This window comes from Pseudomonas sp. S3E12 (assembly GCF_001702295.1).
Lineage (GTDB): Bacteria > Pseudomonadota > Gammaproteobacteria > Pseudomonadales > Pseudomonadaceae > Aquipseudomonas > Aquipseudomonas marginalis.
In genome coordinates this window covers 401,049-457,884 of record NZ_MBDT01000022.1, presented here as the reverse complement: position 1 = coordinate 457,884, position 56,836 = coordinate 401,049, and the positions used below count along the sequence as shown (strand labels likewise).

Here is a 56,836-nt window from a genome sequence, read left to right as displayed (position 1 = left end):
GGTCGATGGCTTGCCAGGTCATGGCCTGGGCATAGCGCATGGATTCAATGCTGTAGGCGGCGCCCACGGCTTCTTTGGGTTGTGCGGACACCGGTCTCTCCTTGGGTGGCGTTATGCCATTTACTATATAGCGATGAGTGCAACGCGCCCAAGTAAAATTGCTAGATATGCAGCCAGGCCAGGCTACCTAGCACCACCGCCACACCCGCCGCCGTATAGGACATGCGCTTCAACCATTCCCTTCTCGTCAACAACGTAATCGCCGCCAGCGAAATCGCGATCTGAATCGCGGTCATCGCCTGGGCCCAGCGATGGTGCTGGTGCAGAGCCTGCTCGGATTTTTCATCCCATTCCTTTGAGGTCGCTTCCAGTTTTTCCGCTTGCTTGCGTACCTCTTCCTTCTGGCTTTTGTAGCGCTCGATCTCATCCTTGTAATGGGCGGCATCCACACCGGGAATATGGGTCGCGAGTTCCGCCAGGTTCTGTCGGCTGGACTTGGCCTGGTAGTAGTTCCATTGGTTGGCGGCGTCGGTCTTGATGATGGCTGCGTTGTTCTTGTCCATCGCCGCTTCGCTCTCGGTGGAGCCGGCCTGGTAGCTGAGCATGGCGCCGAGGGTGGCCATCAGCGCGGTCATGACGGCGATGCGGCTGGCGAAACTGTCCCCACGGCCGTGGGCGTGTTCGGTGGTGTGTTCAAGGTGTTTTTCGTGAGGGCTGGGGACTTCGAAGGCTTCGGACATGGTGGCGCCGGTGAAGGGACTGAGGGAGTCTGATTCTTCACCAGTGAAGCTGTCTCAAGCCTGTACGTAACGCCGGATCAAGCGCACATACACCGCAATATTGATCGCCAGCACCAACGCGCCCAGGCCCAGCTGGATCTGTGGCGTCAGTCCGGCCGGGTAGATCAGTGTGAGGATGTAATGCTCGATAAACCCACCGCCATAACCGTCCTGCCCGGCGAGGTGGCGGAACAGGTTTTCCCAGCGGGTCAGCGGGCAGGACAGGTGGAACACTTCGACCGCCACGCCCCACGCAGCGGCGGGCAGGTGCAGCCAGATAACCGGGTGCCATTTCAGGGCCAGCAGCCCACCAAACAGTACGAACAGGATGAAACACAGGTGGAACAGCACGAGGCTGTCTGCGGCTAGACGATAGAGCATTGGGTTTCGCTTTTAAGTGGCTGGAAGGCGCGGACTGTCCCGGTTGACCTTATAGCTCGAGCTGAGCGGCGTTAATGCCAAATGCCTTGGCAATCTTTTCCCGCGTCGTCCGGCGAGGTTTGTTCACCGCCTCTTGCTGGGCAAATGCGGATTGGGAAATGCCCAGGCGTTGGGCGACTTCTTCCTGGGTCAGGTTCAGATGTTCGCGCCAGGCTCGGATCGGAGTGGCTCCATCTACCAGGCGGCTGACGACCGCGTGGGGAATGAGGTTTGGATCGTTCTGCCGGGCCAGATAGTGTTCATAAGGGATCACCACGAACGCTGGCTTGCCCTCCGTATTGTGGATGATCTGTATGGCTGTAGGTTCGCTCGTCACGTTTCTTGACCTCTTGAATGCTAACTACCTGGATATTGCCGTCCCAGTCGAAAAGGACTCGGTAATGGCCCACCCTTAATCGGTAACCGTGGGGTGGTTGACCAAAGCCTTGACATTGACTGCCTCGGGCATGCGTTCAAGCGCGAAGACGGCATCGCGTACTTGTTGCTGATGATACGAATGCAATCGAAGCAATTGCTTGACGGCTTTTCGGGGCCAGTGGATTGAGTTCATCAGAGGCTAATAAGTCTTTTATAAGGTTTGCAAGGGGTATTTTTCAAAGACGAGCCTTCGGCCGAACGCTCTGTTCCTACAAAACCTAGACGGTCGCATGGCATGCGAGCGAGTAAAACTGTTGCGCGCTATGAATCACTGATCGCACACAGATTGCAGGCTTGTGCCGACTCAATACCTGGCCGCGAAGGTTGCTTGCAGGCAACCCAGGCCGTTATTGTGCTGAATCCATTTAGTCCTTCCTCCAGGGTTTGTAGTGATGAATGCACCGCGTACCGCAGTCGGTCCGATCAAGGCCGTGATTTTCGATATGGACGGGTTATTGCTGGATACGGAAGGCATCTACACCGAAGTCACGCAGATCATCGCTGAACGCTACGGCCGAACCTACGACTGGGGCATCAAGCAGCACATCATCGGGCGCGGCGCCCAGGATTTGGCCGACTATGTGGTCAAGGCGCTGGACCTGCCGATTACCCCGGCTGAATTCCTCGAGATTCGCGAGCCGTTGATGAGCGAGCGCTTTCCCAAGGCCTTGGGCATGCCTGGCGCGGAGGCGCTGGTGCGGCACTTGAAGGCGCACAACATACCGATTGCCGTGGGCACCAGTTCGTCGCGCAATTCGTTTGGCCACAAGACCACCCTGCACCGCGAGTGGTTTGGTTTGTTCGACACCATCGTCACCGCTGACGACCCGGAAGTCGGCGCCGCCAAGCCTGCGCCGGACATCTTCCTTACCGCCGCGCGCCGCCTGGGCGTTGCGCCCGAGGATTGCCTGGTGTTCGAAGACTCGCCGTTTGGTGTGACGGCGGCGAAGGCCGCCCATATGACTGCCATCGCCGTGCCCGATGAGGCCATGGCCGACAGCAAGTACCAGCATGCCGACCAGATCATCCGCAAGCTTGCGGATTTCGACCTGGCGGCCTATGGCCTGCCGCCCATCTCCTGAACCAACAAGGTCAACCTGTGGGAGGGGGCAAGCCGCTCCCACATTGCTTAAGCGCTGAAGCCACCATCGATAGTCAGGCTGGCACCGGTGATATACCCCGCTTCCGGCCCGGCCAGATACGCCACAAAACTGGCAATCTCTTCCACATGCCCGTAACGCCCCACCGCCATCAACCCGATCAGGCTCTCGGCGAAATCACTGTTTGCCGGGTTCATATCGGTGTCCACCGGCCCAGGCTGCACGTTATTGATCGTGATGCCACGCGGTCCAAGATCCCGCGCCAAACCCTTGGTCAAACCGACCAGCGCCGCCTTGCTCATTGCGTATGGGCCACCACCGCCAAACGGCATGCGTTCGGCATTGGTGCTGCCGATGTTGATCACCCGGCCACCTTCACCCATATGCCTGGCGGCTTCCTGGGTGGCGATAAACACGCTGCGTACGTTGATCGCCAGGGTCTGGTCGAAGTCTTCCAGCTTGAAGTCTTCCAGCGGTGCGATGGCCAGCACGCCGGCGTTATTCACCAGGATGTCCAGGCGGCCAAAGGCTTCCACGGTGGCGTTGACCGCGTTGCGGATCGCAGTGGCATCGGCGCTGTCGGCGTGAATCGCCAGGGCTTTGCCGCCTTCGCTGATCACGCTGTGCTGCAGGGCTTCAGCCTTGGCGGCCGAGCTGACGTAGGTAAAGGCAACGGCTGCACCCTGTGCGGCCAGGCGCTTGACGATGGCGGCGCCGATGCCGCGGGAACCGCCTTGGATCAAGGCGACTTTGCCGCTGAGGTTGTGTGTGGTCATGTCGATCTCCTGGTTATTCAAGGCGCAATGCCTTGTTGTTGGATCCGAGTATCGACCTCGCTCGCCGCTGCCGGTAGACCGTGATTGCTATAGTCTGTGTAAACCAAAAGTTTAGAGTGGGGCGACATGGAAAGCTTTGGCAGTATCGAATGCTTTGTGCGCAGCGCTGAAGGTGGCAGCTTTGCCGAGGCCGCCCGGCACCTGAGCCTGACCCCGGCGGCGGTCGGCAAAAGCGTCGCCAAGCTCGAAGCGCGCCTCGGCGTGCGGCTGTTCCAGCGCAGCACCCGGCGCCTGGCCCTGACCGAAGCCGGCAAGCTGTTCCTGGCCGAAGTCAGCGGCAGCCTCACCACCATCCAGAATGCCGTGGCTAACCTGGCCAGCGCCGAAGGGCGGCCGGTGGGCACGCTCAAGGTCAGCATGGGCACGGTGTTTGGCAATCGCTACGTGGTGCCGTTGCTGGGGGCGTTCATGGCGCGCTTTCCGGATATCAGCCCGGACTGGCATTTCGACAACCGCCAGGTGGACCTGATCGGCCAGGGCTTCGATGCCGCCATCGGTGGCGGTTTTGAGCTGCCTCAAGGGGTGGTGGCGCGCAAGCTGGCGCCGGCGCATCGGGTGTTGGTGGCCTCGCCGGATTACCTGGCGCAGCGCCCGCCGGTGCGCGAGCCCGAAGACTTGTCGCGCTGCAAGGGCATTCTGATCCGCTCGCCGCAAACCGGGCGTATCCGTTCCTGGCAGTTGACCAGTGTCGAACGTGAACACCGCCCGCTGGTGCTCAAGCCCGGCATGACCATGAGCGACTCCGAAGCCGCCTGCTGTGCCAGCGCCCAAGGCCTGGGGATTGCGCTGGTGAGCATGCCCATGGCCGTGCCGTTCCTCGACAGCGGCGAGGTGGTAAGGGTGTTGCCCGGCTGGTGTGTCGACGACGGCAATATTTCCATCTACTACGCCGAGCACAAACTGCTGCCCGGCAAGACCCGGGCGTTTGTGGATTTCATCATCGAGCAGTTTGCCGAGAGGAAGCTGGGCCAGAGGTTCAGCGCAATCTGAAAGCAGGTGCCGGTCAGTGGCCGAACCGAGTCGGCCAGCCAATCACCTGCTTCGGCCGTGGCGTCGCGTAAGTGCGGATCTTCGACGTCGACAACCCCAGCCGCACCAGGGATTCGGCAATGGTCACCGCCGCCGTCACCCCATCCACCACCGGCACCCCGGTGCGCTGGCGAATCTGCTCATCCAGCCCGGCCATGCCGCCGCAACCCAGGCAGATCACTTCGGCCTTGTCTTCGTGGATGGCCAGTTCCGCCTGGCGCACGATGGCTTCCATGGCGGCCAGCGGGTCTTCTTCCAGCTGCAGCACCGCCATGCCGCTGGCGCGCACTGAGGCGCAGCGCTGGTACAGGCCGGCGAGTTTCAGGCGGTCTTCGATCAGCGGCACGGTGCGGTCCAGGGTGGTCACCACTGAATAGGCATGGCCCAGGAACATTGCGGTGCTGGCCGCCGCTTCGGTGATGTCCACTACCGGCACATTCAATAGTTCCTGCAAACCTTCCCGGCCGTGCTCGCCGTAGCCGGCCTGGATCACCGCATCGAAGGGTTGGTCGTAGGCCATCACCCGGTCCATCACGGCGATGGCGGCCAGGTAGCTTTCAAAGTTGCCCTCCACCGATTCCGCGCCGAAGTAGGGCGTGAGCCCGACAATCTCGGTGCCCGGCGAGGCCACGGACCGCGCCTGTTGAGCGATGGTTTCAGTGATGGATTCGGTGGTGTTGACGTTGACCACGAGGATGCGCATGGAAGGTCCTTACTCAGTGACTGACGTTATCGACGGCAATGCTTTCGCCGCTGACATCGGCGTAGAACGGCTGGCGCTTGGCGATCAGCAGGTACAGCAACCCTGCAATACCGGCGCCAAACAACCAGGAAAACGGTGAGACGCTGGCAAAACCGGGCAACAGCGCCAGCAGGATGGCGATCACGGCTGCAGGAATAAACGCCGCCACGGCACGCATATTCACCCCGCGGCTGTAGTAATAAACGCCATTCGGGTTTTCGCTATACAGCTGCGGCACGTCCACCTGGCTTTTACGAATCAGCCAGTAATCGACCATGATCACCCCGTACAGCGGCCCCAGCAGCGCGCCCAGGCCGGAGAGGAAATACACGATCACCAAGGGGCTGTTGTAGAGGTTCCATGGCAGGATCAGTACGGCCACGGTGGCGCTGATCAAGCCGGCGCGGCGGAAGTTCAGGTATTTGGGGGCCAGGTTGCTCAGCACAAAGGCCGGCGCGACGAAGTTGGCCATGATGTTCACCGCCACGGTGACGATCAGGAACGCCAGGCAGCCCAGCACGAGAAAGAAGGTATTGGGGATGGCGGCGATGATTTCAGTCGGGCTTTCGATCACCCGGCCATTGAGTTGGAATTGACCGCCGCACAGCAGCACGGTGATGGCCGCGAACACCAGGATATTCACCGGCAGGCCCCAAAAGTTGCCGACGAGGATGGTCTTGCGGCACGGCGAAGAGCGCGCGAAGTCGCAGAAGTTGAGGATCAGCGTGCCATAGATCGCCAGCCACAACGCGCCACCGGCAAAGATATTGCGCCACATCTCGCCGCCGCTCAGCGGTTCACGGATCGACCAGGCAATGTTGCCGCCGGCCTGGAAGTACATCCAGCCGGCCAGCGCCGCCACCGTCAGCAGAATCACCGGTCCGGCGAAGCCTTCATAGCGGCGCACCATCTCCATGCCATAGGCCAGGATCACCAGTTGCACGAACCAGATCGCCACGAAACAGGCCCAACCCAGGGTCGATAATCCCAGGATCGAGTTGTGGTCATAGTCGGCAAAGCCCGGATGAATCGCCGTCAACAGTACGCGGAACACCACCGACGCCAGGTACGTCTGGATACCGAACCAGGCAATCGCGATTACGGCGCGGATCAACGCCGGGATCTGCGCGCCGTGAATGCCGAAGCTGATGCGGCTGATCACCGGAAACGGCACGCCGGTCTTCTGGCCCATATACCCCGACAGGTTCATGAAGAAGTACACCAGCGCCGCGCCGATGCCCAGGGACAACAGGATCTGCCAGCCGCCCAGGCCCAGCGCATAGAGGCCGATGGCGAACGAATAGTTGGCGATGTTGTGCACGTCATTGGTCCACAGCGCGAAGATGCTGTAGCGCCCCCAACGTCGGCCTTCGACCTTGGTGGGCGCCAGGTCCTTGTTGTGCAGGCGCGGGCTGAGCACCAGGGGGCCGGGGCTTGCGGCGTCCGGGTTCAGGGCGGAGGAGGGTAGATCCAGTGCGATGTTATTCGGGAGGCTTGTACGCATTCCGGCAGGCTCCAGCGCATCTGCTGAGGCGCTGCAGATGGCAAAGTGTATGTAGGTTTTGTATTTATTGTATACAAAGCGTATTTCACCTTAAGCCACATGCGTGCCAGCTTTGGATCTATGAAAGTCCTGGGTAATTTCGTTTTTATAGGTTGGTTGAATAACTGGCTGAATTTGAAGAAATATAAATTGACCGATTGAACAGCTATTTATTTTTGCGTTGTCAGCCTGTGATTCGCCAGGTCAATCGAGGGGAGGGGAGAGGTGTTACGTTATGGTGCGGCTGAAGAGAAATTGCACACATAAATGGCACCGATGGTTACATCTATGTGTACATCTCTAACACTCAACCCAAAACAAAATGAGGGAGGGGGCTTGCCCTAATGCCAGTCAGTTAAGCGTACATCGCCTCCTGTAGGAGCGTGCTCGCGAAAAACGTCAACGATAACGCGTGCTTCCTGAATGAACGCGGCGCCTGTGAGTTTTTCGCGAGCAAGCTCGCTCCTACAAAAAGCCTTAACTGACTGGCATCAGGGCAAGCCCCCTCCCGCATTTTTTACAGCATCAACTTCAAGCCTTGCTGATGATATTCCCGGCATGCAGCCCGCATTCCTTCTGCGTGGCTTCTTCCCACCACCAGCGCCCTTCGCGCTCGTGCTGGTTCGGCAGCACAGGCCGGGTGCACGGCTCACAGCCGATGCTGATAAAGCCGCGCTCATGCAGGCTGTTGTACGGCAGCTCCAGCATGCGGATGTAACCCCAGATCTCCTCGCTGGTCATCTGCGCCAGCGGGTTGAACTTGTACAGGGTACGTTCCGGGGTGGAGAAGGCCGTGTCGATTTCCAGCGCCGCCACCTGGCTGCGGGTGCCCGGGCTCTGGTCGCGGCGTTGGCCGGTGGCCCAGGCGCTGACGCCGGAAAGCTTGCGGCGCAGCGGTTCGATCTTGCGCACGCCGCAGCATTCGCCATGGCCGTCCTTGTAGAAGCTGAACAGGCCTTTTTCCTTGACGAAGGGTTCCAGCTTGCTCTGGTCCGGCGAGATCAGTTCGATATCGATCTTGTAGAACTCGCGCACCTGCTCGATAAACCGGTAGGTCTCCGGGTGCAGGCGGCCAGTGTCGAGGCTGAACACCTTGACGTTCTTGTTCAGCTTCCAGGCCATGTCCACCAGCACCACATCCTCGGCACCGCTGAAGGAAATCCACAGGTCATCACCGAACTGGCTGAACGCCAGCTTGAGAATGTCCTGGGCAGACTTGTTGGCATAAGTCGTGGCGAGTTCAACGACGTCGAAGGCTTGGTTCATCAGGACGGTTCCTACAGTTCAATGGCGCTGAGCGCTCTATAGGGGAGCGATGGTATCAAAATCCGCCCTGCGTTGCGGCGGCGGGCTTGAATCGCTAGAGTTCGGCAGTCCTTTTGCTCGCTCAACCAACAACATCTAATGGGAGTGTCTTGTGGAAATTGCCTGTCTCGACCTGGAAGGGGTGCTGGTGCCGGAAATCTGGATCGCCTTCGCCGAAAAAACCGGTATTGAATCCCTGCGGGCCACCACCCGGGACATTCCCGACTACGACGTGCTGATGAAGCAGCGTCTACGCATCCTCGACGAACACGGGCTCAAGCTCGCCGACATCCAGGAAGTGATCGCGACCCTCAAGCCGCTGGACGGCGCCATCGAGTTCGTCAACTGGCTGCGCGAGCGCTTCCAGGTGGTGATCCTGTCCGACACCTTCTACGAATTCTCCCAGCCGCTGATGCGCCAGCTGGGCTTCCCGACCTTGTTGTGCCACCGTCTCATCACCGACGAAAACGACCGCGTGGTCAGCTATCAACTGCGCCAGAAAGACCCCAAGCGCCAGTCGGTATTGGCGTTCAAGACCCTCTACTACCGCGTGATCGCCGCGGGCGACTCCTACAACGACACCACCATGTTGGGCGAGGCCGACCGTGGGATTCTGTTCCATGCGCCGGACAATGTGATTCGAGAGTTCCCGCAATTCCCGGCGGTGCATACGTTTGAGGATTTGAAGAAAGAGTTCATCAGGGCGTCGAATCGGCAGTTGAGCCTGTAATTTCTTTCGGTCCGGCTGAGGGCCCTATCGGGGGCTTGCTCCCGATGGGGAAGGTAGCGCCACTACCATGTTTCTGTCAGCTCCCTGCAAGCAACCGCTCATAAGGAATACTCAAGCCTTCATGCAGCCGCTTGATCATCGACAGGCTCAGCTTGCGCTTGTGGTTCAACACCTCTGACACCCGTCCGCTGGTGCCGATAAATGGCTCCAGGTCGCGGGCGGTCATGCCCAGTTGCTCCATGCGAAATTTAATGGCTTCCACCGGATCAGAAGGTGGCATTGGGTAATGTTCGGCTTCGTACTTCTCAATGAGTACTGCAAGAATTTCCAGCTCATCGCCTTCAGTCGAGCCGATGTCCGCTCCCCAGAGCTGCTGCACCCGCGCGAGTGCCGCAGTGAGGTCTTCCTGGGAGTATATGGGTTTGATGTTCATTACACGGTCTCCGCATTGATCTGGTCGTAGTGCCCATGAGTTCCTACGAACCATATGAACCCAAGCTGTCGCTGGTAATCGATCGCCATGATCACTCGATATTTGTTGCCGCCCACGTTGAATACAACCCCTGCCACCTTTGAGAATGCTCGCGGTCCTGAGCGCTGCCTTGAGTGCTTGTGGCGTAGGGTAAATGGCCTTTTCCATATGCCGATACAGTTCAATAAGCGGCGCTTTTGCATCGATATAGGCGGGTTGGCTTTCCCAGAATATTCGTAAGGTCGATAGGGCGATTATCCGCATCGCTGCAACCTCCCAATTTGGGAGATGATAGGCGCGGTTGAGAGAGGGCGCAATCTCGGAAATATTTCCTGACGGGTAGGCAGTCGCTTCATGTGATCCTTCACAGACGGCGGGTGGACGGTTGAAGCCGGACGCTATCTTCCGACGTTCAACTACGTCTACTGCGTTTCTGATTCAGGTTTTTTCTACTGCTCGGCGCTGCGTCTGAGAGCCAGGAAGGCACTGTGCGCTACAGGCTTTCCAGCGTTTGTAACAACACCCGCACCTTCGTCAGCGACTCCTGGTACTCCGCCTCCCACTGTGAATCCGCCACGATCCCACCGCCGCCCCAGCAGCACACCTGTCCCTCCTTGACCAGCAAACTGCGGATGGCGATGGAGCTGTCCATCTCACCGCGTACGTCCAGGTACACCAGCGAACCGCAGTACAGCCCACGGCGTGTGGGCTCCAGTTCGTCGATGATCTGCATCGCGCGGATCTTCGGCGCGCCGGTGATCGAGCCGCCGGGGAAGCTGCCGGCGATCAGGTCGAGGGCATCTTTGTCGTCGGCCAGCGTGCCGGTCACGCTGCTGACCAGGTGGTGCACATTGGGGTAGCTTTCCAGGCTGAACAATTCCGGCACATTGACCGAGCCGGTGCGGCAGGTGCGGCCGAGGTCGTTGCGCAGCAGGTCGACGATCATCAGGTTCTCGGCGCGGTCCTTGGGGCTGGCCAGCAGTTCGGCGGCATTCGCCGCGTCTTCTTCCGGCGTAAGGCCGCGGGGGCGGGTGCCTTTGATCGGGCGGGTCTCGACGTGGCGCTCGCTGATGCGCACGAAACGCTCCGGCGACAGGCTCAGCACCGCGCCGTCGTCGGGCAGGCGCTGGAACCCGGAAAACGGCGTCGGGCAGGCTTCGCGCAGGGCGCAATAGGCTGCCCAGGGATCACCGATGCATGGCGCGCGAAAACGCTGGGCGAAGTTGACCTGGTAGCAGTCGCCGGCCTGGATGTAATCCTGGATCCGCACGATGGCCAGGCGGTAGGCCTCGGCGCTGAGGTCGGGGGCCATCGGGCCCTGGAGTTTGAACGTCGCAGAGGTGTCGACCGCCCCATGGCTGAACAACGCGATCAGCCGTTGCCGTTCGCTGTCTGCCAGTGAGGGGTGAAACACCAGCTGGCTGCTCCGGGCCTGGTGGTCACTGATCAGCGCCCAGGCGTATAGCCCGAAGCGCGCGTCCGGCAGGTGCAGGTCATCCACCGCCAGGTGCGGCATGGGCTCCAGGTGCCGACCGAAGTCGTAGCTCAGGTAGCCGATCAAGCCACCGGCGAACGGCAACTGCAAACCGGCGGGGATTGCGGCTTCACCCAATCGCGTCAGGTTTTCTCGCAGGCGTTGCAGGAAAGCGGCGCCGCTTTCGTCAGGCGCTACCGTCAAGGTTGCGTCGGGCCAGGCGCTGAGCAGATCGTAACGCCCACGCTCGGCCGCCGGGCGGCCGCTGTCGAGCAGTACCGCGCCGGGAGCGTGGCGAATCGCCGCAAAATACTCGGCGGGGTTGGCCCGATAGGGCAATGGGTGTACGGAGCAGGTCGACATGCGGGGTTGGATCAGCCAATGGCGCGGGGGGAGAGGGATTGTAGTCCCCCGTAGGATTTGCTCCTAGGGGGGATGTCGGGGATAGACAGTTTGAAGACCGGATCAGCCTTCCACGGGGGGAATATGCCCGAACATCTCCTGCACGAATTTCACCCGCTCTTCCGAGGTTTCCGTCACGCCGGCGGCTTTCAGTTCTTCCAGTCGCGCCTCCACCGCATGGGTGCGCAAGGTCAGGCCGCAGTCGTTGGCGATCTGGATATTCAGCCCCGGCCGCGCATTCAGCTCCAGGATCAGCGGGCCCTTTTCCTGGTCGAGCACCATGTCCACGCCGATATACCCCAGCCCGCACAGCTCATAGCAGCCGGCCGCGAGCTTCATGAACCCGTCCCAGTTGGGCAGTTGCACACCATCCACCGCGTTGGTGGTGTCGGGGTGCTTGGTGATGATGTTGTTCAGCCAGGTACCGCGCAGGGTCAGGCCGGTGGCGAGGTCGACGCCCACGCCGATCGCGCCCTGGTGCAGGTTGGCCTTGCCGCCCGACTGGCGGGTCGGCAAGCGCAGCATCGCCATCACCGGGTAGCCCATCAGCACGATGATGCGGATATCCGGTACGCCTTCGTAGCTGATGCTCTTGAAGATCTGGTCAGGCACCACGCGGTACTCGATCAGCGCACGGTCGCGGTGGCCCCCCAGGGAGTACAGGCCGGTGAGGATGCTGGAAATCTGGTGCTCGATCTCTTCATGGCTGATGATCTTGCCCGACACCGTGCGGTAGCGCCCCTCGAAACGGTCCGCCACCACCAGGATGCCGTCGCCGCCGGCACCCTGGGCCGGCTTGATCACGAAGTCGCTGCGCCCGCCAATGATCTCGTCGAGCTTGTCGATTTCCTTCTCGGTGGAGATCACCCCGTACATTTCCGGCACATGGATGCCCGCAGCGATGGCCCGCTCCTTGGTGATGATCTTGTCATCCACAATCGGGTACAGGCTGCGCTTGTTGTACTTGAGCACGTAGTCGGCATTGCGCCGGTTGATGCCCATGATCCCCCGCGCTTCCAGGGCCTTCCAGGTCTTCCAGAAGCCGAACATTACGAGTCAGCCTTGAGGAAGGCCTTGAATCGCACTAGCTCGGTCAGGCGGTAGCCACGATAGCGGCCCATGGCTAGCATGAAGCCCACCAGGATCAGCAGGATCGCCGGGAAGGTGAATACGAAGTAGATCAGCTCCGGCACGCTCATGATGATGTGCGCCAGGGACGCGGCGAACAGCGTACCAATCGCGACTTTCATGGCATGGCTGGCGCCGCGCTCTTCCCAGGTGATGGACAGGCGTTCGATGGTCATGGTCAGGATCACCATCGGGAACAGCGCCACCGACAGCCCGCGCTCCAGCCCCAGCTTGTGGCTGAACAGGCTGATGGCGGCGATCAATACCACTACGAAGGTCAGCACTACCGACAACCTCGGCAGCATCTGCAGCTTCAGGTGTTCCAGGTACGACCTGAGGGACAGGCCCAGCGCGGTGATAATCGTGAACAGCACAATCCCGAAGCCCAGCTGCGTCTCGCGGAACGCCAGGGCAATCAGTACCGGGGTAAAGGTGCCGAGGGTCTGCAGGCCGATCAGGTTGCGCAGGATCAGGATCACCAGCACCCCAATCGGGATCATCACCATGATCATGAAGGTCTGCTGGGTTTGCAGCGGCAGGCCGTACAGCGAGTATTCGAGGAAGTTGGCGTCGGTGTTCTCGTCGGTCAGCTTGGCCAGGCGAATGGCGTTCATTTCGCTGTTGTTCAGGCTGAAGGTGACCATGGCTTTCTTGCCGCCATCGACGGTGATCAGGTTTTCATCGCCGGTCCACCACAGCAGGCGGTCGGTGGGCAGGCCCTGTTCGCCGGTTTCCGGGTTGAAGTACAGCCAGTCGTTGCCATTGAAGCTGCGCAGCCACAGTTCCGGGGTTTGCGGCTGGTCGGCCACCAAGCGGATGGTGTGGACCTTTTCCACCGGCACGTGGGCGATGGACAGCAGCAGCTCGACGATCTTGGCCTTGTGCGGCGTCGACGGGTCGCCGGCCAGCAACAGCTTCACGTTGTCGTCGTTGAGGTTGTTGGTGCGCTTGATGGCTTCGGTGATAAAGGTCTCTACGTCGGCCGAATGCTGGCGGATCGGCGCCAGCAGGGCTTCGGCGGCGATTTTTTCCGGGCCTTCCACGGCAATGCTGTCGCGGAAGGTCGGGCCCTTGATCTTGGTTTTTTCGCCGCTGTAGCGCTTGGTCAGCACCAAGCGGTAATACAGGGTCTGGTTGCCCTTGGCGCGGCGTGCCGACCAGGTGACCTTGCGGTTGCCGTCGATGCGGTTGACGCTGACCCCGTAGTTATTCGAGATAAAGCTCTCATTGAGGCTGACGAAGTCGCGGCTCAAGGGCGGCACGAACATCTGTATTTTCACCGGGTCCTTGGGGTTGGCGACGAACTCGACCTTGGCGTCGATGTTCCACAAATCGTCGGTGGCGTCCTCGGTGACGGGAATGCCCAGCACGAAGATCTGGTAGGCGGTGACCGAAATACCCAACACCACCAGGATGGCGATCAGGATTCTCAGGTGCAGGGTTAGAGCGCGCATTCGGTTTACTCGGCGGTATGAGCGTCGGCGGCGCAGGCAGGTTTGCCTGCTGCGTATTTAAGACTGGGGTCGACCAGCGCATCAAAGCGTTTGAGCGCTTCGGAGCCGATCAGCAGCGGGTATTGGAAAGCGCTGCGGTCAGTCAAGTTCACTTCGATGCTGCGTAAAGCGGTGCCTATGCAGATATCCAGGGCAATCACAGGACGGGCGGTGTAGTTCTTGTCCTCATCGGGGTCGTAGTCGCCGGCGCGACGCTTGATCTTGCTGACGCGGGCCAGGGGGCGTTCGATGGGATGGGAATGGGCGGTGTCGATGGCCAGGTAGAAGCGCACCCAGGATTCGCCGTTGCGCTTGAAACGCTTGATGTCACGGGCGCTGAGGGAGGCGGTCTTGGCGCCGGTGTCGAGCTTGGCGGCTACTTCCAGGTCGATGCCGGCCAACTGCGCGTATTCATTGAGGCCATACACGGTCTTCTCGGCGGCAGCGCCAAGGCTCGGTATGGACAATAGGCAAAACAACAGGGGGAAGGGCTTGAGTCTCATAGATCCTGAGGCGGTGCAGTGCGATGTTCAATTCAAGGCGACTGGCATTGCTGCGCAAGCTCCCTTCGTGCGCCGTTTCATCAAGTGATGTCAGGCAAATGCGGCGGGCATTCTAACATGATGCTTTTCTGGCGCCAGCGCTGGCAGCCGGCCATGCCTTGAGGGGATATAGCCGGGATTATTAGACGATTGTCGACAATATCGATTTATTCTTTGACTGGTCGCGGTTTATTGGCTAGTTTTTGCCGCATTGCTTTCAAAGGTGTCGACAATATGCTGGGTCAATCAGAAGCTCCGATAATGGCGTCGGACGAATCCCAAACGATGTCCGAGAACGTCTTCCGACGCATCCAGGCCGCCATCGTCAAGGGTGAGATCGCGCCCGGCAGCAAGATTTCCGAGCCGGAACTGGCCCGCACCTACGGCATCAGCCGTGGCCCGCTGCGCGAGGCGATCCACCGCCTGGAAGGCCAGCGCCTGCTGGTGCGCGTGCCCCATGTGGGCGCCCGGGTCGTGTCCTTGAGCCACGCCGAGCTGGTTGAACTGTATGAAATCCGCGAGTCCCTGGAAGGCATGGCCTGTCGCCTGGCCGCCGAGCGCATGACCGACGCGGAAATCGAAGAATTGCGCCAAGTGCTGCACACCCACGAGCGCGACGCCGCGTTCCAGGCGGGTGTCGGCTATTACCAGCAGGAAGGCGACTTCGATTTTCATTACCGGATCATTCAAGGTGCGGGTAACCGCACCCTCACCCAAATGCTCTGCGGCGAGCTGTACCAACTGGTGCGCATGTACCGCATCCAGTTCTCCGCCACCCCAAATCGTCCACGCCAGGCCTTTGCCGAGCATCACCGCATTCTTGATGCGATTGCCGATCGCGACGGTGAACTGGCCGAGTTGTTGATGCGCCGGCATATCGGTGCTTCCAAACGCAATATTGCCCGTCATTTCCCAGGCGGCGCCCCTGATAGAGGTGAGTCATGAGTTCGAACAATAAAAGCACCCCCGGCCAGCGTTTCCGTGACGCGGTCGCCAGCGAGCACCCCTTGCAGGTGGTCGGTACGATCAACGCCAACCATGCGCTGCTGGCCAAGCGCGCCGGCTTCAAGGCGATCTACCTGTCGGGTGGCGGGGTGGCGGCCGGTTCCCTCGGCGTGCCGGACCTGGGCATCACCGGCCTGGATGACGTACTCACCGACGTGCGCCGTATCACCGACGTCTGCGACCTGCCGCTGCTGGTGGACGTGGACACCGGCTTCGGCTCCTCGGCGTTCAACGTCGCGCGCACGGTCAAATCAATGATCAAGTTCGGCGCCGCCGCCATCCATATCGAAGACCAGGTCGGCGCCAAGCGCTGCGGCCATCGTCCGAACAAAGAGATCGTGTCCCAGCAGGAAATGGTCGACCGCATCAAGGCCGCCGTGGACGCGCGCACCGATGACAGCTTCGTGATCATGGCGCGCACCGACGCGCTGGCCGTGGAAGGCCTGGAGTCCGCCCTGGAGCGTGCCGCCGCCTGCATCGAGGCCGGCGCCGACATGGTGTTCCCGGAAGCCATCACTGAACTGGAAATGTACAAACTGTTCGCCGCCCGTGTGAAGGCGCCGATCCTGGCCAACATCACCGAGTTCGGCGCCACGCCGCTGTACACCACCGAACAGTTGAAATCTGCCGATGTTTCCATCGTGCTGTACCCGCTGTCGGCCTTCCGTGCCATGAACAAGGCCGCCGAGAACGTCTACACCGCGATCCGTCGCGACGGCACGCAACAGAACGTGATCGACACCATGCAAACCCGCATGGAGCTTTACGATCGCATCGACTACCACACCTTCGAGCAGAAGCTTGACGCGCTGTTCGCCGCGAAAAAGTGACGAACACGCCTCCCTGAATAACGACAAAATTGGAGAAAAACCATGGCTGAAGCAAAAGTACTGAGTGGTGCCGGCCTGCGTGGCCAGGTCGCCGGGCAGACCGCACTGTCCACCGTGGGCCAGGCCGGAGCCGGCCTGACTTACCGTGGCTACGACGTGCGCGAACTGGCTGCCGATGCACAGTTTGAAGAGGTCGCTTATCTGCTGTTGTACGGCGAACTGCCGACCCAGGCCGAATTGGCCGCCTACAGCGCCAGGCTGAGCACGCTGCGTGACCTGCCGCAAGCGCTGAAAGAAGTGCTCGAACGCATCCCCGCCGACGCCCACCCGATGGATGTGATGCGCACCGGTTGCTCGTTCCTCGGCAATATCGAGCCGGAAAAAGACTTCAGCGTGCAACGCGACGTGACCGACCGCCTGCTCGCCGCGTTCCCGGCGATCATGTGCTACTGGTACCGCTTCAGCCACGACGGCAAGCGCATCGACTGCGTGACCGACGAGCCGAGCATCGGCGGCCATTTCCTGCACCTGCTGCACGGCAAGAAGCCGAGCGAACTGCATGAAAAAGTCATGAACGTGTCGTTGATCCTCTACGCCGAGCACGAATTCAACGCCTCGACCTTCACCGCGCGGGTGTGTGCCTCGACCCTGTCCGACCTGTATTCCTGCGTCACCGCCGCCATCGGCTCCCTGCGCGGCCCGCTGCACGGCGGTGCCAACGAAGCGGCGATGGAAATGATCGAGCGTTTCGGTTCGGCAGAGGAAGCTGTCGAAGGCACCCTCGGCATGCTGGCCCGCAAGGACAAGATCATGGGCTTCGGCCACGCGATCTACAAAGACAACGACCCGCGCAATGAAGTGATCAAGGGTTGGTCGAAAAAGCTCGCCGACGAAGTGGGCGACACCGTGTTGTTCCCGGTCTCCGAAGCCATCGACAAGACCATGTGGGAACAGAAAAAACTGTTCCCCAACGCTGATTTTTACCATGCCTCGGCGTACCACTTCATGGGCATCCCGACCAAGCTGTTCACGCCGATCTTCGTCTGCTCGCGGCTTACCGGCTGGGCCGCGCATGTGTTTGAACAGCGCGCCAACAACCGCATCATCCGTCCAAGCGCCGAGTACACCGGCGTCGAACAGCGCAAGTTCGTGCCAATCGAACGTCGCTGAATGGGAACACCGACGATCCCGAAGTGGAAACCGGACCCAGTGTGGGAGGGGGCTTGCCCCCGATGGCGGTTTATCAGTTGCCATAGGTGTTGAATGACACACCGCTATCGGGGGCAAGCCCCCTCCCACATTTGGATCGCATTTCAATTCCGGATCGGCCCAGGTCTTCCTTTTGCAATCACCGTGACCGAGTCCTGACGATGAACACTGAATTTCGCAAACCGCTCCCCGGCAGCCGCCTGGATTACTTCGACGCCCGCGCGGCTGTCGATGCAATCAGCCCCGGCGCCTATGCCACGTTGCCCTACACCTCTCGTGTGCTTGCCGAGAACCTGGTGCGCCGCTGCGACCCGGCCACCCTCAACGCATCCCTGAGCCAGTTGATCGAACGCAAGCGCGACCTCGACTTCCCCTGGTTCCCGGCCCGCGTGGTGTGTCACGACATCCTCGGCCAGACCGCCCTGGTCGACCTCGCCGGCCTGCGTGACGCCATCGCCCTGCAAGGCGGCGACCCGGCCCAGGTCAATCCGGTGGTACCGACCCAATTGATCGTCGACCACTCCCTGGCCGTCGAAGCCGGCGGTTTCGACCCGGACGCGTTCGAGAAAAACCGCGCCATCGAAGACCGTCGCAACGAAGACCGCTTCCACTTTATCGAGTGGACCAAAAAGGCCTTCAAGAACGTCGACGTGATCCCGCCGGGCAACGGCATCATGCACCAGATCAACCTGGAGAAAATGTCCCCGGTGGTCCAGGTGCGTGACGGTGTGGCCTTCCCGGATACCTGCGTCGGCACCGACAGCCACACCCCTCACGTCGATGCGTTGGGCGTGATCGCCATTGGCGTCGGCGGCCTTGAAGCCGAGAGCGTCATGCTCGGCCGCGCGTCGTGGATGCGCCTGCCGGAAAGCGTCGGCGTCGAACTGACCGGCCAGCTGCTGCCGGGCATCACCGCCACCGATATGGTGCTGGCCCTGACCGAGTTCCTGCGCCAACAGAAAGTGGTCGGCGCCTGGCTGGAGTTCTTCGGTGAAGGCGCGTCCAAACTGACCCTCGGCGACCGCGCGACCATCTCCAACATGGCCCCGGAATACGGCGCCACGGCGGCCATGTTTTATATCGACCAGCAGACCATCGCCTACCTGAAACTCACCGGCCGCGAAGACGAGCAAGTCGCCCTGGTCGAGCAATACGCCCGCCACACCGGCCTGTGGGCGGATGACCTTAAAGGCGCGCAATACGAGCGTGGCCTCACCTTCGACCTGTCCAGCGTGGTGCGCAACATGGCTGGCCCGAGCAACCCGCACGCCCGCGTCGCTACCCGCGACCTGGCCGCCAAGGGCATCTCCGGCCAGTGGGATGAAGTGCCGGGGCAAATGCCCGACGGCGCGGTGATCATCGCCGCCATCACCAGTTGCACCAACACCAGTAACCCGCGCAACGTGATCGCCGCCGGGCTGCTGGCGCGCAACGCCAACAGGCTTGGGCTGACGCGCAAACCTTGGGTCAAGTCGTCCCTGGCGCCGGGTTCGAAAACCGTGGCCATGTACCTGGAAGACGCCGGCCTGGGCCATGAGCTGGAAAAGCTCGGCTTTGGCGTGGTGGCGTTTGCCTGCACCACCTGTAACGGTATGTCCGGTGCACTCGACCCGGTGATCCAGCAAGAGATCATCGACCGCGACCTGTACGCCACCGCCGTGCTCTCGGGCAACCGCAACTTCGACGGGCGTATCCACCCGTACGCCAAGCAGGCGTTCCTGGCTTCGCCGCCGCTGGTGGTGGCCTATGCGATTGCCGGCACCATCCGTTTCGACATCGAGAAGGACGTGCTCGGCCTGGACGCCGACGGCAAGGAAATCCGCCTGCAGGACATCTGGCCGAGCGACGAAGAAATCGACGCAGTGGTCAAGGCCTCGGTCAAGCCGGAGCAGTTTCGCGCGGTGTATATCCCGATGTTCGCGATCCACGAAGACACCGGCCCGAAAGTCGCGCCGCTGTACGACTGGCGCCCGCAGAGCACCTATATCCGTCGCCCACCGTACTGGGAAGGCGCGCTGGCCGGTGCGCGGCCGCTCAAGGGCATGCGCCCGCTGGCAGTGCTGCCGGACAACATCACCACCGATCACCTGTCGCCGTCCAACGCGATCATGCTCGACAGCGCCGCCGGCGAATACCTGGCGAAAATGGGCCTGCCGGAAGTCGACTTCAACTCCTACGCCACCCACCGTGGCGACCACCTGACCGCCCAGCGCGCGACGTTCGCCAACCCGAAACTGTTCAACGAAATGGTGCGGGAGAACGGCAAGGTCAAGCAGGGCTCCCTGGCGCGGATCGAACCGGAAGGCCAGGTCACGCGGATGTGGGAAGCCATCGAAACCTACATGGAGCGCAAGCAGCCGCTGATCATCATTGCCGGCGCCGACTACGGCCAGGGCTCGTCCCGCGACTGGGCGGCCAAGGGCGTGCGCCTGGCGGGTGTGGAAGCGATTGCCGCCGAAGGTTTCGAGCGCATCCACCGCACCAACCTGGTAGGCATGGGCGTGCTGCCGCTGGAGTTCCTGCCGGGCACCGACCGTCACACCTTGCAGATTGATGGCAGCGAAACCTACGACGTGATCGGCCAACGTACCCCGCGTGCGCAGCTGACGCTGGTGATCAATCGCAAGGATGGCGAACGTGTCGAGGTGCCGGTGACGTGCCGCCTGGACACCGCCGAAGAAGTGTCGATCTACGAAGCCGGCGGCGTATTGCAACGGTTTGCCCAGGATTTCCTGGAATCGGCGACCACTGCCTGAAGAGGATGACCATGGCACACGCAGCGCAAATCAAGATCCCCGCCACCTATATGCGGGGCGGCACCAGCAAGGGTGTATTTTTTCGCCTCCAGGACCTGCCCGAGTCGGCGCAGGTGCCGGGAGCGGCGCGGGATGCCTTGCTGCTACGGGTGATCGGCAGCCCCGATCCCTACGACAAGCAAATCGACGGCATGGGCGGCGCTACATCGAGCACCAGCAAAACCGTGATCCTCGCCAAAAGCACCCGCGCCGATCATGACGTGGACTATCTGTTTGGCCAGGTCTCCATCGACAAGCCCTTTGTCGACTGGAGTGGCAACTGCGGCAACCTGTCGGCGGCGGTGGGTTCGTTCGCTATCAGCGCCGGGTTGGTCGATGCGGCCCGCGTGCCCCATAACGGCGTGGCCGTGGTGCGGGTCTGGCAGGCCAATATCGGCAAGACCATCATCGCCCATGTGCCGATCACCGACGGGGCGGTGCAGGAAACCGGCGACTTCGAGCTGGACGGCGTGACCTTCCCGGCGGCCGAAGTGCAGCTGGAATTCATGGACCCGGCGGCGGAAGAAGAGGGCGGCGGCGGCTCGATGTTCCCCACCGGCAACCTGGTCGACGATCTGGAAGTGCCGGGTGTCGGCACCTTCAAGGCCACGCTGATCAACGCCGGCATCCCGACGATTTTCATCAACGCCGAAGACCTCGGCTACACCGGCACCGAGCTGCAAGGCGCGATCAACAGCGACCCCAAGGCCCTGGCGATGTTCGAGACCGTACGGGCCTATGGCGCGTTGCGCATGGGGCTGATCAAACACCTCGACGAAGCGGCCCAGCGCCAGCACACGCCGAAGGTGGCGTTCGTGGCCAAGCCTGCCGACTACGTGGCGTCCAGTGGCAAGGCGATCAAGGCCGGCGATGTGGATTTGCTGGTGCGCGCCCTGTCCATGGGCAAGCTGCACCACGCGATGATGGGCACGGCGGCGGTGGCGATCGGCACGGCGGCGGCGATTTCGGGGACCTTGGTCAACCTCGCTGCGGGCGGTATTGAACGTAATGCCGTGCGCTTCGGGCATCCCTCCGGCACCTTGCGCGTGGGGGCTGAAGCCACCCAGGTGGACGGTGAGTGGGTGGTGAAGAAAGCCATCATGAGCCGCAGTGCGCGGGTGTTGATGGAAGGTTTCGTCCGCGTACCCGGCGACGCCTTCTAAAACCCTGCACAGATCCAATGTGGGAGGAGGCTTTTTGTAGGAGGCGATGTGAACTGGCATTAGGGTAAGCCCTTCCCACAGAGGATCTCTATTCCAAAAGGCAGGCATCCAAGATCTGCTTCCCATAACCGTTAGCCCGAGGATTGACCCCACCCATTTTTGGAGATCTGCCATGAGCACCAACGTCGACCAGAACAACCGCCCCGACTACGACCAGGTTTTGCAGGACATTGCCGACTATGTCCTCAACTACCGGATCGAGTCCCAGGCCGCCTTGGACACCGCCCGCAACTGCCTGATGGACACCCTCGGTTGCGGCCTGCTGGCCCTGCGTTTTCCCGAGTGCACCAAGCACCTGGGGCCGATGGTTGAAGGCACGGTGGTGCCGTTTGGCGCGCGGGTGCCGGGCACCTCGTTTCGCCTGGACCCGGTCAAGGCGGCCTGGGACATTGGTTGCATCGTGCGCTGGCTCGACTACAACGACACCTGGCTCGCCGCCGAATGGGGGCATCCCTCGGATAACCTCGGCGGCATCCTTGCCGTGGCGGATCACCTGTCGCAACAGCGCGTGGCCAATGGCGACGCACCGCTGACGGTGCGCGCGGTGCTGGATGCGATGATCATGGCCCACGAAATCCAGGGTGTGATTGCCCTGGAAAACTCGTTCAACCGCGTCGGCCTCGACCATGTGCTATTGGTGAAAGTTGCCTCCACGGCGGTCACCGCCAAGCTGATGGGCGCCAACCGTGAGCAATTGCTGTCGGCGCTGTCTCACGCCTTCGTCGATGGCCAGGCCTTGCGCACTTATCGCCATGCGCCGAATGCCGGCTCGCGCAAATCTTGGGCGGCGGGGGATGCGTCGAGTCGCGGCGTGCGCCTGGCGGATATCGCCCTGCGCGGCGAAATGGGCATCCCTGGTGTGCTGAGCGCGCCGCAATGGGGCTTCTACGACGTGCTGTTCAGCCACACCAACAACGACCTGGCGCTCAAGCCCGAGGACAAGCGTGCGTTCAGCCTGTCCCAGCCGTATGGCACCTACGTGATGGAAAACGTGCTGTTCAAGATCAGCTTCCCCGCCGAGTTCCACGCGCAGACCGCCTGTGAAGCTGCGGTGACCTTGCATCCGTTGGTCAAGGATCGCCTGCACGACATCGAGCGCATCGTGATCACCACCCATGAGTCGGCGATTCGCATCATCTCCAAGGCCGGGCCACTGGCCAACGCCGCCGACCGCGACCATTGCCTGCAATACATGACCGCCGTGCCCCTGGCATTCGGCAACCTGGTGGCCGAGCACTACGAGGATGCATTCCACGCCGCTCACCCGATTATTGATCAGTTGCGCGACAAGATGGTCATCGTCGAAGACCCACGCTACAGCCGTGAATACCTGGAAGCCGACAAGCGTTCCATCGCCAATGCGGTGCAGGTGTTCTTCAAGGATGGCTCCAGCACCGAGCAAGTGGCGGTGGAATACCCGATCGGCCATCGCCGTCGTCGAGTGGAGGGCATTGCGTTGCTGGAAGACAAGTTCAAGGCCAACCTGGCCACGCGCTTTACCGCCCAGCGCAGTGCCGAGATCTTTGCGTTGTGCACGGACCAGGCGAAGCTCGAGGCCACGCCGGTCAATCGTTTCGTGGACCTGTTCGTCATCTAGCAGGCGACGCAAAACTAAAAATGTGGGGGGGCAAGCCCCCTCCCACAGTTGTTGCGTTCACTCAAACCGCAGGATCACCCGGCGGTTGTGCTTGCTCTTCTTCTCGATCTTCTCGCAGAACACCCGGCCGATTTCCTCGGTGTTGAGCACATGGGTACCGCCGCATGGCTGGATATCGATCCCGCCGATTTCAATCACCCGTACCGAGCCCTGGATCACCGGCGGCGCAACCGCCTGGGTGCGGGTGATCTGCAGCAGGGTGGCGTACTCCGAAGCCGGCATTGACAGGGTCTTCACCTCGTGGGCCTGTTCGATCAGCGCGTTGAGGTCGCGGGTGATGCTGTCCTTGTCGAGGGTCATTTCCGGCAGGTCGAAATCCAGGCGGCCTTTATCGGCACTGATGCTGCAACCGGTCACCGGTGCGTCGATGAGCGAGCACAGCAGGTGCAGGCAGGTGTGCATTTTCATGTGCTGGTAGCGCCGCTCCCAATCCAGGCCGGCGTTCACCATCACGCCGGCGACCAGTTGCTCGGGGCAGTGTTCCACCTGGTGCCAGATGATCGAACGCAGCACCGGGTCGCGCACCGTGCCGGTCACGTCGACCCGGGTACCGTCCGCCAGGGTCAGGTGGCCGGTATCGCCGGGTTGGCCGCCGCCGGTGGGGTAGAACAGGGTGTGCTCCAGGGCGATGCCGTGTTCGCTGACGGCAATCACCCGGGCGCTGAATGCGTTCTGGTAGGGCGCGCTGTCAAACAGCGCCAGGGTTTCCATGGTGTGCACGGACATGTTCAACCTCCGACGATCAGTGGGCTGGCTTGCAGCAGGTGGCGCACCATCGCGCTCAAGCCAGGGGGGGAGAGCAGGGTGATTTCGAATTCCGGCCCGCAGACTTTCAGGTTCAGCGGCAGGCGCGGCAGGTAGTTGCCGGATTCGAGGCGGTGCAGCCTGAATTGCAGGTGGTGACGTTCCTTCACCGTTGGCTCCAGCATCAGGCCTTGCAACGGATGAAAGTCGGCGTCCAGCACCGTGACCTTGTGGCTGGCATTGACCTCGCCGACCACGTGCAGGCGCTCATCCAGGGCGAAGGCCCCGAGGTAGTTGCTGTGGTCCGATTCATCGTTTTTTTGCAGTTGGATCTGGTTCACCACCTTCACCTTGGTGCCGGCGGGTACGTCCTGGGTGATCACACAGGAAGGGCTGATAAACACGTTGTCGCCGATCAGCACATAGCCCAGCACCCGGGCGCCGGAGCCGACTTCGACATTGTTGCCCAGGCGCGGATGACGCTTGCCATCGGGGTTGTTGGCGATGCCGCGGGCGCCCAGGGTCACGCCGCAGAGGATGTAGCAGTCGTTGCCGATCTCGCAGGTTTCGCCGATTACCGTGCCGTAGCCGTGGTCGAGCACAAAGCGCCGGCCGATACGTGCTGCCGGGTGGATTTCGGCCCCGGACAGGACCTTGCCCTGGTTGCTCAGCTTGAGGGCGATGCGTGAAAACACGCCGTTGGTCTGGTCGGGGAAATTCCACACCTGATGCGCAAGCCGGTAATAGAGCACCGCCTTGAACGACGCGTAGGACTCCAGGATCAGTTCGCCGCGGCCACGGGATGCCGGATCGCGATAGGCATATGCGATCAGGTCTTCGGCCACCGCCTGGGCGGCATTCTGGATCAGCGGCGCAAGGTGCGGCTCCAGCTGTTTCATCTGCATGGGGGTGAGGGTCTTGATGAGCTGGGTAAGCAACTCATCGTGCAACTGTTGCATGTCGATAAAGCCGCCCATGGAGGCATCCCCGCATTCTGGCTGGTTGGAAAACCGGTTATTCGAAACTGGGCAGGTAGCTGTCGGCATTGTCGTAGACCATGGTCAACACCACCGTTTCGGGCGGCAATTCGGGGGCGAGCCTGGCGATGGCCACCATGTTGGCGGCGGAGGACAGGCCCAGGCTGATGGCGTCGGTGCGCATGATGCGTTTCATCATGTCGATGCAGTCCTGGCGCGAGACCTTGAGCATGCCGTCGATCACCTCCAGATTGAGGATGCTCGGGATCAGGCCGATCGACAGGCCCTGGATATGGTGCGGCGCGTGCTGGTTCTTCAGCAGGTCGCATTCTTCGGGCTCCACGCCCATCACGCGCAGGGCTGGCCAGGCGGCCTTGAGGGTTTCGCCGATACCGGTGATATGGCCGCCGGTGCCGATGCCGCTGACGAAATAGTCAACACGGCGATCACCGAAGGCGCGCAGGATTTCCGGCGCGGTGGTGTCACGGTGGGTTTGCGGGTTGGCGCCGTTGCGTTGCTGGTTGAGCATCACGTAGCTGGGGTTTTCCAGCTGCAACTCCATGCATTTTTCACCGTGGGAATTGTTGCCGAGGCGGCTGTCGGAGAGCACCACCTTGGCGCCGTACAGGCGCAGCAGCTTCTGTTTTTCGGGGCTGTAGTTGTCCGGGATCACCAGCACCACCTTGTAGCCCAGCACGTTGCCGGCCATCACCAGGCCGATGCCGGTATTGCCGCCGCTGGGTTCGATGATGGTTTGCCCGGAGTCACGGATCAGCACGCCGCGCCGCTCGGCGTCGAGGATCATGCCGAGGGCGATGCGCGCCTTGTGGCTGCCCCCCGGGTTGAGGGATTCGAGCTTGGCGTAGACCTCGATGCCGAGGTCTTCGGAAAACTGCGCCAGGCGGACGATCGGCGTATGGCCGATGGCGTCGAGGATAGAGTTATGCAGCATCGGTCAGTCCCCGGGTCAGTACAACGGCATGTCGGGTTCGACGTCGCGAACCCAGTGCTTCATGCCGCCTTGCAGGACTTTGGTGTTGGCGAAACCCGCCGCCAACAGGGTGCTGGCCGCTTGCTCGGCGCGGGTGCCGGCGTAGCAGATCAGGTAATGGGTGTTGTCGCGGCTGAGGCGCCCGAGCTGGCCATCCAGCTCGGCCAGGGGGATGTGCACCACCCCCGGTAATTTGCACACCTCCAGTTCGCTGGCGTCGCGCACATCCAGCAGCACGTCGGCGCTGCTGGGGTGTTCGAGTACCTGCTGGAGTACGCGCGGCTTGATGTAGCGCTCTTCGGCCAGGGACGGTTGGCTGGGCACGGCGTCCGCACAGACGGCTGGCGCCAGGGTTTCGCTGTGGCGCAGGTCGGAGCAGCACGGGCAGTCGGCACGGCGCTTGAAACGGATTTCGCTGAACTTCATCGCCAGTGCATCGAAGCGCATCAGGCGGCCGGACAGGGGCTCGCCAATGCCGATCAACAGTTTGATCGCCTCGGTGGCCTGGATCATCCCGACCACCCCGGGAAGCACGCCGATCACCCCTCCGGCGCTGCAATTGGGCGCCAGTTCCGCGGGCGGTGCGCTGGGGAACAGGCAGCGGTAGCACGGCCCGCCTCGGTAGTTGAGCACGCTGATCTGCCCGTCGAAGCGGTAGATGGCGCCGTACACCAGGGGTTTGCCCAGTTGCACGCAGGCGTCGTTGACCAGGTAGCGGGTGTCGAAATTGTCGGTGCCGTCGATGACCAGGTCATAGGCGCCTACCAGTTCCAGGGCGTTGTCGGCGTTCAGGGCGGTGTCGTGGGCGTTGATCTGGATATGGCGGTTGAGGTCCTGCAAGCGCTGCTTGGCCGACTCGACCTTGGGCATGCCCAGGGTGCTGTTGCCGTGGACGATCTGGCGTTGCAGGTTGCTGCTTTCCACCACGTCGAAATCCACCAGCCCCAGGGTACCGACACCGGCCGCTGCCAGGTACAGGCTGATGGGCGAGCCCAGGCCGCCGGTGCCGATGATCAGGACCTTGGCTTTCTTGAGGTTCAACTGGCCTTCGCGGCCGACGCCGGGCAGGGTGATATGGCGCACATAACGTTGCACTTCCTCGTTGCTGAGGCTGTCGACGTCCATACCGCCGGAGGTGGCGAGCAGCACTTCGATGCGGGCTTTTTCCGGCAGCCGGTCATCGGCGCCGATCAGCTCTTCCTGGGCGGTGAACAGGAAGTGTTCCTTGAGCTGGTTGTTCTTTTCGTGAAACAGATGGGCGCGCAACTGCGGGTGGCTGCTGCAGAGGTTTTCAATGACTTCGCGCAATGTCGATCCGGCGCCCTCGAGGGTCGATTCCGGCAGCTTGGCCACGCGAACCAGAATGTCGGGGAAAGAGACAGCGTTCATGGACAACTCCGTGTGCAGGTCGTTGAAGGGGTTAAGGGTGAAATGCTCGCCATCCCAGGCAAACAGTTTTGAACCCAGGGCCTGGCCCCGGCGAACGTCGACTACCAGGTAACTGACGGGGTAGATCGGCTCGCCCATGAACAGGGCCTTGTCCTGGTCTTCATCGCTGAAATAGGCGCCGACATCCGGGTGGGAGTGGTAGATCACCACCACCGGGTTGTCGCTGCGAAACGCCTTGTTCATCAGCAGGGTGTCGGCCACCGAGAAGGTGTAGCCATTGGCCGCGCTGCGCGGGTACATCTCTGGGTTTTTGCGGTGCAGTTCGTTCTGGATGTTGCTGCCCAGGTACACGCTGCCGTCGGCGAAGACAAAGCCGCAGCATTCCTCGGGGTAGCTGCGGCTGGCGTGGGCGTAGATCTGTTCCAGGGCTTTTGGGCGGAGGACGTCCATGTTTCTCTCGCGTTGATGGCGGGTCAATTTTTCTTGGCCAGGAGTTTTTCAATGGGCAACTTGGTGATCGCAAAGCCGGCCAGCAGGATGGCCGAATACAGCATCAGGTCGCGGGAAATCGCCACGCCTTCGTACCAGGCGCCGATGATCACCGCGAACACCGGGAAGATGATGAACACGAACGACAGGATGATCGGGCTCAAGCGCTTGAGCAGCATGAAATACACGATGAACCCACCCACCGAGGCTACCAGCCCCAGGTAGAACAGCGCGCTCCAGGAGCGCAGGGTGATGGCTTCGAAGGTCGGCGTCTCAAACCACAACCCGGCCACGAACAGCATCAGCCCGGCAATGCCGATGGGCAGGGTGTTGTAGGTGATCACGCTGATGGCGCTGCCTTTTTGCTTGGTGATGACGTAGCACAAGGCGTGCATGATCGCGGCCGCCAGGATCGCCAGTACCCCCAGGAACTCGGCGTGGTCCAGGTGCAGGCCCTGGCTCCTGATGATCATGTAGAGGCTGCCGAAGCCGATACCGATGCCGACCACCTGGGAAAAATAGATGCGCTCGCGCAGGAACAACGCGGAGAAAATCAGGATGAATACCGGCATGCAACTGAACAGCAGGGCGGTGAGACCGGATGACACATGCATCTCGCCGTAGTTGAGCAGGTAGTAGGGCACGCTGAAGTAGGACAGGGTCACGAACACGAAGAACCAGCGACTCTCGCGGGGAAACAGGATCGGTTCGCGGCGCACCTTGGCAAAGCACAGGAACAGCGGGAAGGCGATCAGGAAGCGCAGGCCGGCGGACGTCAGCGGCGGCACACTCTCCACGGCGATCTTGATCCCCAGCCACGTGGTACCCCAACTCAGGCACACGATCAGGAACATCACGCTGGTTACCAGCCCGGCCAGCCACTGTTTTTGCGTTTTGGTTTTGGCGGTGTTTTCGAGAACGGCGGACATTGGCATCGTTTATTGCTTCCCTGAGCCTGAATTGAACTCTATATTGAACTTGTAATGAGTTATGAAATTCGGCGATTGAACCCGTAAAAGCACACTATTAGGGCGAAAGATGGCTGTCAAAACAAATATTGACATGGTGTCAATTATGCGTGAGGGGTTGTCCAACGGGCAGGGCGTGAAGTACAAGCGCCTGTCCGATGTCATGGAACGGGGCATCCTCGAAGGCTTGATTGAGCCGGGACGAAAACTGCCGCCTCATCGGGTGCTTTCCGACAACCTGGGGGTGACCATCGGCACCATCAGCCGGGCCTACGGTGAGCTGGAGCGTCTGGGGTTGGTGGTAGCGCGAGTGGGTGACGGCACTTTCGTCCGCAAGCGTGGGATGGAGCGCCAGCGTGATGAAGGCTTTCGTAACTTCAGCGAGGAGCCGCGCCAGTACTTCGACATGAGCCGCAACATGCATATCCCGGGTCAGGAAACCACCTTCCTGGCACAGAGCTTCCAAACCCTGTCGACCAACGCCAAGTTCCTCCAGGACATCAGCGCCTACACCCCCGATGCCGGCCTGCCGCGTTATCGCGACGCGGGCGCGCAGTGGCTGGTGCAGTGTGATTTTCATCCGATCCCCGAGCAGGTGATCTGCGTCAACGGCGGCCAGCATGGCCTTCTGTGCGCGATGATGGCCCTGCTGCGCGCCGGCGATACGGTGGTCACCGAACAATTGACTTACCCGGGGCTGATCACCGCCGCACGCATGCTGGGTATCCGCCTGATCGGCCTGGAGATGGACGAAGAAGGCGTGCTGCCGAGCGCGCTGGATGAAGTCTGTCGTAATCACCGGGTTTCAGCGTTGTATTGCACGCCGACCATCCAGAACCCGACCACGGCGGTGTTATCGGTGGCGCGCCGTGAAGCCTTGGTGAAGGTGTGCCGGGAACATAATCTGCTGATTCTTGAGGACGAAGCCCACGGCGTATTGGTTGAAGACCGTCCACCGCCCCTCAGCCATTTCGCCCCCGAACGTACGATTTTGATCAGCAGCTTGAGCAAGGCCGTGTCTGCCGGGCTGCGTGTGGGTTATGTACATGCGCCCCCGGCGCTGGTCAGCCGTATCTCGGCGGCCTTGCGCTCCACCTGCTGGATGGCCACGCCGGTGACCCTGGAGCTGGCGACGCAGTGGATCGAAAACGGCACGGCGGAATACCTGCTGCGCCAACAGATCAACGAGATCAGCCGCCGCAAGACCCTGGTCCAGGACTTGTTGGCCGGCCTGGCGTACCGCACCCACCTGAACAGCCCGCACTTCTGGATCGAAGTGCCGGAGCCCTGGCGCGCATCGGAAATCGAGGCGGAACTCAAGCAGAATAATTACCTGATCGCCACCGCCGAGGCGTTTGCCGTAGGGCAGACGGCGGTGCCGCAGTTCATTCGGGCGAGTATCTGCAATACGTCGGGGGATGATCAGTTGTTGCGGGCGGGGTTTGATGCATTGGCGACGGCGTTGGGGCAAGGGGGAGGGCGGTTTCACCTTTAGCGGGTGGACGTCCATGCTGTGAGCAGGCTCACCACAGTAAAACAGTGTCTCAAGGCATTATTTGAAGCGCCGTTCCACACCTTTCTCCACCAGAATCTTCGCCGAAATCTCTTCCACCGAAAAATGCGTGGAATTGATATGCGCAATGTTCTCGCGACGGAACAGATTTTCTACTTCGCGCACTTCGAATTCGCACTGGGCATAGCTGGAGTAGCGGCTGTTGGGCTTGCGCTCGTTGCGGATGGCGGTGAGACGGTCCGGGTCGATGGTCAGGCCGAACAGCTTGTGCGAATGGGCGCGCAGCGCGGCGGGCAGCGTCAGGTGCTCCATGTCGTCTTCGGTCAGCGGGTAGTTGGCCGCACGGATGCCGAATTGCATGGCCATGTACAGGCAGGTGGGCGTTTTGCCGCAGCGCGACACGCCGACCAGGATCAGGTCGGCCTTGTCGTAGTAGTGGGTGCGGGCGCCGTCGTCGTTGTCGAGGGCGAAGTTCACCGCCTCGATACGCTCCATATAATTGGAGTTGTGCCCAATGGAATGGGACTTTCCGACCGAATAGGAGGAGTGTTCGCTCAACTCCAGCTCCAGCGGCGCCAGGAACGTCGAGAAAATGTCGATCATGAAACCATTCGACGTTGCGAGAATCTCACGGATGTCTTGATTGACGATGGTGTCGAAAATGATCGGCCGAAAGCCGTCTTTTTCAGCCGCCAGATTGATTTGTTGTACCATGGCCCGCGCTTTATCCACGCTGTCGATATAGGGTCGCGTGAATTTGGCGAAGGTATTGTTTTCGAACTGCGCGAGCAGGCTCTGACCCAGGGTTTCGGCGGTAATGCCGGTGCCGTCGGAGATAAAGAAAGCAGATCGTTTCATTTGAGCCCTGGGCCTTAAGCTGATGACGAATCTTGGATATGATAGGCGCGATTTTGCCGTCCCATAGTGGGCCGCATTCTCACTTATTTTCCAGGTCCAGGCCACAAACGCGGGTAATCGCTCCTACGAGCAGCCGGCGTCCTGAGCTTTTCCAACACAGTTAGTGGAGAGATCACCTTGGTAGAGTACGTAGTTTCCCTCGATAAGCTCGGCGTCCATGATGTAGAGCACGTAGGGGGCAAGAACGCATCCCTCGGCGAGATGATCAGTAATCTTGCAGGCGCTGGTGTGTCGGTGCCCGGTGGTTTCGCCACCACGGCCCAGGCTTACCGCGATTTCCTCGAACTGAGCGGCCTCAACGCTCAGATCCACGCCGCGCTGGATGCCCTGGACGTCGATGACGTCAACGCCCTGGCCAAAACCGGTGCCCAGATCCGCCAATGGATCATGGAAGCCGAGTTCCCCGAGAAGCTCAACGAAGAAATTCGCACCGCCTTCGCTACCCTGTCGGCCGGCAACCCGGACATGGCCGTCGCCGTGCGCTCCTCGGCCACCGCCGAAGACCTGCCCGACGCCTCCTTCGCCGGCCAGCAAGAGACCTTCCTCAACATCCGCGGCGTGGAAAACGTGATCCGCGCCGCCAAGGAAGTGTTTGCCTCGCTGTTCAACGACCGCGCCATTTCCTACCGTGTGCACCAGGGTTTCGACCATAAGCTGGTGGCCCTGTCTGCCGGCGTGCAGCGCATGGTGCGTTCGGAAACCGGCACCGCAGGCGTGATGTTCACCCTCGACACCGAGTCGGGCTTCCGTGACGTGGTGTTTATCACCGGCGCCTACGGCCTGGGCGAAACCGTTGTACAAGGCGCGGTCAACCCGGACGAATTCTACGTGCACAAGCACACCCTTGAAGCCGGCCGCCCGGCCATCCTGCGCCGCAACCTGGGCAGCAAGGCGATCAAGATGATCTACGGCGACGAGGCCAAGGCCGGTCGCTCGGTGAAAACCGTAGACGTCGACAAAGCCGAGCGCGCGCGCTTCTGCCTGAGTGACGCGGAAGTCAGCGAATTGGCCAAGCAAGCGATGATCATCGAAAAGCACTACCAGTGCCCGATGGACATCGAATGGGCCAAGGACGGTGACGACGGCAAGCTCTACATCGTGCAGGCCCGCCCGGAAACCGTGAAGAGCCGCACCTCGGCCAATGTCATGGAACGCTACCTGCTGAAAGAAACCGGCACCGTGCTGGTGGAAGGCCGTGCCATCGGCCAGCGCATCGGCGCCGGCAAGGTGCGGATCATCAAGGACGTGTCCGAGATGGACAAAGTCCAGCCTGGCGACGTACTGGTTTCCGACATGACCGACCCGGACTGGGAGCCGGTGATGAAGCGTGCCAGCGCCATCGTCACCAACCGTGGCGGGCGTACCTGCCACGCGGCGATCATCGCCCGCGAACTGGGGATACCGGCAGTGGTCGGTTGCGGCAACGCCACCCAATTGCTCAAGGACGGCCAGGGCGTGACCGTGTCCTGTGCCGAAGGCGACACCGGCTTCATCTTTGAAGGCGAGCTGGGCTTCGACATCAAGCAAAACTCCATCGACGCCATGCCCGACCTGCCGTTCAAGATCATGATGAACGTCGGCAACCCGGACCGTGCCTTCGACTTCGCGCAGTTGCCGAACGCCGGTGTGGGCCTGGCCCGCCTGGAGTTCATCATCAACCGCATGATCGGCGTGCACCCCAAGGCACTGTTGAACTACGACGGCCTGCCGCTGGACATCAAGGAAAGCGTGGACAAGCGCATCGCCGGCTACGACGACCCGGTGGGCTTCTACGTCGAGAAGCTGGTGGAAGGCATCAGCACCCTGGCGGCGGCGTTCTACCCGAAAAAGGTCATCGTGCGCCTGTCGGACTTCAAGTCCAACGAATACGCCAACCTGATCGGCGGCAAGCTCTACGAGCCCGAAGAAGAAAACCCGATGCTGGGCTTCCGTGGCGCCTCGCGTTACATCAGCGAAGCGTTCCGTGACTGCTTCGAGCTTGAATGCCGCGCCCTCAAGCGTGTGCGCAACGAGATGGGCCTGACCAACGTCGAGATCATGGTGCCGTTCGTCCGTACCCTGGGCGAAGCGAGCCAGGTCGTGGACCTGCTGGCCGAAAATGGCCTGTCCCGCGGCGAAAACGGCCTGCGCGTGATCATGATGTGCGAACTGCCGTCCAACGCCATCCTCGCCGAAGAGTTCCTGGAGTTCTTCGACGGCTTCTCCATCGGCTCCAACGACCTGACCCAGCTCACCCTGGGCCTGGACCGCGATTCCGGGATCATCGCCCACCTGTTCGACGAGCGTAACCCTGCGGTCAAGAAGCTGCTGGCCAACGCCATCCAGGCGTGCAACAAGGCCGGCAAGTACATCGGTATCTGCGGCCAGGGCCCTTCCGATCACCCGGACCTGGCCAAATGGCTGATGGAGCAGGGTATTGAAAGCGTTTCTCTGAACCCTGACTCCGTGCTGGAAACCTGGTTCTTCCTGGCGGAAGGCCAAGCGTCCGCCTGAGGTTGCCATGTCAAAAGTGCCGGTCCCCCGTCAGGGTGACCGGCATTCTTATCTGTACAGGGCGGAATCCTTGCGGACGTCGCCCTTTTTTGTGCAAGAGCATTATGCAAAGCAGCAGCAACCTGTTTCCTGTCGCCCTGATCAGCGCTGAGCGTCGTGGCGACCTGAGTGAAGACGTGTATCGCCTCAAGCCCGGTAACAGCCCCGACGGTACCGTCGAGCTCGCGGTGACCCGTTTGGGCCTGGCCGATGTCCCGGAAAACCGGGGCATACCGGTTATTTTGTTGCACGGCAGTTTTTCCAACCGGCGTTTCTGGTATTCGCCGAAGGGGATCGGCCTGGGCGCCTACCTGGCACGCCAGGGGTTCGATGTGTGGATCCCGGAAATGCGCGGTCATGGGCTGTCCCGGCGCAACCAGGACTACGCCCGCAACCGCGTCGCCGACTACGCGCGTTACGATCTGCCGGCCATTGGCGCCTTTGTGCGTGAGCAAAGTGCGCAGATTCCCCATTGGATAGGTCATTCTCTCGGCGCTACAACCCTGGCGGCGGCCCTGGGTGGGCAGCACCTGGGTGCGCCGGCAGTGGCCTCGGTGGCACTGTTTGGCTGTCAGGTCAGTCGCAGCCACTGGCCATTGAAACTTCCTCCAGTGGAGTGGACCGGCCGTCTGCTGTTGAAGCGCTTCGGCGCAGTGTCCGGCTCGCGGCTCAAGCGGGGCCCGGAGGACGAACCGGCCGGCGTGCTGATCGAAGCCATGCGCTGGAATGGCCTGTTCGGCCGCTTTGGCGAGGGTAAGCGCGATTGGTGGAAAGGCCTGGCGGACGTCGATGTGCCGCTGCTGGCCGTCAGCGCGGCGGGCGACCAGCAGGATCCGGACTGGGCGTGCCGTAAGCTGTTCGAGCAGATCGGCTCCGAGCACCGCCAGTACCTGTGCCTGGGGCGCCAGCAAGGGTTCAGCGGTGATTTCGGGCATGTGGAAATGCTCGTCAGCAAAGCCGCCCAGGCCGAGGTCTGGCCGCTGGTTGAGCAATGGTTGAACGATCCGCTGACACCTTTATTGGGTGCCAAGCCCGAGGCATTGGTCGTAGTTTGACCCAGGGCTCTGCCAAGGGCGTTTCGCTCGTGTGTGGTTGCGGCTAATATATGACGCGTTAAACGCTTCTGGTCATATTCAGTCGCGCAGTGGTTATTGCGTTACGACGAAGCGGATGGGATGTTGCGCACCGGCTCCGGCTGGTGTTTCTTTCGAAAGACACTTCTTTGGCGGAAAGGAATTTTTCAATGAACCATTACGTGACCCCCGACCTGTGCGACGCCTACCCGGACCTGGTGCAGGTAGTCGAGCCGATGTTCAGCAACTTCGGCGGCCGAGATTCCTTTGGCGGCGAGATTGTCACCATCAAATGTTTCGAAGATAACTCCCTCGTCAAGGAGCAGGCCGACCAGCCGGGCGCCGGCAAGGTGCTGGTGGTCGACGGTGGTGGTTCCCTGCGGCGCGCGCTGCTGGGCGACATGATCGCCGAGAAAGCCGCGAAAAACGGTTGGGAAGGGTTGGTGATCTATGGCTGCATCCGTGATGTCGATGTGATCGCCCAGACCGACCTTGGGGTACAGGCGCTGGCCAGTCATCCGATGAAAACCGATAAGCGCGGCATCGGCGACCTGAACGTCGTAGTGACATTTGCGGGTGTGACGTTCCGCCCGGGTGAGTACATCTACGCCGACAATAATGGCGTGATCGTCTCGCCAAGCCCGCTGCAGATGCCTGAATAAACCGCAATAACCGACAGGGGTGAGGATGTTCGAGGAAGAAAACGCGCAGTGGGGGCTGGTGCATGCCCTGGTGCTGGACGGTAAAGGCGGTGCGCGTTCGATTGCCCGGACTGAGCTCGACGACTTGCAACTGCAGCCCCAGGAAAGCCTGTGGCTGCACTGGGATCGCAGCCATCCCCAGACCCAGACCTGGCTGCGCAAATCCAGTGGCTTGAGCGAATTCGCCTGCGACCTGCTGCTGGAGGAGAACACCCGCCCACGCCTGTTGCCGCTGCCGGATGCCGAGTTGCTGCTGTTCCTGCGCGGGGTCAACCTCAACCCGGGGGCCGAGCCGGAAGACATGGTCTCGGTACGTATCTTCGCTGCCGCCAGCCGTGTGATCTCCCTGCGTCTGCGCCCGTTGCGCGCCACCGATGAACTGCTGGTGCAGTTGGCGGATGGCAAGGGGCCGAAAACCGCTTCGGAGCTCATCCTTTATATGGCGCAGTACTTGACCAACAAGGTCCAGGATCTGGTCACGGATTTGTCGGAAATCGTCGACGCTGAGGAAGAAAAACTCGATACCGACGAACGGTATACACCTGAACATGGCAGTGTTTTGCAGATCCGTCGCCGAGCGGCCGGGCTCAAGCGTTTCCTGTCGCCGCAGCGGGATATTTTTGCCCAGCTCACGCGGATAAAATTGCCGTGGTTCTGTGACGACGATGCCGACTACTGGAACGAATTGAACAACAGCCTGACGCGCTACCTGGAAGAGCTCGAATTGACCCGGGAGCGCGTGGGGCTTGTGCTTGAGGCCGAAGACCGGCGCTTGAGCGTGCGCATGAACCGCACCATGTACCGCTTCGGGATCATCACGGGAATCTTCCTGCCGATGAGTTTCCTGACCGGTTTGCTGGGTATAAATGTGGGAGGCATACCGTTCTCTGCGAGCCCCTACGGATTCGTGATTGCATGCCTGTTGATGGTGTCGGTGGCGCTCGGACAATGGTGGTTGTTTCGACGATTGCGCTGGGTTTGAGCTGAATATGACCTGAACGTAGGAAGGGTCCTATGTGACCCCAGGAATTTTACCCTCGTCTTTTAAAACACTTGCGAGAGGTCTTTATGCACGATCCGTTCGAACAGTCTTTGCGTGACATGCTCAATGCCTCGCCGTCCAACCGCGACGACGATGCCTGCCTGGGCCGCGTATTGAAAACCGCTAACCGTCAGGTGGGCGCGGGTGACCTGTTCGGCCTGCTCGGCCGCTGGATGCCGGCGTTGATGATGGCCCTGAACAACGGTTCGGCCCATGTATCACCGGTCTCCCGTCGTAAACCTCTTGCTCGCACTGCTGATAAGGCTGATTGAATATGGAACTTGATCTCTGGACCCAGAGCCTGGTCACCGCGATGACCGCATTGTGGACCAAGGTGGCGAATTTCATTCCCAACCTGTTTGGTGCCCTGGTCCTGGTGTTGCTGGGCTTTGTCGTAGCCAAGCTGCTCGACACCCTGCTGTCCAAATTGCTCGCGAAACTGGGCCTTGACCGCCTGATGGCCGGCACCGGCCTGACCAAGCTGCTGGGCCGCGCCGGGTTGCAGGTGCCGATCTCCACGTTGATCGGCAAGATCGTCTATTGGTTTGTTTTGCTGATTTTTCTGGTTTCTGCGGCGCAATCCCTTGGACTTGAGCGAGTTTCAGCTACGCTCGACATGCTGGCGCTGTATTTGCCGAAGGTTTTCGGCGGCGCGTTGGTGCTTCTCGTAGGTGTTTTGCTTGCTCAACTGGCCAATGGGCTGGTGCGCGGCGCCGCTGAAGGGGTGGGGTTGGACTATGCCGCTGGCCTGGGGCGTATCGCCCAGGGGCTGGTGATCATCATCAGTATTTCGGTCGCGATCAGCCAGTTGGAGGTCAAGACTGACCTGCTCAACCACGTGATCGTCATTGTTTTGATTACCGTTGGTCTGGCCGTTGCGCTGGCCATGGGCTTGGGAAGCCGGGAAATTGCCGGCCAGATTCTCGCGGGAATCTATGTGCGTGAGTTGTATCAGGTTGGGCAACAGGTGCGTGTGGGCGAGGTCGAAGGGCAAATCGAGGAGATCGGCACAGTCAAGACGACGGTGCTGACCGATGACGGCGACCTGGTGTCGCTGTCCAATCGGATTCTCCTCGAGCAGCAGGTCAGTAGCCGCTAACCCGGTAAACCCTGCTAATGTACGCCGCCGCAAGCCTGGCTGACCGGGCTGTAGTGGACATTGACCTGACTGTCGGCACGACTTGTTTTGAATAAAGCCCAAACGCTGTCCACGCGCTATGACCCCCGTGAGCTCTCTGATGAGGAGTTGGTCGCGCGCTCGCACACGGAGCTGTTTCACGTAACTCGCGCGTATGAAGAATTGATGCGCAGATATCAACGCACTCTGTTCAACGTTTGTTCAAGGTATTTAGGGAACGATAGAGATGCGGATGATGTCTGTCAGGAAGTGATGCTCAAGGTGCTGTACGGCCTGAAGAACTTCGAGGGCAAATCGAAGTTCAAGACGTGGCTGTACAGCATCACCTACAACGAGTGCATCACGCAGTATCGGAAGGAACGGCGAAAGCGTCGCTTGATGGACGCTTTGAGTCTGGACCCCCTTGAGGAGGCGTCTGAAGAAAAGGCGCCGGCACCCGAGGAGAAGGGCGGACTCGATCGCTGGCTGGTGTATGTGAACCCGATTGACCGGGAAATTCTGGTGCTACGATTTGTCGCAGAGCTGGAATTCCAGGAAATCGCTGACATCATGCACATGGGTTTGAGTGCTACAAAAATGCGTTACAAGCGTGCTCTAGATAAATTACGTGAGAAATTTGCGGGCGAGACTGAAACTTAGTGCGTGGCAAATATCTCTTACGTGTAGGCAAGTTCTGTTAGACTTGTCGCCGAGTTGTCCCCCGGTTTGTGGGACTGCTTTACAATCACCAGATGGGGATTTAACGGATGAAACTGAAAAACACCTTGGGCTTGGCCATTGGTTCTCTTATTGCCGCTACTTCTTTCGGCGTTCTGGCACAAGGCCAAGGCGCAGTTGAAGGCGAGCTGTTCTACAAGAAGCAGTACAACGATAGCGTCAAGCACATCGAAGACGGCTTCAATCCTGGCGCTCGCATCGGTTACTTCCTGACCGACGACCTGTCCTTGAACCTGTCCTACGACAAGACCAACCACACCCGTTCGAACGACGGTACTGGTAACCAGAAGATCAAAGGCGATACCGGCAGCCTGGTTGCCCAGTATCACTTCGGTCAAGCTGGCGTAGACAGCCTGCGTCCATACGTAGAAGGCGGCTTCGGTCACCAGAGCCGTACCAACGTTCAGGCTGACGGCCACAGCGGTCGCGACCAGACTACCTTCGCTACCGTTGGTACCGGCGTGAAGTACTACTTCACCAACAACCTGTACGCTCGTGCCGGTGTTGAAGCTGACTACGGTCTGGACAACGGCAAGTGGGACTACTCCGCACTGGTTGGCCTGGGCGTGAACTTTGGCGGTAACGCTGGCGCAGTTGCTCCAGCTCCTACCCCAGCACCAGCTCCAGAGCCAACTCCAGAGCCAGAAGCTCCAGTTGCTCAGGTTGTTCGTGTTGAGCTGGACGTCAAGTTCGACTTCGACAAGTCCGTTGTTAAGCCTAACAGCTACGGCGACGTGAAAAACCTGGCCGACTTCATGGCTCAGTACCCAGCTACCAACGTAGAAGTTGCTGGTCACACTGACTCCGTAGGTCCAGATGCCTACAACCAGAAGCTGTCCCAGCGTCGTGCTGACGCTGTTAAGCAAGTCCTGGTTAAAGACGGCGTGGCTCCTAGCCGCATCACCGCAGTAGGTTACGGCGAATCCCGCCCAGTTGCTGACAACGCAACTGAAGCTGGTCGTGCTGTTAACCGTCGCGTAGAAGCGTCGGTTGAAGCTACCGCTCAGTAATTACTGAGATGTAGAAAAAACCCGGCTTCGGCCGGGTTTTTTTCGCCTGGAATTTGCCTCAGGCGCTGACTGCGGCAGCGACATAAGCCGTCTGCTCGGCGGCCGCAACATGGCCGATCACCAGAATCGCCGGGCTCTTCAAGGCAAATGCCTGTGCGTCTTCATGCATCCGCGACAGCTCACTGCGGCATTCGCGCTGTTGGGGCAATGAGGCGTTTTCGATCATTGCCACCGGCATATCTGTCGCCATCCCGCCTTCGAGCAATTGCTGGCGAATCTCCTCCAGCTTGGCCACTCCCATATACACCACCAATGTCGTCCCGCCCTCGGCCAACGCGCGCCAATTAAGGCTGCTGTCGTCCTGGGTATGGGCCGTGACCAGGGTCACACCACGGCTGACGCCACGCAGCGTCAGTGGAATCGCGCAATTCGTTGCCCCCGCCAGCCCGGCGGTGATCCCGTTGACCAACTCTACCTCGACGCCGCGTTCGCGCAGCCACACGGCTTCTTCGCCACCTCTGCCGAAAATGCACGGGTCACCCCCTTTCAGCCGCACTACGCACTTGCCTTGGCGGGCGTAACGCAGCATCAGGCGGTGGATAAAGTCCTGCGGGGTCGAGCGGCAGCCGCCGCGTTTGCCGACCGTGATCACCCGTGCTTCGGCGCAGTGCTCCAGCACCGAGGGGTTGACCAAGTCATCGATCAGTACCACATCGGCTTCGTGCAGGGCCCGTACAGCCTTGAGGGTCAACAGCTCCGGATCGCCAGGGCCCGCGCCCACCAGCCAGACTTTTGCGTTCATGGGTTTTCCTCGTCTAGAGCTGACGTCAGTTGTGAAAGAGTGAATACAGAAGAATCAGATTGATCAGCATCGAGACCAGGCCCAAGGTGCGCCAGACCTTCAACGGTTCGCGCTCCAGCAGGGGCCTGGGGCGGATGCTCAGTTCATGGCGGTCCGCCTGTTCCAGCACCAGCAGCCATTCCTCGGCGGTTTCATAGCGATGCGCCGGCTGGGCAGCCACGGCCCGCTCCAGGCTCAGGGGGAGCCAATCGGGGAGGTCCGGGCGATAGCGGCTGGCGCTGACAGCCTGGGCAAATCGAGGCCGTTGGAAGGCTTCGATTTCCCCGTAGGGGTAATGCCCGGTCAACAGGTAATACAAGGTGACGCCTATGCTGTACAAATCCTGCTGGGCTGTCGGACGGTCGCCATTGAACGCTTCGGGCGCGATAAAGCTCGGGGTGCCGGGCAGTGCGTGGGCACGGTCCTCGGAAAGACCGGGGCAGTAGGCCAGGCCGAAATCCAGCACGCGCAATTCACCGTCATCCCCCAGCAGCAGGTTTTCCGGCTTGATGTCGCGGTGCAGGATCTGCCGTCGATGCAGCATGCCGACTGCGCGCAGCAAACGCTCGGCAACGGACTGCCATTGCGCCAGGGGCAATGGGCCCTGGTGCTGGAACAGCTCGGCCAGGGTCTGCCCCGGGTATTCACGCATGACGTAGTACAAGTGCTGGCGCCCGCTGGCGGCGTGCACCTCAGGAAAGGCACGCCCGGCTACCCGTCGCAAAAACCATTCTTCCGACAGTAATGCCTGGCCGGCGTCGCTGTCGTCGTCGCGGCTCAGTGGCAAGGTTTTCAGCAGCCAGGGTTGCTGTTGGGCATCGCGCACCCGGTACAGCAATGACTGCCTGCTTTGCGCCAGTACGCTGTCCACCTGCCAGCCTTCAAAGCGTTGCCCGGATTTCAGCAGCGGTGGCAAGGGCCATTGCTGCAATTGCACCAGGGCGTCGCCGAGGGTGGCGGCGCCCAGCGTGTCGACGCGCACCAGCAAGGCGCTGGCATTGTCCTGGCTGCCCGCCAGGTGTGCGGCATTGACCAGCGTGGTGACCGCCAGGTCCAGGTCGGTTTGTTCGCGCAGGATCGCGCTGATGCTGTGATCGCCCAGGGTGGCCCAGACGCCGTCGCTGAGCAGCAGGAAGCACTCACCTTCACGCAATTGACCGTCGAGAAAATCCAGCACCAGGTGCTGATCCAGGCCAAGGGCACGCTTGAGTACGTGCTGCATGCCCGGCTGTTCCCACACATGGTCTTCGCTGATGCGCTGCAACTCACCGTCCAGCCAGCGATACGCCCGGCAATCACCGACATGGGCCAGGGTGAAACGCTGGCCGCGAAAGACCAGGGCACTGAGGGTGGTCAGCAACGGCTGGCCGCCGCCATTGGCCTGCAACCAGCGGTTTTGCGCCAGCAGCAAACGCTCCATTGCCTGCGCTACACCCCAGGTTTGTGGCGTGGCGTAGTAATCCAGGGCCAGGGCTTGCAAAGTCGAGCGTGCGGCCAGGCCGCCGTCGGCGCACTGGCTCACACCGTCGGCCATGGCGCACAGGTAACCTTTGCTCGCCGCCAGTTCCGCTGCGGGGGTGACGACCCGCAGCGCATCCTGGTTTTCCGCCCGTGGGCCGATGGCGCTGGCCTGGGCGACGCTCAGTTGCAGGCTCATCAGACGCGCGCAGCGGTCACTGCGGCCGAACCCCAGGTGGTTCTCCAGCGACGCTTGACGCCATGCAGGCCGAACCAGGCCAGTACGCCCAGGCTGGCGAACAGCCACAAGGCCAGTTGATAGCTGCCGGTGCTCTGCTTGATCGCGCCCATGCCCGCGGCCAGGGCGAAACCGCCGATGCCGCCGGCCATGCCGATCAAGCCGGTCATCACACCGATCTCACGCCGGAAACGCTGTGGCACCAACTGGAACACCGCGCCATTGCCCGCACCCAGACCGAGCATGGTGCAGACGAAGAGCGCCAGTGCCGCGTAGGAACTGGGCAGGTTGAAACCCACTGCCGCTATGCAGATCGCCGCGACACTGTACATGCCGAGCAGGGTGCGGATCCCGCCGAAACGGTCGGCCAGGGCACCGCCCAGTGGGCGCATCAGGCTGCCACCGAACACGCAGGCGGCGGTGTAGTAGCCGGCAGTCATGGGGCTCAGGCCGTATTGGTCGTTGAAATAGCCGGGCAGGGCGCTGGCCAGGCCGATAAAGCCGCCGAAGGTCACGCTGTAGAAAAACATGAACCACCAGCTGTCGCGGTCGCCCAGGGCCTTGAAGTAATCGGCCATGGACTTGGCTTTCGGCCGCTCGGGTGCATTGCGTGCCAGCCAGGCGAAGACGATCAGCGTCAGGATCAGCGGAATCAGCGCAAAGCCAAACACATTGCTCCAGCCAAACGCCGCCGCCAGCACCGGGGCCAGCAACGCCGCGAACACCGTGCCCGAGTTACCGGCACCGGCGATGCCCATGGCCTTGCCCTGGTGTTCGGCCGGGTACCATTGGGACGCCAGCGGCAGTGCCACCGCAAAGGATGCGCCGGCCATGCCGAGGAACAGTCCCAGCAACAAGGCTTGTTCGTAGCTGTGAATCCCCAGTTTCCAGGCGCTGAACAAGGCGACAATCACAATCACCTGGCCAATCAGCCCGGCGGTCTTGGGCGACAGCTTGTCCGCCAGCATGCCCATCAGGAAGCGCAGCACCGCGCCGGCCAGGATCGGCGTCGCCACCATGAGGCCGCGTTGTTGGGTGGTCAGGTGCAGGTCGGCAGCAATCTGCACCGCCAGGGGGCCCAACAAATACCAGACCATGAAACTCAGGTCGAAATACAGGAACGCGGCAAACAGGGTCGGGGTGTGCCCGGATTTCCAGAAGCTTGATTTCATCACGCACCTCAACGGTTGGGAGTCTTGTAAGAAGGCCTGGTGATGGAGCCGCCGGCTGAGGCCGCCCCACCGGCCCCGTGCTACCGGGGCCAAAACGAAAAAACGCCGCCACCGGGTTCGCAAGGGCAAACCGGGTGTGCGACGTCTTTGTCGTGAAGGGGCAACCGCCGTTGGTTACCTGTGGTGATTACTTAGCAAGTCCTGCGCCAACCTGCTGGCCGTAGGGTGCTCAGCCGAGCAGTTCACTCATGGCGATGATCTGCTCCGCCACCTGGATCAGTTTCTGCTGGCGGCTCATGGCCTGGCGGCGCATCAGGGTGTAGGCCTCTTCTTCATTGCAGGCCTTCATTTTCATCAGCATGCCCTTGGCCAACTCAATGCGCTTGCGCTCGGCCAACTGCTGGTCACGGGCCTGGAGCTGGGCGCGCAAGGCTTGGTCGCTCTCGAAGCGAGCCATGGCCACGTCGAGGATCGGTTGCAGGCGCTGCGCCTGAATGCCTTCGACGATATAGGCGCTGACCCCGGACTTGATGGCCTGGCGCATCACGTCGGGGTCGTGCTCGTCGGTAAACATCACGATGGGCCGGGGCTGGTCGCGGCTGACCAGCACCACTTGCTCCATCACATCGCGGCCCGGTGACTCGGTATCGATCAGGATGACGTCCGGGCGCACCGTTTCGACGCGCGCAGGGAGGTCGATGGTCAGGCCGGACTCATCGATCACTTCAAAGCCAGCCTCGATCAATGCTGCCCGCAGGCGGCCGACTTTGCGCGGCGTGTCGTTGATCAACAGGATTCGCAGCATGGACATCCTCCTGTCAGCGCAAGGCTTGGCGGCTGGTAGGGTCGACCATGGCATGCAGGCGGAAGCTGCGCGCGTAGCCGGCGGGGTCCGAGCCGTCCCAGATCTTGCCGTCGATCAGTTGGCTGCTGCGCGTGTCCTGGCCGTTGTCGCTGAGGCCCAGTGCCTCGGCGGCTTGGCGATACAGCGCCAGCTGTTGCACTTGGCGCGCAACGCCGAGGTAGTCAGGGTCTTCGCGCAGCAGGCCCCAGCGTCGGAACTGGGTCATGAACCACATGCCATCGCAGAGGTAGGGCAGGTTGACCTCGCCATCGGCAAAAAAACGCAGGGCGTGCGGGTCCTGCCACTGGTTGCCCAGGCCGTCGTCATAGGTGCCCAGCAAGCGGGGTTCGATGCAGTCGAGCGGGGCATCGAGGTACTCGCGGCCGCTGAGCAATTGTGCGGTGGAGCGGCGGTTTTCGGTGTTTTGCTCGATAAAGCGGCTGGCCTCCAGGATCGCCATCACCAACACGCGGGCGGTGTTGGGGTACTGGTCGACAAACGCCTGGGTGCAGCCGAGCACCTTTTCCGGATGGTTCGGCCAGATCGCCTGGCTGGTCGCCAGGGTAAAGCCCTGGTGTTGCTTGACGGCACTGGCGCACCAGGGCTCGCCGACGCAAAAGCCATCGATACGCCCGGCCTGCAGGTGCGCGAGCATTTGCGGGGGCGGTACCACGACGCTGTCCACATCCTGTAGCGGATGAATGCCTTGGCTCGCCAGCCAGTAGTACAACCACATGGCGTGAGTGCCCGTGGGAAAGGTCTGGGCGAAAGTCAGTTTTGTTCGGCTTTGGTGCACGTGGCGGTCCAGCGCCTCAGGAGTGATCACGCCCTGCTGTTGCAGGCTGCGGGACAGGTTGATGCTTTGGCCGTTCTGGTTCAGCCCCATCAAGACTGCCATGTCGGTGGGCGCGACACCGCCGATGCCCAAGTGCACTGCGTACACCAACCCGTACAGGCTGTGGGCGGCGTCCAACTCGCCGCTGACCAGTTTGTCCCGCAGGTTGGCCCATGAAGATTGGCGCTTGAGGTTGAGGGTCAAGCCATACGGCTGGGCGAAGCCCTGGGTCGCTGCCACCACCAGGGATGCGCAATCGCTCAAGGCCATGAAGCCCAGGTCAAGGCTGCTCTTTTCCGGGGCGTCACTGCCGTTGACCCAGGCCAGTGGGTCGTTCGTCGGGCTGTTGCCAACCGAATCGTTCATCAACACCTACCTTTTCTTTCACAAAAAAGCGTCGTTCCCTCAGATGGCGATGCAAGGCCATTGCGGGTAACGACGCCTTTGTCCGTAAGCCCGCTCCGCCGTTGGTGCGCGCCTTGATACAGAGTCCTTAGCAAGGCACATGCCACGGGCCGATGGGCACCGCCAGCCGTCAACTTTTCATCAAGATTGAAATTGGGCGGCCTCTCAGTATGGCCGCTTCTTACTGCCAGGCTGCCCAGGAAATCCAAGGTGTACGCTCATTTTTCCGTAACCACTGCCTGTCTCTGGCTGCTGTTTGCCGCGCTGATGCTGGGAAGTGTCGATGCCCAGGGCCAGACCTACCAGGCACGGGACGAGAGCCTGCATACCGTCTTTACCGCCTTGTCCGTGCCGATGGGCCTGCCCATCGTCGTGAGCAGTGAAGTGGCGCGCATACGCATCAGCGAGGTCATTGACCTCGATATGCCGCAACAGGCCCTGGAGATGCTTTCACAGCAATACGGCTTGATCTGGTACGGCGATGGGCAGGCGCTCTACCTCTACGCCGTCAACGAGGCGAAAAGCTTGGTGGTGGTATTGCGGCATATATCGGTCGACAGGTTTCGTGGCTTCATGCGCCGCTCGGGACTTGATGAAACGCGTTATCCCCTGCGCGTGAGCGGGGCGCGGACATTCCATGTGTCCGGGCCACCCCATTATGTCGACCAGGTCTTGCGTCTGGCCCAGTTGATGGATCGCGAGCGTGCTGGATTGCACATAGGCAACCAGGCGTTTGCTGTGGTTCAGGTACTCAACACCCATGTGGCAGACCGAGGGTACGCCATGGGCAACGAAAAGGTCACGGTGCCGGGCATCGCATCGACGATCGAAACCCTGTTGGGCTCTGAACAGAAGGGAGCGTTGGCCGACAAGAGCCTGGTTGTGAGTGCCTATCCGGATACCAATAGCCTGCTGATCAAGGGTAAGCCAGCGCAACTGGCTCTCATCGAGCGTCTGGTGGCGGAGTTGGACACCCCCAAGCGTTCTATCGAAGTCTCGCTATGGATGGTGGACGTAGACCGTGATGAACTGAAAAAGCTGGATTTTGACCGGGAGAAGGATGCGAAGGCCCAGGCCACGCGAATTCTGGAACCGATGGACGATATCCGCTTGATGGAGCAAATCGCCACGCTGGAGCGCCGGCGGCGAGCAAGGGTGATGACGTTGCCGGTGATTCTCACCCAGGAGAATGTGCCGGCCGTGTTCCAGGATAACCACACCTTCTACCTGACAGCTCCCGGAGCCGACCATGCTGATTGGAAGCCCGTGCAATACGGTTCCCAGGTCAGCGTGCTGCCGCGTTTTGCCGAAGGGAACCAGATCGAGATGCTGCTCCATGTCGAGGATGGTCGACAATTGAACCAGGCGGGGCGGGGCGGCAAAGCGACCGCGGTCGGCCGGGTGAGTGTCAGCAGCGTAGCAAGGGTGCCGCAGGGTAAGCGCCTGTGGCTGGGAGCGTTCAGCCGTGAGGCACATGAGTCGGGACGCAGCACCGTTTCAGCTGGCCCGGCCAAGGTTCGCCTGTTTGTGATTGAGGCCCGGGCCGTGGGAGGCGAGATGAAAACGTTGGCCACTGGCGTTGGCCCGCCACCGTTGAGTGCGGCGCAATACGAGCGCGTGCAACGTGCGTTCGTACGCCCGGGTCGCGATGGTTCTCCGTGAATAAGGCGTTGCCCCATGCATTTGGAAATTCTTCTACAGGAACAACTGATCAGCCGCAGGCGCCTGGCCGCCTTTGCTCCTGGGAAGGTGTTGCCATTGTCGCCCGGCATCATCCACTGCGTGGAAGTTCGGGTTAATGGCCGGTTGCTCGCATTGGGCGAGTTGGTACAACTGGAGGATCGGTTGGGCGTTGAGTTGCACGAGGTCTATAAAAGGGGAGCGCCTGATGTGTATGGGTGAAGTGTCTTACAGGGTGTTGCTAAAAATCGTTGGCTGTATGGGTTTTTTCCTAGCGTGGCCTGCAAGGCGGTTTTTTATAGTCGTGATGTGGGCGCAAGGGCCAGTACTGGAAAATAAGGGCTTCAATGTCAGTAGTCGGATGTCGAGGTAGATATGGCCGTCGTTAATGATGAATTGACGGCGACTTCCCTGCTCTTTTCCCGGTGGACGCTGCATGGCGATGGTCGCTTGACCGGAGACGGCAGCGATGTCCAGTTGCCACCCAAGGAGCTGCATGTTTTGCGGCTGCTGCTGGTCTCTGGCGGTGTACTGATGACCAAGGACCGCTTGCTGGAGTTGGTCTGGCCTCAGGGGGAGGTCGCCGAGGAGTCGCTGACCCGTTGCATTTATTCGCTGCGCAAGCATCTTGGCGCTGACAAAGGCTTTATCAAGACCATCTATGGTCGCGGGTATCGCTTTACCTGCCCGGTGAAGGCTGAGCGCCATGGGCGCGGGCCTATGGATACCCGGCAGCATGTGTGTTCGGCCTGTGGCCAAGTCAGTCATGGCTAAGTTCTGGCGCAGGCTGCTGTGGCTTGGCCTGGTGACGAGCGGCAATCAGGCACTGGCCTATTGCTGGGAGGAAACTGCCCGCCGCTACGATATCGAACCGGAATTGCTACAGGCTATCGCTGCCGTGGAGTCGGATTTTCGCCCGGATGCGATGAACTACGCCAACGGTAATGGCACACGGGATATCGGCCTGATGCAGATCAACAGTATCCATTTACCTCGTCTGCTCAAGCTGGGTATCACTGAGGAAAGGCTGTTGAGTGAACCCTGCCTGTCGGTGGAAGTCGGGGCCTCCATACTGGCCGAGTTTATCCAGCGCTTTGGCTACAACTGGACGGCGGTGGGGTCCTACAATGTCGGGCCCGGCTCCGGCCCTGAGCGCGATGCGTTGCGCATGCGCTATGCAGAAAAAATCTGGGCACGTTATGAGACCCTGGTACAGCAACGCTACTGACGTTTGGGCGGCGCGCCTCGCGTGCACCCCGCCACCCCGCTATAATCGCCGCCACCTTCCGCCGCCATCCGAGTCTAGCCCGCCCATGTATACCCTGGCCCGCCAGCTGTTGTTCAAACTCTCCCCGGAAACCTCCCACGATCTGTCCCTGGACCTGATCGGCGCCGGTGGCCGCCTGGGGCTCAATGGCCTGGTATGCAAGGCGCCGGCGAAAATGCCGGTGTCGGTGATGGGGCTCGACTTCCCCAACCCGGTCGGACTGGCCGCCGGCCTGGACAAGAACGGTGCGGCCATCGATGGCTTCGCGCAGCTGGGTTTCGGTTTTGTGGAGATCGGCACCGTGACGCCGCGACCGCAACCGGGTAACCCCAAGCCGCGTATCTTCCGTCTGCCGGAAGCCGAGGCGATCATCAATCGCATGGGGTTCAACAACCTGGGTGTCGATCATCTGCTGTCGCGCGTCGAGGCCGCAAAGTACAAGGGCATCCTCGGTATCAATATCGGCAAGAACTTCGACACGCCGGTCGAGCGCGCAGTGGATGACTACCTGATCTGCCTGGACAAGGTCTACGCCCACGCCAGCTATGTCACCGTCAACGTCAGCTCGCCCAACACCCCGGGCCTGCGCAGCCTGCAGTTCGGCGATTCGCTCAAGCAATTGCTCGAAGCCCTGCGCCAACGCCAGGAAGACCTGGCCGTGCGCCATGGCAAGCGTGTGCCGCTGGCAATCAAGATCGCCCCGGATATGACTGACGAAGAAACCGTGCTGGTGGCCCAGGCCCTGGTGGATGCGGGCATGGATGCGGTCATCGCGACCAACACCACCCTCAGCCGTGTCGGCGTCGAAGGGTTGGCCCATGGCGATGAAGCGGGTGGCCTGTCGGGTGCGCCAGTGCGTGACAAGAGCACCCATATCGTCAAGGTGCTGGCCGCTGAGTTGGCCGGGCGTTTGCCGATCATCGCGGTGGGCGGCATTACCGAAGGTAAGCATGCCGCCGAGAAGATCGCTGCGGGCGCCAGCCTGGTGCAGTTGTACTCGGGTTTTATTTATAAAGGCCCGGCGCTGATCCGCCAGTCAGTGGATGCGATTGCGGCCTTGCGCGTGTAGGAGCGAGCTTGCTCGCGAAGAACGTCAACGATAGCGCGGCGCATCTGGTTTAACGCGGCGCCCTCGGGTTCTTCGCGAGCAATCTCGCTCATGCGGTAGTCCTCATTATGCTCAGGCCAATAAAAAGGGCTCCTTAAGAGGAGCCCCTGGGCCGAAGCCCGCCGCCTGGATAGGGCGTGCGTGGTTAAGTCGCTACATATTCGAGGTGGTGTCGGAATTAAATGCCCTTGATTAGCCGACGGCGTGAAGTTCGTTGAGTCTGTGGATTCCCGCAGTGCCAGTCATACCGTCCCAGTTGTCGCCGCGTCCTTCTCGCCAGCCGTTGATCCAGGCTTGGCGTACCGACGGTAGAGTAAATGGGCAAAGCTCACGGGATTTGCCATGAACGCCATATTGATATCCGCGTAAAAATGCTCTTTCCAACGGATCACGCTTAAGTCTTCTCATAGGGTGTTTCCCTCACTTGTTGACTGTCTTGATATCCTTCGGCCTCGTCTGAGGCCGGGCAGAGTTTTTCTGCCGTTGGTGGGCTCGCTGCCGGCGTGGCGAGCCTATGTGTCGGCGTCGTTGCGGCGCCAACCTGTGTTGAGTTCTAACCAATAGGTCACATGGATTCAATGATCGTTTTGTCATAAGCACGTAACGATAACGATGCTATAGCCATAAGCTGGGATGGCTTTTCGCCCCATTTGTTGGGCAAAGCCAGCTATGATGCACCCTGCAAAGAGGATGGGTTTAATCCTTTAGTGAGAATGTCCGCCGGTTGCAGTCGGTTATTATTCGACGAAGGGTCGGAATATTTCTTTTTGTTGCGTCAAATTCTCTCTCTGCCCCGTCAATAAAGGCTCCAAGGCCCGTCAGACGGGGTGGAACGGCACATTCGTGCCACGCGGGCACTCTTCAAGAAAAGTGCTTGATTGAAAACCGAACCGGCGATGCGTCGCCCGTTCACTTATTGCTGAAAAGCCTGGAATGCCCCATGTCGGACCGTTTTGAACTCTTCCTCACCTGCCCCAAGGGCCTCGAAGGCCTGCTGATCGAGGAAGCCGTCGGGCTTGGCCTTGAGGAAGCCCGCGAGCACACCTCGGCCGTGCGCGGCATGGCCGACATGGAAACCGCCTATCGCCTGTGTCTCTGGTCGCGCCTGGCCAACCGTGTGTTGCTGGTGCTCAAGCGCTTCCCGATGAAGGACGCCGAAGACCTCTACCACGGCGTGCTGGATATTGAATGGGCCGATCACATGGTCTCTGACGGTACCCTGGCGGTGGAATTCAGCGGTCACGGCTCAGGCATCGACAACACCCACTTCGGCGCGCTGAAGGTCAAGGATGCGATCGTCGACAAGCTGCGTACCCCGACCGGCGAACGCCCGTCCATCGACAAGATCAACCCCGACCTGCGCATCCACCTGCGCCTGGACCGTGGCGAAGCCATCCTGTCCCTCGACCTGTCCGGCCACAGCCTGCACCAGCGCGGCTACCGCCTGCAGCAGGGCGCCGCGCCGTTGAAGGAAAACCTCGCGGCGGCGATCCTGATTCGTGCCGGCTGGCCGCGCATTGCTGCCGAAGGCGGCGCGCTGACTGACCCGATGTGCGGCGTGGGCACCTTCCTGGTGGAAGGCGCGATGATTGCCGCCGACATGGCACCTAACCTCAATCGCGAATTGTGGGGCTTCACCACCTGGCTCGGCCACGTCCCGGCGCTGTGGAAAAAACTCCACGCCGAAGCCACTGAACGCGCGGCCATTGGCATGAACAAGCCGCCGTTGTGGGTGCGGGGCTACGAAGCCGACCCGCGCCTGATCCAGCCCGCCCGCAACAATATCGAGCGCGCCGGCCTGAGCCACTGGATCAAGGTGTACCAGGGCGAAGTCGGCACCTTCGAGCCGCGCCCGGACCAGAACCAGAAAGGCCTGGTGATCTGCAACCCGCCCTACGGCGAGCGCTTGGGTGACGAAGCCAGCCTGTTGTACCTCTACCAGAACCTCGGCGAGCGTCTGCGCCAGGCGTGCATGGGCTGGGAAGCGGCGGTGTTCACCGGCGCGCCGGACCTGGGCAAGCGCATGGGGATCCGCAGCCACAAGCAGTATTCGTTCTGGAATGGCGCATTGCCGTGCAAGTTGCTGCTGATCAAGGTCAACCCGGATCAGTTCGTCACCGGCGAGCGCCGTACCCCGGAACAGCGCCAGGCCGAACGTGAGCAGGCGGTTTACGACCAGGCTCCGGCCGAGCCGCAGGAGCGCCAGTACAACAAGAACGGCAACCCGATCAAGCCCGCCCCGGCCCCCGTGGTCGAGCAGGCGCGCCTGAGCGAAGGCGGGCAGATGTTCGCCAACCGCCTGCAAAAGAACCTCAAGCTGCTGGGCAAGTGGGCCAAGCGTGAAGGGGTGGATTGCTACCGCGTCTACGATGCCGATATGCCTGAATACTCCATGGCCATCGACCTGTACCACGACTGGGTCCACGTGCAGGAATACGCTGCGCCAAAATCCATCGATCCGGAAAAAGCCTCGGCCCGCATGTTCGACGCCCTGGCGGCCATTCCCCAGGCGCTGAACATCGACAAGAGCCGCGTGGTGGTCAAGCGTCGCGAGCGCCAGAGCGGTACCAAGCAATACGAGCGCCAGAGTGCCCAGGGCAAGTTCACCGAGGTCAGCGAAGGCGGCGTGAAGCTGCTGGTCAACCTCACCGACTACCTGGACACCGGTCTGTTCCTCGACCACCGTCCGATGCGCATGCGTATCCAGAAGGAAGCGGCCGGCAAGCGTTTCCTCAACCTGTATTGCTACACCGCCACCGCCAGTGTGCACGCAGCCAAGGGCGGCGCGCGCAGCACCACCAGTGTCGACCTGTCCAAGACCTACCTGGATTGGGCACGTCGCAACTTCTCGCTCAACGGTTTCTCCGACAAGAACCGCCTGGAGCAGGGCGATGTGATGGCCTGGCTGGAGGCCAGCCGCGATGAGTTCGACATGATCTTCATCGACCCGCCGACCTTCTCCAACTCCAAGCGCATGGAAGGCATCTTCGACGTGCAGCGCGACCACGTGCAGTTGCTTGACCTGGCCATGGCGCGCCTGGCACCGGGTGGCGTGCTGTACTTCTCGAACAACTTCCGCAAGTTCCAGCTGGAGGACAATCTCAGCGAACGCTATGCGGTCGAGGAAATCAGCGACAAGACCCTCGATCCGGATTTTGCGCGTAATGCGAAGATCCACCGGGCGTGGAAAATCACTGCTCGCTGATCGCCGCCACGAAAAAGCCGCAAGCCTGGACTATTCCGGGCTTGCGGCTTTTTTACGCTGGTCAAACCCTGGGCCGATGGCTATAACTTAAGGCCTAGCCAAAGTGACACCCCCCGCACGCTGGCGTTGTGAGTGTTGCCTATGCCGTTGCAAGCCGTTCGCCCGAAAATCCTAGGCTTTATCAGTGAACAGGCGTCGGCTTGGCTGGTGGCGTTGGTGGTGTTATTGGCGGGTTTTGCGCTGACGGCCATCGTCGCCTGGGCGGCCTCCGACCTCTATCAGCAACAGGTTCGCCAGCGCTTTCAGTTGCTGGTCAACGAGCGTTACACCCGCTTGCAGGAACGCTTCGAGGATCAGGAACAACGCCTGAACAGCCTGCGGCGGTTCTTCGTCAATTCCGATGTTGTATCCCGCGAGGAGTTCGACGGCTTTGCCCAGCCGTTACTGTTGCGCGCCCGGGCCTACGCCTGGGCACCCCGTGTGTTTCGCGAACAGCGCAGCCAATTTGAACAAGAGGTGTCCCGCCTGCGTGGGGTACCCTTTGTTATCCGTGAACTTAATAGCGCCGGCGAACTGGCCCCGGCGCCCGAGCGTGATGAATACGTTCCGGTGCTCTACAGCCAGACTCAAAGCCTGCTGGGGTCGCCCCTGGGTTTTGATCTGTTGGCCCAGCCCCTGCGGCGCTCGGCCCTTGAGCGGGCGCAAAAGAGCGGCAAGTTGGCGGTGTCCCAACCCATGCAGTTGGTGGGGGTCGAGCCGGCTTATGTCACGGGTGTATTACTGGTCGCGCCGGTGAGTCACCTGCCCACCTCCGAGCCGTCCCCAAATGAGCCATACGGTTACGTGATGGCGGTGATCAGCATGCGCCAGTTGGTCGCCGACGGCTTGCCCAAAGCGGAGCGGGACAACCTGGTGATGCAGATCGTCGACACCTCCGACCTGCAAAAGCGCGTGCTCTTCGAGTCCGGCAATGCCGTGGCCAACAGTGACCTTGCTGGCGCGCGTCGCCTGACCCTGGGCGATCATGTGTACGCCCTGAGCCTGCGCCCGAGCAAGGTGTTCGAGCAGGCCAACTATTCCTCGCTGTCCACGATCCTGACCATGGGTAGCCTACTCAGCCTGCTGCTCAGCGCCTTGCTCTATGTGCTGGTGAGCCAGCGCCAGCGTGCGTTGAAACTGGTGGAGCAACGCACTGTGCAGTTGCGCTTGCGTGAGCAGGAACTACGGGGTGCCCATGGCCAGTTGCGCAGCGTACTCAACGCCGCTACCCAAGTGGCGATCATTGCCACTGACTTGCGCGGTGTGATCAACACCTTCAACGCCGGTGCCGAGCAGATGCTGGGGTACGAGGCCGAGCAGGTGGTGGGCAAGCTGACCCTGGAAAGCCTGCACTTGGCGTTGGAGTTGGAGGCACGTTCCGCGAGCCTGAGCGTGACCTTGGGCAAGCGTATCCCGGCGAACCAGGCGATGCTGGTGGAAAGCCCCGACAACCTGCACGAAGCCCGGGAGTGGACCTTGATCCGCCAGGATGGCAGTCAGTTGATTGTGAACATGTTGGCCACCGTCTTGCTGGATGACCATGGCCTGTGGGTCGGGTACCTCGCGATTTACCTGGACGTCACCGAGCAGAAACGCGCCTACGAGGCCCTGGCGGCGCGGGACCGCCTGCTCAAGAAACTCAGTGCCCACGTACCCGGGGGGATCTTCCAATTCACCCTGGAACCCCAGGATAACTGGCGCTTTATCTACGCCAGCGACGGCATGCGCGATATCTATGAAATCGAGGTCAGCGCGTTGCAGCGGGATGCGACGAAGGTCTTCGAGCGAATCCACCCGCTGGACGCGGAGCGGGTGCGGGCCTCGATTCGCCTGTCGGCATTGCAGTTGAGCCATTGGCGCGAAGAGTACCGGGTGCAGTTGCCGCAACGGGGTTTACGCTGGATTCGCGGCGAGGCCACCCCGGAGGAATTACCGGGAGGCGGTACGCTGTGGCATGGCTATGTGTCGGACATTTCCGATTTGAAGCGAGTGGAAGAAGAACTGCGCGCGCTGTCCATCACAGATTCCCTGACTGGGATTCACAACCGTCGCTATTTCCAGGACCGCCTCAGGGCCGAGATGGCGAGGCTTAACCGGACCAGTGGGGCGCTGTCGGTGATCATGCTCGATATCGATCATTTCAAGCGGATCAATGACCAGCACGGGCATGCGGTTGGCGATGGGGTGTTGCAGGAGTTGTGTAAGCGCATCAGTCAGCGTCTGCGCCGCACCGATGTATTCTGCCGCCTGGGGGGCGAGGAGTTCATGGTGCTGTGCCCCAACACCGATGGTGAGCAGGCCTACAGCTTGGCGATGGAGTTGTGGCAATCCCTGCGTAGCCTGCCGATGGAACCGGTGGGCATTGTCACCGCCAGCTTTGGTGTGGCCAGCTGGCGGGTGGATGAAGGCATCGATGGCCTGTTGTTGCGTGCCGACTCGGCGGTGTACGTGGCCAAGCAGGCGGGCAGGGACCGGGTGGAGGCCGAGAGGGCGCGGGCCTGATGCCCGCTCCTATAGGACGGGAGCCGCCGCCGCCAGTTTTGGCTGGCGGTACAGATCCAGCAGCACCTGGTCCAGCACCGACGACGCGCCCCACGGCTTCGGATCGTTGAGGATCGCCACCACCGCCCAGGTGTTGCCATTGTTGTCGCGGCTGAACCCGGCAATGGCGCGCACGGTGTTCAAGGTACCGGTCTTGACGTGGGCTTCGCCGCGCATCGCGGTGGTCTTCAGGCGTTTGCGCATGGTGCCGTCGGTGCCGGCGATCGGCATCGAGCTGATGTATTCCGCCGCGTAGGGGCTTTTCCAGGCGGCTTGCAGCATGGCGGCCATTTCGCGGGCGCTGACCCGTTCGGCACGGGACAGGCCCGAACCGTTCTCCATCACCAGGTGTGGCGCGGTGATGCCTTTTTTCGCCAGCCACTGGCGCACCACACGTTGCGCGGCCTTGGCATCGTCGCCGTCGGCATCGTTGCGGAACTGCGCGCCCAGGCTCAGGAACAATTGCTGGGCCATGGTGTTGTTACTGTATTTGTTGATGTCACGGATGATTTCCGCCAGGTCCGGCGAAAAGGCGCGGGCCAGTACCTTGGCATCCTTGGGCACCGGTGCCTGGATATCGCGGCCCTGAATGGTGCCGCCCAGTTCCTGCCAGATCGCCCGCACCGCACCGGCGGTGTAGGTGGCGTGGTCCAACAACGACAGATAAGTCTGCGAGCTGCAGCCATCGGCCAATTGGCCGCTGACGGTGACCGTCATACTGCCATCGGCGCCTGTGACCGGGTTGTAGCGTACGTCGCCGGTGCACTGCTTGGCGTTGGAGGCCTTGACCTGGTTGTCGATGCGGATGCTGGCAATCGGCGGCTCGACCGAGACGAGCACGCGGCCCGAATCGTTACGGGTCACAAAGCGCAGGGCCTTGAGGTTGACCAGCAGGGCGTCGGGCTTGACCAGGAACGGTTTGTTCTCGTCGTTGCCGTCGTCATTGAATTCCGGCAACTGCGGCTGGTTGAAGAAACTGCGGTCCAGCACCAGGTCACCGGTGACTTGCTGCACGCCATTGGCCCGCAGGTCGCGCATCAGCAGCCAGAGCTTTTCCATGTTCAGCTTGGGGTCGCCGCCGCCCTTGAGGTATAGGTTGCCGTGCAACACGCCACCGCTGAGGGTGCCGTCGGTGTAGAACTCGGTTTTCCACTGGTGGTTGGGGCCGAGCATTTCCAGGGCCGCATAGGTGGTGACCAGCTTCATGGTGGAAGCCGGGTTTACCGAGACGTCGGCGTTGAATACCGTGGGGGTGCCGGGGCCGTTCAGAGGGATCATCACCAGGGACAGTGCAGTGTTTTGCAGCTTGGCTTTGGCCAGTGCCTGCTGGACGTTTGCAGGCAAGGTATTGTTGATCGGGGCCGCGGAGGTGGAAAAGGCCAGTGGCAGGAGAAAACTGGCAAGTAGCAATGGACGCAAAGATTTGATCATAAGAAATAAAACCCTACTGCTGAGGAGGGTGAAAAAGGCGAGGGGTAAATAGGAAAAATCCCTCAATGGTCATGAAAGTGTCGGCATTATGCCCCAAGGTGAAGGCACTTGTAGCTGAACGATAGCTGGTAATCGGCGTTTTTTTAACAGCAAACGGCCGCCCGTCCCAGAGAGTCGGGCAATCGTCGCCTTAAACTGCTAAAGTGCCGCCCGTTATTACTTATGAGGATTGTTCCAATGGCGACTAACCGTTCCCAGCGTCTGCGCAAAAAACTGTGCGTTGATGAATTTCAAGAGCTGGGTTTCGAACTGAACCTGGACTTCAAAGAAGGCCTGAGTGAAGAAGCTATCGACGCTTTCCTCGAAGCATTCATCAAAGAAGCCATGGAAGCCAACGGCCTGGGCTATGTCGGCGGCG

At 61.1% G+C, this 56,836-nt stretch carries 52 protein-coding genes and 2 pseudogenes (2 of these 54 only partly in view); 26 read left to right on the top strand and 28 right to left on the bottom strand.

All coding sequences use genetic code 11. From position 1 onward, the window contains the following. The 5 genes and pseudogenes from BB029_RS21465 to BB029_RS33870 all read right to left on the bottom strand — a co-directional run. Positions 1–91: the 5' portion of a M24 family metallopeptidase gene (locus BB029_RS21465; RefSeq protein WP_065940703.1), read on the bottom strand. 569 nt of this gene lie to the left of the window's left edge; the window shows 91 of its 660 coding nt (coding positions 1–91); its start codon is at positions 89–91; its stop codon lies beyond the left edge, outside the window. Between the two features lie 70 nt (positions 92–161). Next, entirely contained in the window at positions 162–740 is a 579-nt protein-coding gene (locus BB029_RS21460; protein WP_065940702.1) for a DUF4337 domain-containing protein, read from the bottom strand. Positions 741–794: 54 nt separating this feature from the next. Further along, complete coding sequence (locus BB029_RS21455; RefSeq protein WP_065940701.1) at positions 795–1,160, bottom strand: DUF2784 domain-containing protein; 366 nt, start codon at positions 1,158–1,160, stop codon at positions 795–797. Between the two features lie 49 nt (positions 1,161–1,209). Further along, a complete protein-coding gene (locus tag BB029_RS21450) occupies positions 1,210–1,536 on the bottom strand; it encodes a helix-turn-helix domain-containing protein (RefSeq protein ID WP_065940700.1) in 327 nt (108 codons plus the stop codon). Next, positions 1,520–1,770 (bottom strand): annotated as a pseudogene (locus tag BB029_RS33870) (type II toxin-antitoxin system RelE/ParE family toxin); the annotation flags it as partial. The pseudogene BB029_RS33870 and the gene BB029_RS21450, both read right to left, overlap by 17 nt. A 259-nt stretch (positions 1,771–2,029) precedes the next feature. Between BB029_RS33870 and BB029_RS21445 the strand changes: the two are divergent. Then, on the top strand, positions 2,030–2,719 hold the full coding sequence (locus BB029_RS21445) for an HAD-IA family hydrolase (protein WP_053132697.1): 690 nt from the start codon (positions 2,030–2,032) through the stop codon (positions 2,717–2,719). A 47-nt stretch (positions 2,720–2,766) separates the two neighbouring features. On the opposite strand, the gene BB029_RS21440 is transcribed toward BB029_RS21445, so the two are convergent. Then, on the bottom strand, positions 2,767–3,513 hold the full coding sequence (locus BB029_RS21440; protein ID WP_027603657.1) for a 3-oxoacyl-ACP reductase family protein: 747 nt from the start codon (positions 3,511–3,513) through the stop codon (positions 2,767–2,769). A gap of 126 nt (positions 3,514–3,639) precedes the next feature. Between BB029_RS21440 and BB029_RS21435 the strand changes: the two genes are divergently transcribed. Further along, on the top strand, positions 3,640–4,563 hold the full coding sequence (locus BB029_RS21435) for a LysR family transcriptional regulator (RefSeq protein ID WP_065940699.1): 924 nt from the start codon (positions 3,640–3,642) through the stop codon (positions 4,561–4,563). A gap of 13 nt (positions 4,564–4,576) precedes the next feature. On the opposite strand, the gene BB029_RS21430 is transcribed toward BB029_RS21435, so the two are convergent. The 3 genes from BB029_RS21430 to BB029_RS21420 form a co-directional block, all read right to left on the bottom strand. Next, positions 4,577–5,305: an aspartate/glutamate racemase family protein gene (locus tag BB029_RS21430; protein WP_065940698.1), complete on the bottom strand. Its 729-nt coding sequence runs from the start codon at positions 5,303–5,305 to the stop codon at positions 4,577–4,579. A gap of 13 nt (positions 5,306–5,318) precedes the next feature. Next, positions 5,319–6,848, bottom strand: coding sequence for an NCS1 family nucleobase:cation symporter-1 (locus BB029_RS21425; RefSeq protein ID WP_065940697.1), 1,530 nt, complete (start codon positions 6,846–6,848; stop codon positions 5,319–5,321). Positions 6,849–7,418: 570 nt separating this feature from the next. Next, entirely contained in the window at positions 7,419–8,153 is a 735-nt protein-coding gene (locus BB029_RS21420; protein ID WP_065940696.1) for a phosphoadenylyl-sulfate reductase, read from the bottom strand. A gap of 151 nt (positions 8,154–8,304) precedes the next feature. Between BB029_RS21420 and thrH the strand changes: the two genes are divergently transcribed. After that, entirely contained in the window at positions 8,305–8,922 is a 618-nt protein-coding gene (gene thrH, locus BB029_RS21415) for a bifunctional phosphoserine phosphatase/homoserine phosphotransferase ThrH (RefSeq protein ID WP_065940695.1), read from the top strand. Positions 8,923–8,998: 76 nt separating this feature from the next. Here thrH and BB029_RS21410 read toward each other — a convergent pair whose 3' ends face one another. The 6 genes and pseudogenes from BB029_RS21410 to BB029_RS21385 form a co-directional block, all read right to left on the bottom strand. Then, a complete protein-coding gene (locus BB029_RS21410; protein WP_065940694.1) occupies positions 8,999–9,355 on the bottom strand; it encodes a type II toxin-antitoxin system HigA family antitoxin in 357 nt (118 codons plus the stop codon). Continuing rightward, a pseudogene (locus BB029_RS21405) lies at positions 9,355–9,658 on the bottom strand (type II toxin-antitoxin system HigB family toxin). The gene BB029_RS21410 and the pseudogene BB029_RS21405 overlap by 1 nt, the downstream one beginning before the upstream one ends. A gap of 229 nt (positions 9,659–9,887) precedes the next feature. Next, the gene (gene pabB, locus BB029_RS21400) at positions 9,888–11,231 is read right to left on the bottom strand and encodes an aminodeoxychorismate synthase component I (protein ID WP_065940693.1); all 1,344 of its coding nucleotides are present in this window, start codon (positions 11,229–11,231) and stop codon (positions 9,888–9,890) included. Positions 11,232–11,333: 102 nt separating this feature from the next. Next, positions 11,334–12,320: an alpha-L-glutamate ligase-like protein gene (locus tag BB029_RS21395; protein ID WP_065940692.1), complete on the bottom strand. Its 987-nt coding sequence runs from the start codon at positions 12,318–12,320 to the stop codon at positions 11,334–11,336. Next, the gene (locus BB029_RS21390; RefSeq protein WP_065940691.1) at positions 12,320–13,852 is read right to left on the bottom strand and encodes an inactive transglutaminase family protein; all 1,533 of its coding nucleotides are present in this window, start codon (positions 13,850–13,852) and stop codon (positions 12,320–12,322) included. The genes BB029_RS21395 and BB029_RS21390 overlap by 1 nt, the downstream gene beginning before the upstream one ends. Before the next feature lie 5 nt (positions 13,853–13,857). Further along, positions 13,858–14,394, bottom strand: a complete 537-nt coding sequence (locus tag BB029_RS21385) for an ATP-dependent zinc protease (protein ID WP_065940690.1) — start codon at positions 14,392–14,394, stop codon at positions 13,858–13,860. Between the two features lie 273 nt (positions 14,395–14,667). Between BB029_RS21385 and BB029_RS21380 the strand changes: the two genes are divergently transcribed. The 6 genes from BB029_RS21380 (at position 14,668) to prpD (ending at position 23,092) form a co-directional block, all read left to right on the top strand. Beyond that, a complete protein-coding gene (locus tag BB029_RS21380) occupies positions 14,668–15,378 on the top strand; it encodes a GntR family transcriptional regulator (RefSeq protein WP_027603669.1) in 711 nt (236 codons plus the stop codon). Continuing rightward, complete coding sequence (gene prpB, locus BB029_RS21375) at positions 15,375–16,268, top strand: methylisocitrate lyase (RefSeq protein ID WP_065940689.1); 894 nt, start codon at positions 15,375–15,377, stop codon at positions 16,266–16,268. The genes BB029_RS21380 and prpB overlap by 4 nt, the downstream gene beginning before the upstream one ends. 42 nt (positions 16,269–16,310) lie before the next feature. Beyond that, the gene (prpC, locus tag BB029_RS21370; protein ID WP_065940688.1) at positions 16,311–17,438 is read left to right on the top strand and encodes a 2-methylcitrate synthase; all 1,128 of its coding nucleotides are present in this window, start codon (positions 16,311–16,313) and stop codon (positions 17,436–17,438) included. A 200-nt stretch (positions 17,439–17,638) separates the two neighbouring features. Further along, positions 17,639–20,233 carry a Fe/S-dependent 2-methylisocitrate dehydratase AcnD gene (gene acnD, locus BB029_RS21365; RefSeq protein WP_065940687.1) on the top strand — a complete coding sequence of 865 codons (2,595 nt, stop codon included), beginning with the start codon at positions 17,639–17,641 and terminating at the stop codon, positions 20,231–20,233. 11 nt (positions 20,234–20,244) lie between these two features. After that, positions 20,245–21,435 (top strand): 2-methylaconitate cis-trans isomerase PrpF, encoded by a 1,191-nt coding sequence (gene prpF, locus BB029_RS21360; RefSeq protein WP_065940727.1) that lies wholly within the window; start codon positions 20,245–20,247, stop codon positions 21,433–21,435. Between the two features lie 172 nt (positions 21,436–21,607). Continuing rightward, positions 21,608–23,092, top strand: a complete 1,485-nt coding sequence (gene prpD / locus BB029_RS21355) for a 2-methylcitrate dehydratase (protein WP_065940686.1) — start codon at positions 21,608–21,610, stop codon at positions 23,090–23,092. 57 nt (positions 23,093–23,149) lie between these two features. On the opposite strand, the gene BB029_RS21350 is transcribed toward prpD, so the two are convergent. Genes BB029_RS21350 through BB029_RS21330 form a run of 5 tightly spaced genes read right to left on the bottom strand, consistent with a single transcriptional unit; the run spans position 23,150 to position 28,620 of the window. Further along, positions 23,150–23,878 (bottom strand): alanyl-tRNA editing protein, encoded by a 729-nt coding sequence (locus BB029_RS21350; protein WP_065940685.1) that lies wholly within the window; start codon positions 23,876–23,878, stop codon positions 23,150–23,152. Positions 23,879–23,880: 2 nt separating this feature from the next. Further along, the gene (locus BB029_RS21345; protein ID WP_065940684.1) at positions 23,881–24,873 is read right to left on the bottom strand and encodes a serine O-acetyltransferase; all 993 of its coding nucleotides are present in this window, start codon (positions 24,871–24,873) and stop codon (positions 23,881–23,883) included. Between the two features lie 37 nt (positions 24,874–24,910). After that, entirely contained in the window at positions 24,911–25,825 is a 915-nt protein-coding gene (locus BB029_RS21340) for a PLP-dependent cysteine synthase family protein (RefSeq protein ID WP_065940683.1), read from the bottom strand. A gap of 15 nt (positions 25,826–25,840) precedes the next feature. Next, positions 25,841–27,703: a molybdopterin-synthase adenylyltransferase MoeB gene (gene moeB, locus BB029_RS21335; protein WP_065940682.1), complete on the bottom strand. Its 1,863-nt coding sequence runs from the start codon at positions 27,701–27,703 to the stop codon at positions 25,841–25,843. A gap of 23 nt (positions 27,704–27,726) precedes the next feature. After that, positions 27,727–28,620 carry a DMT family transporter gene (locus tag BB029_RS21330; protein WP_161985727.1) on the bottom strand — a complete coding sequence of 298 codons (894 nt, stop codon included), beginning with the start codon at positions 28,618–28,620 and terminating at the stop codon, positions 27,727–27,729. Positions 28,621–28,780: 160 nt separating this feature from the next. Between BB029_RS21330 and BB029_RS21325 the strand changes: the two genes are divergently transcribed. After that, complete coding sequence (locus BB029_RS21325) at positions 28,781–30,205, top strand: PLP-dependent aminotransferase family protein (protein WP_065940681.1); 1,425 nt, start codon at positions 28,781–28,783, stop codon at positions 30,203–30,205. A gap of 57 nt (positions 30,206–30,262) precedes the next feature. Here the strand turns inward: BB029_RS21325 and BB029_RS21320 are convergent, their stop codons facing one another. Beyond that, a complete protein-coding gene (locus BB029_RS21320) occupies positions 30,263–31,081 on the bottom strand; it encodes a pyruvate, water dikinase regulatory protein (RefSeq protein ID WP_065940680.1) in 819 nt (272 codons plus the stop codon). Between the two features lie 177 nt (positions 31,082–31,258). Here BB029_RS21320 and ppsA point away from each other — a divergent pair, with 177 nt between their 5' ends. The 8 genes from ppsA (at position 31,259) to BB029_RS21280 (ending at position 39,354) form a co-directional block, all read left to right on the top strand. After that, positions 31,259–33,634: a phosphoenolpyruvate synthase gene (ppsA, locus tag BB029_RS21315; RefSeq protein ID WP_027603682.1), complete on the top strand. Its 2,376-nt coding sequence runs from the start codon at positions 31,259–31,261 to the stop codon at positions 33,632–33,634. A gap of 104 nt (positions 33,635–33,738) precedes the next feature. Continuing rightward, positions 33,739–34,728, top strand: a complete 990-nt coding sequence (locus tag BB029_RS21310; RefSeq protein WP_065940679.1) for an alpha/beta fold hydrolase — start codon at positions 33,739–33,741, stop codon at positions 34,726–34,728. Between the two features lie 188 nt (positions 34,729–34,916). Continuing rightward, on the top strand, positions 34,917–35,408 hold the full coding sequence (rraA, locus tag BB029_RS21305; protein ID WP_027603684.1) for a ribonuclease E activity regulator RraA: 492 nt from the start codon (positions 34,917–34,919) through the stop codon (positions 35,406–35,408). Positions 35,409–35,433: 25 nt separating this feature from the next. Continuing rightward, complete coding sequence (locus tag BB029_RS21300) at positions 35,434–36,429, top strand: zinc transporter ZntB (protein WP_027603685.1); 996 nt, start codon at positions 35,434–35,436, stop codon at positions 36,427–36,429. A gap of 86 nt (positions 36,430–36,515) precedes the next feature. Beyond that, entirely contained in the window at positions 36,516–36,761 is a 246-nt protein-coding gene (locus BB029_RS21295) for a hypothetical protein (RefSeq protein WP_015885347.1), read from the top strand. Between the two features lie 2 nt (positions 36,762–36,763). Continuing rightward, a complete protein-coding gene (locus BB029_RS21290) occupies positions 36,764–37,588 on the top strand; it encodes a mechanosensitive ion channel domain-containing protein (protein WP_003175519.1) in 825 nt (274 codons plus the stop codon). A gap of 87 nt (positions 37,589–37,675) precedes the next feature. After that, complete coding sequence (gene sigX / locus BB029_RS21285) at positions 37,676–38,266, top strand: RNA polymerase sigma factor SigX (protein ID WP_010208495.1); 591 nt, start codon at positions 37,676–37,678, stop codon at positions 38,264–38,266. Positions 38,267–38,373: 107 nt separating this feature from the next. After that, the gene (locus tag BB029_RS21280; RefSeq protein ID WP_065940678.1) at positions 38,374–39,354 is read left to right on the top strand and encodes an OmpA family protein; all 981 of its coding nucleotides are present in this window, start codon (positions 38,374–38,376) and stop codon (positions 39,352–39,354) included. Positions 39,355–39,412: 58 nt separating this feature from the next. Here the strand turns inward: BB029_RS21280 and cobA are convergent, their stop codons facing one another. From cobA to BB029_RS21255, 5 genes are all read right to left on the bottom strand, one after another. Then, entirely contained in the window at positions 39,413–40,156 is a 744-nt protein-coding gene (gene cobA, locus BB029_RS21275; RefSeq protein WP_065940677.1) for a uroporphyrinogen-III C-methyltransferase, read from the bottom strand. 25 nt (positions 40,157–40,181) lie between these two features. Continuing rightward, the gene (locus tag BB029_RS21270) at positions 40,182–41,852 is read right to left on the bottom strand and encodes a bifunctional protein-serine/threonine kinase/phosphatase (protein ID WP_065940676.1); all 1,671 of its coding nucleotides are present in this window, start codon (positions 41,850–41,852) and stop codon (positions 40,182–40,184) included. Further along, positions 41,852–43,063 (bottom strand): NarK/NasA family nitrate transporter, encoded by a 1,212-nt coding sequence (locus BB029_RS21265; protein WP_027603689.1) that lies wholly within the window; start codon positions 43,061–43,063, stop codon positions 41,852–41,854. The genes BB029_RS21270 and BB029_RS21265 overlap by 1 nt, the downstream gene beginning before the upstream one ends. 229 nt (positions 43,064–43,292) lie before the next feature. Beyond that, a complete protein-coding gene (locus BB029_RS21260; RefSeq protein WP_065940675.1) occupies positions 43,293–43,868 on the bottom strand; it encodes an ANTAR domain-containing response regulator in 576 nt (191 codons plus the stop codon). Positions 43,869–43,881: 13 nt separating this feature from the next. Next, entirely contained in the window at positions 43,882–45,108 is a 1,227-nt protein-coding gene (locus tag BB029_RS21255; protein ID WP_065940674.1) for a CmpA/NrtA family ABC transporter substrate-binding protein, read from the bottom strand. Positions 45,109–45,414: 306 nt separating this feature from the next. Between BB029_RS21255 and sctC the strand changes: the two genes are divergently transcribed. From sctC to BB029_RS21230, 5 genes are all read left to right on the top strand, one after another. Further along, positions 45,415–46,809: a type III secretion system outer membrane ring subunit SctC gene (gene sctC / locus BB029_RS21250; protein ID WP_065940726.1), complete on the top strand. Its 1,395-nt coding sequence runs from the start codon at positions 45,415–45,417 to the stop codon at positions 46,807–46,809. Then, complete coding sequence (locus BB029_RS21245; protein ID WP_305881724.1) at positions 46,810–47,049, top strand: FliM/FliN family flagellar motor switch protein; 240 nt, start codon at positions 46,810–46,812, stop codon at positions 47,047–47,049. A 153-nt stretch (positions 47,050–47,202) separates the two neighbouring features. Continuing rightward, a complete protein-coding gene (locus BB029_RS32475; RefSeq protein WP_083236463.1) occupies positions 47,203–47,601 on the top strand; it encodes a winged helix-turn-helix domain-containing protein in 399 nt (132 codons plus the stop codon). Further along, on the top strand, positions 47,594–48,055 hold the full coding sequence (locus BB029_RS21235; RefSeq protein WP_065940671.1) for a transglycosylase SLT domain-containing protein: 462 nt from the start codon (positions 47,594–47,596) through the stop codon (positions 48,053–48,055). Before BB029_RS32475 ends, BB029_RS21235 begins: the two co-directional genes overlap by 8 nt. Before the next feature lie 85 nt (positions 48,056–48,140). Beyond that, positions 48,141–49,163 carry a quinone-dependent dihydroorotate dehydrogenase gene (locus BB029_RS21230; protein ID WP_065940670.1) on the top strand — a complete coding sequence of 341 codons (1,023 nt, stop codon included), beginning with the start codon at positions 48,141–48,143 and terminating at the stop codon, positions 49,161–49,163. A gap of 231 nt (positions 49,164–49,394) precedes the next feature. Here the strand turns inward: BB029_RS21230 and rmf are convergent, their stop codons facing one another. Then, positions 49,395–49,610: a ribosome modulation factor gene (rmf, locus tag BB029_RS32470; protein ID WP_002553055.1), complete on the bottom strand. Its 216-nt coding sequence runs from the start codon at positions 49,608–49,610 to the stop codon at positions 49,395–49,397. A gap of 532 nt (positions 49,611–50,142) precedes the next feature. Between rmf and rlmKL the strand changes: the two genes are divergently transcribed. Then, entirely contained in the window at positions 50,143–52,407 is a 2,265-nt protein-coding gene (rlmKL, locus tag BB029_RS21225) for a bifunctional 23S rRNA (guanine(2069)-N(7))-methyltransferase RlmK/23S rRNA (guanine(2445)-N(2))-methyltransferase RlmL (RefSeq protein WP_065940669.1), read from the top strand. A gap of 141 nt (positions 52,408–52,548) precedes the next feature. Continuing rightward, positions 52,549–54,948 (top strand): GGDEF domain-containing protein, encoded by a 2,400-nt coding sequence (locus BB029_RS21220; protein WP_065940668.1) that lies wholly within the window; start codon positions 52,549–52,551, stop codon positions 54,946–54,948. Positions 54,949–54,957: 9 nt separating this feature from the next. Here BB029_RS21220 and dacB read toward each other — a convergent pair whose 3' ends face one another. Beyond that, positions 54,958–56,418: a D-alanyl-D-alanine carboxypeptidase/D-alanyl-D-alanine-endopeptidase gene (gene dacB, locus BB029_RS21215; protein ID WP_027603700.1), complete on the bottom strand. Its 1,461-nt coding sequence runs from the start codon at positions 56,416–56,418 to the stop codon at positions 54,958–54,960. 237 nt (positions 56,419–56,655) lie between these two features. On the opposite strand from dacB, the gene BB029_RS21210 reads away from it, so the two are divergent. Then, positions 56,656–56,836: the 5' portion of a YggL family protein gene (locus tag BB029_RS21210; RefSeq protein ID WP_010208515.1), read on the top strand. 164 nt of this gene lie beyond the right edge of the window; only the first 181 of its 345 coding nucleotides appear in the window; the start codon lies at positions 56,656–56,658; its stop codon lies beyond the right edge, outside the window.

Excerpts from the sequence above, each read along its gene's own strand:
- BB029_RS21460 (WP_065940702.1), bottom strand. The coding sequence starts at position 740 with ATGTCCGAAGCCTTCGAAGTCCCCAGCCCTCACGAAAAACACCTTGAA.
- BB029_RS21455 (WP_065940701.1), bottom strand. The coding sequence starts at position 1,160 with ATGCTCTATCGTCTAGCCGCAGACAGCCTCGTGCTGTTCCACCTGTGT.
- BB029_RS21445 (WP_053132697.1), top strand. The coding sequence starts at position 2,030 with ATGAATGCACCGCGTACCGCAGTCGGTCCGATCAAGGCCGTGATTTTC.
- BB029_RS21440 (WP_027603657.1), bottom strand. The coding sequence starts at position 3,513 with ATGACCACACACAACCTCAGCGGCAAAGTCGCCTTGATCCAAGGCGGT.
- BB029_RS21435 (WP_065940699.1), top strand. The coding sequence starts at position 3,640 with ATGGAAAGCTTTGGCAGTATCGAATGCTTTGTGCGCAGCGCTGAAGGT.
- BB029_RS21430 (WP_065940698.1), bottom strand. The coding sequence starts at position 5,305 with ATGCGCATCCTCGTGGTCAACGTCAACACCACCGAATCCATCACTGAA.
- BB029_RS21425 (WP_065940697.1), bottom strand. The coding sequence starts at position 6,848 with ATGCGTACAAGCCTCCCGAATAACATCGCACTGGATCTACCCTCCTCC.
- BB029_RS21420 (WP_065940696.1), bottom strand. The coding sequence starts at position 8,153 with ATGAACCAAGCCTTCGACGTCGTTGAACTCGCCACGACTTATGCCAAC.
- BB029_RS21410 (WP_065940694.1), bottom strand. The coding sequence starts at position 9,355 with ATGAACATCAAACCCATATACTCCCAGGAAGACCTCACTGCGGCACTC.
- pabB (WP_065940693.1), bottom strand. The coding sequence starts at position 11,231 with ATGTCGACCTGCTCCGTACACCCATTGCCCTATCGGGCCAACCCCGCC.
- BB029_RS21395 (WP_065940692.1), bottom strand. The coding sequence starts at position 12,320 with ATGTTCGGCTTCTGGAAGACCTGGAAGGCCCTGGAAGCGCGGGGGATC.
- BB029_RS21390 (WP_065940691.1), bottom strand. The coding sequence starts at position 13,852 with ATGCGCGCTCTAACCCTGCACCTGAGAATCCTGATCGCCATCCTGGTG.
- BB029_RS21385 (WP_065940690.1), bottom strand. The coding sequence starts at position 14,394 with ATGAGACTCAAGCCCTTCCCCCTGTTGTTTTGCCTATTGTCCATACCG.
- BB029_RS21380 (WP_027603669.1), top strand. The coding sequence starts at position 14,668 with ATGCTGGGTCAATCAGAAGCTCCGATAATGGCGTCGGACGAATCCCAA.
- prpB (WP_065940689.1), top strand. The coding sequence starts at position 15,375 with ATGAGTTCGAACAATAAAAGCACCCCCGGCCAGCGTTTCCGTGACGCG.
- prpC (WP_065940688.1), top strand. The coding sequence starts at position 16,311 with ATGGCTGAAGCAAAAGTACTGAGTGGTGCCGGCCTGCGTGGCCAGGTC.
- acnD (WP_065940687.1), top strand. The coding sequence starts at position 17,639 with ATGAACACTGAATTTCGCAAACCGCTCCCCGGCAGCCGCCTGGATTAC.
- prpF (WP_065940727.1), top strand. The coding sequence starts at position 20,245 with ATGGCACACGCAGCGCAAATCAAGATCCCCGCCACCTATATGCGGGGC.
- prpD (WP_065940686.1), top strand. The coding sequence starts at position 21,608 with ATGAGCACCAACGTCGACCAGAACAACCGCCCCGACTACGACCAGGTT.
- BB029_RS21350 (WP_065940685.1), bottom strand. The coding sequence starts at position 23,878 with ATGTCCGTGCACACCATGGAAACCCTGGCGCTGTTTGACAGCGCGCCC.
- BB029_RS21345 (WP_065940684.1), bottom strand. The coding sequence starts at position 24,873 with ATGGGCGGCTTTATCGACATGCAACAGTTGCACGATGAGTTGCTTACC.
- BB029_RS21340 (WP_065940683.1), bottom strand. The coding sequence starts at position 25,825 with ATGCTGCATAACTCTATCCTCGACGCCATCGGCCATACGCCGATCGTC.
- moeB (WP_065940682.1), bottom strand. The coding sequence starts at position 27,703 with ATGGACGTCCTCCGCCCAAAAGCCCTGGAACAGATCTACGCCCACGCC.
- BB029_RS21325 (WP_065940681.1), top strand. The coding sequence starts at position 28,781 with ATGGCTGTCAAAACAAATATTGACATGGTGTCAATTATGCGTGAGGGG.
- BB029_RS21320 (WP_065940680.1), bottom strand. The coding sequence starts at position 31,081 with ATGAAACGATCTGCTTTCTTTATCTCCGACGGCACCGGCATTACCGCC.
- BB029_RS21310 (WP_065940679.1), top strand. The coding sequence starts at position 33,739 with ATGCAAAGCAGCAGCAACCTGTTTCCTGTCGCCCTGATCAGCGCTGAG.
- rraA (WP_027603684.1), top strand. The coding sequence starts at position 34,917 with ATGAACCATTACGTGACCCCCGACCTGTGCGACGCCTACCCGGACCTG.
- BB029_RS21300 (WP_027603685.1), top strand. The coding sequence starts at position 35,434 with ATGTTCGAGGAAGAAAACGCGCAGTGGGGGCTGGTGCATGCCCTGGTG.
- BB029_RS21295 (WP_015885347.1), top strand. The coding sequence starts at position 36,516 with ATGCACGATCCGTTCGAACAGTCTTTGCGTGACATGCTCAATGCCTCG.
- BB029_RS21290 (WP_003175519.1), top strand. The coding sequence starts at position 36,764 with ATGGAACTTGATCTCTGGACCCAGAGCCTGGTCACCGCGATGACCGCA.
- BB029_RS21280 (WP_065940678.1), top strand. The coding sequence starts at position 38,374 with ATGAAACTGAAAAACACCTTGGGCTTGGCCATTGGTTCTCTTATTGCC.
- cobA (WP_065940677.1), bottom strand. The coding sequence starts at position 40,156 with ATGAACGCAAAAGTCTGGCTGGTGGGCGCGGGCCCTGGCGATCCGGAG.
- BB029_RS21270 (WP_065940676.1), bottom strand. The coding sequence starts at position 41,852 with ATGAGCCTGCAACTGAGCGTCGCCCAGGCCAGCGCCATCGGCCCACGG.
- BB029_RS21265 (WP_027603689.1), bottom strand. The coding sequence starts at position 43,063 with ATGAAATCAAGCTTCTGGAAATCCGGGCACACCCCGACCCTGTTTGCC.
- BB029_RS21260 (WP_065940675.1), bottom strand. The coding sequence starts at position 43,868 with ATGCTGCGAATCCTGTTGATCAACGACACGCCGCGCAAAGTCGGCCGC.
- BB029_RS21255 (WP_065940674.1), bottom strand. The coding sequence starts at position 45,108 with ATGAACGATTCGGTTGGCAACAGCCCGACGAACGACCCACTGGCCTGG.
- sctC (WP_065940726.1), top strand. The coding sequence starts at position 45,415 with ATGCTGGGAAGTGTCGATGCCCAGGGCCAGACCTACCAGGCACGGGAC.
- BB029_RS32475 (WP_083236463.1), top strand. The coding sequence starts at position 47,203 with ATGGCCGTCGTTAATGATGAATTGACGGCGACTTCCCTGCTCTTTTCC.
- BB029_RS21235 (WP_065940671.1), top strand. The coding sequence starts at position 47,594 with ATGGCTAAGTTCTGGCGCAGGCTGCTGTGGCTTGGCCTGGTGACGAGC.
- BB029_RS21230 (WP_065940670.1), top strand. The coding sequence starts at position 48,141 with ATGTATACCCTGGCCCGCCAGCTGTTGTTCAAACTCTCCCCGGAAACC.
- rmf (WP_002553055.1), bottom strand. The coding sequence starts at position 49,610 with ATGAGAAGACTTAAGCGTGATCCGTTGGAAAGAGCATTTTTACGCGGA.
- rlmKL (WP_065940669.1), top strand. The coding sequence starts at position 50,143 with ATGTCGGACCGTTTTGAACTCTTCCTCACCTGCCCCAAGGGCCTCGAA.
- BB029_RS21220 (WP_065940668.1), top strand. The coding sequence starts at position 52,549 with ATGCCGTTGCAAGCCGTTCGCCCGAAAATCCTAGGCTTTATCAGTGAA.
- dacB (WP_027603700.1), bottom strand. The coding sequence starts at position 56,418 with ATGATCAAATCTTTGCGTCCATTGCTACTTGCCAGTTTTCTCCTGCCA.